Origin of the sequence: Advenella faeciporci (assembly GCF_014652395.1) — a bacterium.
Classification (GTDB): domain Bacteria; phylum Pseudomonadota; class Gammaproteobacteria; order Burkholderiales; family Burkholderiaceae_B; genus Advenella; species Advenella faeciporci.
This window is the reverse complement of record NZ_BMYS01000011.1, coordinates 1-57671: the sequence shown is the minus strand read 5'-3', so window position 1 is coordinate 57671 and position 57671 is coordinate 1. Positions and strand designations below refer to the sequence as shown.

Genomic DNA, 57671 nt, shown 5'->3' with positions numbered 1-57671 from the left:
CCAGATCGGGCAAAATGCGGTAGCGATTATGGCCGGTATCGTCGGTGAAAGCGCCTTGTCACCTTATGTGGCCACACTTGTTTCGGTTATTTACAACGGGCCTATGCTGGGCACCTGGTCATTTTTGCTGTCCTTTTTACTGGTCACGGCCTCGTTTGTGATGTTTTCAGACCTGATTCCCAAGCGCCTTGCCATGGCCCGGCCTGAAAAACAGGCCATGGCTGTGGTCAAGCCCATGAAGTTTTGCATGCTGGTGTTTGCGCCCCTGGTGTGGTTGTTCAGCAGTATGGCCAATCTCATTCTTCGTCTTATGCGGGTACCGCAAGTGCGCGAAGAGGAAATTACCGGTGATGATATTGTGGCCCTGGCCGAAGCCGGCGCACAGGGCGGTGGAGTCTTGCAGCAGGAACAATACATGATTCGCAACGTGTTCGAGATGGATTCGCGCATTGTGCCCTCTGCCATGACACCGCGTGAAAGCATTGTGTATTTTTCCCTGAATGAAACCGAAGAAAATATCCGCCAGAAAATCGCCGAATTTCCGCATGGCAAATTTCCGGTTTGCCAGGATACGCTGGACCACGTGATTGGTTATGTGGATTCCAAGGATATTTTGCCCCGTATCCTGCAGGGCAAGGATTTATCTCTTAGAACCGCCCCCATCGTCCGCAAGGTGCTGGTGCTGCCCGATACACTCACCCTGTTCGAGGCGCTTGAGCAGTTCCGGGCAGCCAAGGAAGATTTCAGTCTGGTGGTGAATGAGTACGCACTGGTGGTGGGCCTGCTAAGCCTGCAAGATGTCATGAGTACCGTGATGGGGGATTTGGTGGGTTCCCTGCAGGAAGAGTGGATTGTAAAACGCGATGACCATTCCTGGCTGATGGACGGCATGACACCTATCGAGGAGGTGATGGCCGCCCTGACCATTAAGGAATTTGAGGGTTTTGAAAACAATTACGAAACCATGGCCGGGTTCATCATGTACAAGCTGCGTAAAGTGCCACGTCCCACCGACTTCGTCTTGTATGAGGGCTACAAGTTCGAAGTGGTGGATATTGACAATTACCGGATTGACCAGGTACTGGTGACCCGGCATGAGGAAGAAAAATAAAGTTTTAACGGTTGATTGGGTTAATCAAGTGGGAAGCCACCTTGTGCTGGCGCTTTCTTGATATGCCAATCAGCAAGGCGGCTGTGGCCATGATGCCTGCAGTCATGATGAATACGGCCGTCATTCCATACAGGTTTGCCACCATGCCACCGGCAACCGGGCCCAGGACCATGCCAAGATATTGGGCAGACGTTGAGTAACCCAGTACGGTGCCGGCAATATGGCCCGACACATTATGCCGGATCAGGGCGGTAATGGCTGGCATCAGGCCGCTTAAGCCAATCCCCATTAAAAACCTTAATACAATAAATTGCCAGTCAGCCCAGGCAAAGACCTGTAAAAGCAGGGTCAGGGCGGTAAACAGGAAACAGGCAACCAGCACGCAAAGATGGCCTTTCTGATCACCCAGTCGGCCAATTCTGGCCGATCCCAGCAGGCTGCCAAAGGCAGTGACTGAAATGGCAATACCAGCCAGCAATGGAATGTTTTGCGTGAGGGTGTGCAGGCTGGCCATGTACAGGGTGATGATGGGTTCAACCGAGTAATTGGCAAACATTAACAGGGCGGCACAGCCAAGCATTAACAGGACCAGGTTGCGGCTGGGGGCGTTTTGCCAGAAACCATCGGATTTGTTCACGATTTGGCTGGCAGCCGCCTTCCGTTTGAAACGGGTTTCTTTAATTAAAAAGGCGGTTGCCAGAAAAGCAATGAAGATAACCCCGGCAGCCAGAAAAAAAGTATTTCTAATGCCAATATAACCGGGCAGCAATCCACCCACCAACGGCCCCAGCAGGTTACCCGCCAACATGCCGGCAGCATGGGTGCCTACGGCCCAGCCGGTATGTGCTTTGGGGGTTTGGGTGGCCACCAGAATCGTGGCCCCAGAGGCATACCCACCTAAAATGCCAATTAACAGACGCAGGCCAAACAGCTCCTGCACATTCCCCACCATGCCCATTAAGGCAATACAAAAGGCCATCCCCAGGCTGGCACGGATCAGAATGGGCTTGCGGCCAAAATGGTCGGCAAACTTACCCCAGACGGGCGCCATCAGGCCCGCTGTCAGGAAGGTGGCGCTAAAAGCATAACCTGACCAGCGAATAATGGATTCGGGGTCGGTTTCTCCCAGTTGCTCAATGTAGATGGGCAGAAATGGCAGCACCAATGTCATGGCCATGATGGTTGTAAATGAGCCGAATACGCACACGTACAGATTGCGTTTCCAATGTTCTTCCTGGCTTTCCTCTTGGATTGTTTGCATTGCTGTGCCTTTGACTGATGAAGTGATTGGATTTTTAAATTGATAAAAGTCAGATTTATTATGATGGGAAATGGGAATGATGAACAAGACCATTTCTTATACCGGTATTGGTTATACCTGATACTGGTAATGATAGGCTGTTATCTGTTTTGCATGACATGGCTGTATGCCGAATAAGGGTGTTTGCTTAATGCCTTGCAATTTGTTGTGCCTGTCATGAATTGGCAATAAAGCATCCTTATACTCGGTTCCTCCTTATTCTTATGCAAAAGGCATATTGTGTGCCTTGTTTATTTTCCCAAGGAAGAACAATGAGTTTGAAAAAAGCATGGCTGGCAGTCTGTCTGGCATCGTTACCAATGGTGGCACAGGCACAATCCGCTGATTTGACTTCGCTTATTGAGGCGGCAAAAAAAGAAGGTCGTGTGGATAGTGTGGGTATGCCTGACTCATGGGCTAACTGGAAAGATACCTGGGCTGACCTGAAAACCAACTATGGGCTGGAACACCAGGATACCGATATGTCTTCCGCCCAGGAAATTGCCAAGTTTGCGGCAGAAAAAGAAAACGCAACGGCTGATATTGGCGATGTTGGCCAAAGTTTTGGCCCTATCGCGGTTGACAAGGGAGTGACCCAGGCCTACAAACCCACCACCTGGAATGAAATTCCTGAATGGGCGAAAGACAAGGAAGGTCATTGGGCAGTGGCTTATACCGGCGCAATCGCTTTCATCATCAATAATGACACGGTTAAAAACGCACCCAAAAGCTGGAAAGACCTGACCTCTGGCAAGTATAAGGTTACGTTGGGAGATGTCGGCGTAGCGGCACAGGCCAACAATGCAGTGCTGGCTGCGGCGGTTGCCTTGGGTGGCAATGAAAAAAACGTGACCCCGGCCCTGGAACTGTTTGGTGAACTGGCCAGGCAAAAACGTCTGTCATTAAGCAATCCCACACTGGCCACACTTGAAAAAGGTGAAGTGGAAGTAGGGGTACTGTGGGACTTCAATGCTCTTAACTATCGTGACCAGATTGATCCCAAGCGTTTTACCGTTGTGATTCCTGAAGACGGTTCAATCATGGCGGGCTATGCCACGATTATTAACAAGTATGCCAAGCACCCCAATGCGGCCAAACTGGCGCGTGAATACATCTTCAGTGATGCAGGCCAAAACAATCTGGCCAAGGGTTATGCCCGTCCCATTCGCGACAAGGTTGTGTTGACTGAAGAAGCCAAAGCCAGGTTGTTGCCTGCCGAAGCGTACAAAAATGTTCAGCCCATCAAAGACCAGGCCGCCTGGGATGCCTTGTCCAAGAAGCTGCCTGAACTGATGCAGGAACATGTGCTGATTCATCAATAAGTCCAAAAACCATGCATCAACATAAAGTTATACTGATTCTTATTGACGGCTTGGGTTGGCATGTAGCCAGGCACGCCATGGGTTATTTGCATGCGTTATGTGAAAGCCGCCAGGCCTCGGTGTTCAAGCTGCAGTGCGAGCTGCCATCGCTGTCCCGTCCTTTATACGAATGTATTTTAACGGGCAGCAATCCGGTGGTGTCAGGTATCCGGCATAACCAGATTGTGCAACTTTCCAAACAGGAAAGCATTTTTCATCTTGCCCGCAAGGCAAGGCTGAAAACAGCGGCCGCTGCTTACAGCTGGATCAGTGAACTTTATAACCGCGCACCGTATGATGCGGTGCGCGACCGTTTTACCCATGATCCGTCACTGGCTATTCAGCATGGTATCTTCTATCATGAAGATAGCTATCCGGATTCCCATTTATTGCTTGATGCGGAACATTTGCGCACAACCCATGATCCCGATTTTCTTTTCATTCATACCATGAATGTGGATGATATGGGGCATCGTTCGGGTGGGGACAGTGCCGATTACCGTAATGCGGCCCGTAAAGTGGACGTGTTGTTGTCGCACTATTTGCCTGTCTGGCAAGAGCAGGGTTATAAAATTATTGTCACTGCCGATCATGGAATGAACGTTGATCATAGCCATGGCGGGCATTTGCCCGAGGAACGGGAAGTGCCGCTTTTCCTGGTGGGGCAGGGGTTTAATCACAAGGCTGCGGGCACTGAAATCAAACAGGTACAGATACGGGATTTGTGTGCCTTGGCCTTGGGTCTTGCCGTCAACCGGAACGATGAACTGAAACCTTTCCTCTCATGATGCCCGCCAAGCCTTCCAGGGCCCATTTGTGGCTCTTTGTTCCTTTTGTGTTGATGCTGGGCGCTTTTTGCCTGGCTCCCACCTATTGGGTGCTGGTTAACAGTTTTATGGCAGACGATGGTGGTTTTACGCTGACCAATTATAAAAAAATTTTAAGCAGCAGGTTTTACCTGATTGCCATTGAAAACAGTTTCTGGTTATCACTGTACTCCAGTTTTTTCGGGCTGCTGATTGGCCTGCTGGCAACTTCGTCATTACGATTCGTGCAAGGCAAGGTTCGGCAATGGGTGATTGCCTTTGTGAATATGAGCAATAACTTTGCCGGCGTACCCCTGGCGTTTGCCTTCATTATTATTTTGGGAACTAATGGTGCCATTACGCTACTGTTGAATAAAACGGGGTTTCTGAACGGGTTTGATTTGTACACCCGTGCCGGATTGACGGTGGTGTATACCTATTTTCAGATTCCCTTGGCTGTTTTGCTGCTTTACCCGGCGTTTGATGCCCTGAAGGATGACTGGGAAGAAGCCTCCCGATTGCTGGGCGCCAGTACTTTTGATTACTGGCGCAAAGTGGTGCTGCCTATTCTTTTGCCTTCCTTGCTGGGCACTTTTGTGTTGCTGCTGGCCAATGCTCTGGGGGCATATGCCACGGCATTTGCGCTCACGGCCAGTAATGTTAACCTGATCCCGATTCGTATCGGGGCCCTGGTTGCCGGTGATATTTCCCTGAACCCGAACCTGGCCGCGGCGCTTTCCATTGTTCTGGTTGTGCAGTTGGTCATGGTTACCATGATTAACCAGTGGCTGATGCGCAGGAGACGTTATGCATAAACAGGACTCCAGACAGGGCTTGCATCTGCTTGTGATTGGCGTGGTGATGTTGATCTTGCTGGTGCCCTTGCTGGCCACTTTTTTGTATTCCATTTCAACCTCTTGGGGCGCAACCATTTTGCCTGATGCCTTAAGCCTGAAGTGGTATGTGCAACTCTGGAGCGATCCTCGCTTCCTGATGGCCTTTGGCCGATCGGTTTTCCTTTGCATGGTTTCCATTATCGTTAGCCTGTTGGTGATTGTGCCATTGGCTTTTATGATGGAATACCGTTATCGGCAATGGCAGAAAATCATGGATCTGGTGATTCTGCTTCCATTTGCCATGCCGCCCATTGTTGCCACGGCAGGTTTGCTGCAAATTTATGCCGGCTCGCCCGTGATGGGTACACCCTGGATTCTGGTGGGCTGTTATTTCACGATTGTGTTGCCCTTTATGTATCGTTCCCTGGTTAATAATCTGCGGGCCCTGAGCCTGCATGATTTGATGGATGCTTCCAGTCTGTTGGGGGCCAGCAGTTTTCAGGGCTTCATGCAGGTGGTGCTGCCCAATATCCGCAAGGGCATTGCCTCGGCATGGTTCATTGCCTTTTCACTGCTGTTTGGTGAATTCGTTTTTGCCAATATGCTGGTGGGAACCCGTTTTGAAACCCTGCAGATTTACCTGTTCAATATGCGCCAGACCAGCGGCCATTTCACCAGTGCTATTGTGATCAGCTATTTTGTGTTCATTCTGCTGTTTACCTTGCTTGCCAACCGTTTCAATAAAGCTTAAATCATGTCCTATTTAACCGTTTCCAATTTGGCCAAGCGATTTGGCGATTCCGTTATTCTTGATGAGTTGAGCTTTACCATTGAAAAAGGTGAGTTTGTGACCTTGTTGGGTTCAAGCGGTTGTGGCAAATCTACCTTGTTGCGTTGCATTGCCGGCTTGACCCAGCCCGATAGCGGGTATATTCAGGTGGACAATGAAAACATCACGTTTACTCCGGCCCGGCATCGGGGTATTGGCATGGTGTTTCAAAGTTATGCCTTGTTTCCCAACATGACCGTGGAAGCCAATATTTCCTTTGGCCTGAATTTGCGAAAAATGGACAGGGCCTTGGTGCAAGAGAAGGTGCGTCAGGCGATTGCGCGGGTCGAATTGCAAGGCAAGGAAAAAAACATGCCGCATGAGCTGTCGGGCGGCCAGCGTCAGCGGGTGGCCCTGGCCCGGGCCCTGGTGATGGAGCCTCGTATTCTGTTGCTGGATGAGCCCCTGTCTGCACTGGATGCCCGTATTCGCCGCCATTTGCGACAGCAAATCCGCCAATTGCAGCAAGAGTTGCAACTAACCACTATCTTTGTCACCCATGATCAGGAAGAAGCCTTGACGATGTCAGACCGGATTTTTTTAATGAACCAGGGCCGTATCGAGCAATCGGGTTCGCCAGAGCAGTTGTATGCACGGCCCAATAGCAATATGGTGGCGCAGTTCATGGGCACCTACAATTTTCTGGATGCAGGCAATACGCAGCGCTGGCTTGGCTTGCAAACACCCAATGGTGTGGCTATCAGGGCCGAAGCGATTATCCTGGATCATCCTTCCCTGTCTTTTGGCAAGAAGGTTTCCCAGCCGATTGCATCTATTATTACCGAGAAACATTTGCTGGGCAGTGTGGTGCGGTGCAAGGTGATGGCAGAAAACACAGCGCTAACCGTAGACAGCCTAAACAACCAGTTTTTGCCCAAACTGGACATTGGCAGCAAGGTCTACCTGCGTATTGATCCTTGTGAGTGTGTGGTTTTGGATAATTAATAGTTGTAAAAAGCCGTAAAAAAGCCTCCTTCGCTCAAGTAGCGGCAGGAGGTTTTTTTATTGCAAGGCCATGATCTTTACCGGTTTTTAAAAGGCGTCTGATGAAGATCCGTGCCATGCCTTGTCAGGTGGATGAGTTTACGTTTGTTACTTGATGGCAATTTTAGTAATTACCCTTAAATACAAAATAATTTATATGTGTGAAAATTAATTCACATACAGAAATTCAATAGAAGAGGGTATTTATGCATAAATGGATTGTTAAAGAAAACGTAATTGAAGGGTATAGTCCGGCCAATCATACGGGTACCGTTAATAAAAGATTGATCAGTCAGGAAACGGTAGGGGCAAAACATATGGAAGTCCTGATCGGGACGATAGAAAAAAACCAGGGAGCTCTGCCACATGCGCATCCAGACCTTGAGCAGGTCTGTTATTTGCTTTCCGGTAGCGCCGATGTGGAAATGGATGGAGAGAAAGGCAAACTGGAGCCGGGTGATTGTTGTTATTTTCCTCCTTATAAAAAACACATTTTTACCGTCACAAGCGAAGAGCCCGCCAGAGTGCTTATTATTTACTCACCCCCCTATGAAGAAAAGCCGGAAAGAGTCATTCGTTAGGCAAGGGGGCTGGATAAAACCAAATTAAAAGTCAAAGGAGACATAATGTATAAAGCAGGTATCAAGAATAAAATGGCTGTTCTGGCCCTGAGCCTTTTCAGCAGTTGCGTATTGGCAGCATACCCGGAACAGCCTATTACGCTGGTGGTTCCCTTTCCAGCTGGTTCCGGTACCGATGCGGTAGGCCGTATTTTTGCCTCAGAAATGTCATCCCGCTTGGGACAGCCGGTGATTGTTGAAAATAAACCCGGTGCCAATGCAACGATTGCAGCACAGCAGGTTGCCAAATCCAAACCCGATGGCTATACGATATTAATTTCCACCAATACACCTTTATCGGCCGCACCCTGGCTAATGAAAAATGTATCTTATGATGTTGTGAAAGATTTTACGCCTGTTGCTCGCGGTGGAAATTTGCCTTTTATTTTGATTGCCAATGCCAGCAAACCCTATCAAACAGTCAAGGACCTGGTTAATTATGCCAAGGCCAATCCTGGCAAGTTAAGTTATGCCTCGGGTAACAGTACTGGCATTGTGGCAGGGGCAACATTGGGGAATAGTGCGGATATTGATATTTTGCATGTGCCTTATAAGGGTACCCCTCAGGCAATCACCGATCTGATTGGCGGACAGGTTGATTTCATGTTTACCGATCTGGCTTCAGGCATTCCTTTTGTTAAATCCAATAAGGTTAAAGCGCTTGCAGTATCAACCGCCAAGCCCAGTGCCTTATTGCCAGACTTGCCCTCTATGGAGGCCGCAGGCATTAATAATTTTGATATTAATTCCTGGAACGGCTTTCTTGGACCGGCCGGATTGCCCGATGAAGTTGTTAGCACCTTGAATAAAACCATTAATGAAATTGTGGATAACAAAGAGGTCAAGCAAAGGCTGGCTAATTTGGGTTTTGATGCTTTTAGTGGAACACAGCAGGAATTTGCCGACTTCGTGAAACAGCAATATGTTTTGTGGGGTGACTTGATTAAAGCAGCTGGTATTGAGCAGAAATAATATGAGCAAATATCATGAAGCAAACCCGGGCCCGTTAAGTGGTGTCAGGGTACTTGATTTAAGTACGGTAGTGATGGGGCCGTTTGCCACCCAAATGCTGGCTGACTTAGGGGCCGATGTAATTAAGGTGGAGCCGCCCTCCGGAGACAATATGCGCAAGGTGGGCCCCATGGTCAATGAGGATATGGGCGCGCTTTATTTGCATCTGAACCGTAACAAACGCTCCATAGTGCTGGACCTGAAAACCGAGCCAGGCAGACAGGCCTGCCTGGCCCTGGTAAAAACGGCTGATGTGTTTTTGTACAATGTGCGCCCGCAGGCCATGGCCCGGCTTGGGCTGTCTTATGAGGAGGTATCCGCTGTTAACCCCGCTATTGTATATGCTGGTGCCTACGGTTTTGGGGGTGATGGCCCTTATGCGGGCAAACCTGCGTATGATGATTTAATCCAGGGCATGACGGGTATTCCTGTCTTGTACGAGAAAAACTCGGGTGATGAGCCTCGCTATGTGCCCCTTACCCTGGCGGATCGAACCATTGGCTTGCAGGCAGCCATTGCCTGCCTTGCCGGTGTCATACAAAGCAGGTCTTCGGGTAAAGGCCAGTCAATTGAAATTCCCATGTTCGAGGGGATGACTCAGTTTGTGCTGGGTGATCATCTGGGTGGAAAAACTTTCGTGCCCGAAAAAGGGGAAATGGGCTATGCCCGTTTGCTGGCCACGCACCGTAAACCTTATAAAACCGCTGATAGTCATATTAGTGTATTGATTTATAACGATAAACACTGGAAAAATTTCCTGTGCCTGATTGGCCGGGACGATTTGCTAGAGGGGTCCATATTTTCCAGTCATTCGGTGCGTGCCGACAATATTGCCGAGGTCTACAGTTTTGTGGCGCAGGTACTTGCTGAAAAAAACAGCGAATACTGGCTGGGCTGTTTTGCCCAAGCCGATATTCCGGCCGCGCCTTTATATAGTATGGAAGACTTGATGGAAGATCCGCATATCAAAGCGGTTTCCCAGATTGTGGAAATGGATCATCCTACCGAGGGACGGATTCGCACGCCGGGCACGTTAGGAAAGTACTCGGCAACGCCTTTAAAAATATATCGTCATGCTCCCAATCTTGGTGAACATACCACAGAGGTTTTAAAAGAAACGGATCTGGATCAGTCGGTGATTGATTATTTGACAAATAATACGGAAACAAGCAAATCATGAATGTTGAATTGAGTAACGATCAGCAGGTGCTGGTGGAAGCGGTTGAAAACCTATGTGCTGATTTTGATGATGATTACTGGCATGCCAGGGATGCCGACGGCCAATACCCTGAAGCGTTTTACAAGGCACTGGCAGAGGCAGGCTGGTTGGGGATAGCCATGCCTGAGGCCTACGGTGGGGCAGGGTTGGGCATGACCGAGGCCGCTTTGCTGATGAAAACCATCTCCCGTTCCGGGGCCGGTTTTACCGGTGCATCGGCTGTGCATATGAATATTTTTGGCCTGAACCCGGTGGTTGTGTTTGGTTCCGAGGATTTAAAACAGCGCGCTTTGCCCCCGCTTATTCAGGGTAAGCAAAAAGCCTGTTTTGCCGTTACTGAACCCGATGCAGGGCTGGACACCACCAAGCTTAAAACCAGAGCCGTCAAACAGGGTAATAAATATATAGTCCATGGCCGCAAAATCTGGATTTCCACCGCCCAGGTGGCAGACAAAATGCTGCTGCTGGCACGTACCACACCGCTTGAAGAAGTCAGCAAACCTACCCAGGGCCTGTCCCTGTTCTACACAGATCTTAATCGTGACTATGTTGAAGTGCGTGAAATTGAAAAAATGGGACGCAAGGCCGTGGATTCAAATATGCTGTTTTTTGACGGACTGGAAATTCCCGAAGAAGACCGGGTAGGTGAAGAAGGGCGGGGTTTTGAATATATTCTGCATGGCTTGAACCCGGAGCGAATTCTGATTGCTTCCGAAGCGGTGGGGCTGGGGCAGATTGCCCTGCAAAAGGCCACCCAGTATGCCAAAGAACGGGTGGTTTTTGGCCGGGCTATTGGTGCCAATCAGGGGATTCAACACCCGTTGGCACAGGCCTGGATGCATCTGGAGGCCGCAGACCTGATGGTCAGCAAAGCAGCCAGTTTGTATGACAGCAATAAACAGTGTGGCGAATTTGCCAATACAGCCAAATATCTGGCTGCTGAAGCGGCATTCAATGCGTGCCAAACTGCGATCCAAACCCTGGGTGGCATGGGGTATGCCAAAGAGTATCATGTAGAGCGTTATTTAAGAGAGAGCTTTATTCCACGCATTGCCCCTGTCAGCCCACAGCTGATTATGTGTTTTATAGCGGAAAAGGTACTGGGCCTGCCCAAATCGTATTGAATGAATCAAGGTTAAACTGATCTGGCTGCTTTTCAGGCATGAAAGCATGCCAGATTTGCTTATCTGGTTCACCTTGTTCAGGCGGATTTTTCAATAAACGTACTGATGACTCTTAGTTTTTGGGCGAAGTCTTCCAGATTCGCCTGAATCCGGTACAAGGGTCCGGCAATCGAAATGGCATAGTAGCTGCCAGAAAGCTTGACTGGCCAGGCCAAGGCACCCACATCGGGAATGGACTCACCAAAATTTCCAAACCAGCCCCTTTGCAATGATTGTTCTATGTCTGCCAGAAAAGCCACTTTGCCAGCAATGGTTTTGGTATTGAAGGCGTGAAAAGGAAGATGGCTTAGCACTTCTTCCTTTTCATCGTTACCCAGGGTTGAAAACAGGGCCTTACCCAATGAGTTTGCATTAATTTCTTTTTGCTCACCGGCCATTGCCACATAATGAATCGGATTGGCGGAAGGCAAAACTTCCAGATAAAGTACTTTTTGGTTGTTATGCAGTTTGCCAATCACAACCGTTTCATTAGTGATGTTGCGCAATTCTTCCAGGCTTGGGTAAATGCGCTCCAGAATCGGGTCGGCAGCGGATATTTTCTGTGCCATGGCCAGCAGCCGTCCGGTAGGGTAGTAACCGGCCCTGCGATTGGTTTCATACAAATACCCCAAACTGACCAGTGTCCTGATAAGCGCAAGGCAACTGGACATGGGGGCATTCAGCAGTTTTGCCAGTTCAGACAGGGCCAGGGGGCGGCATTCCTTGGCGTAAATTTCAATAATTTCAATAACCCGAAGCGCCGTTTTGACATTGGTTTCTTTGGGCGCTTGGCGTGTAATGGGTTTATCAGTCATGGCAAGCGGGGAATAATTCAAATGGATGAAGGCAAATTATAGGGTGTGTGGGGTCATTTGCAAAATGGTCCGGTTTGTCCATGATGCTTTTGACTATTTCGGTTTTTGCGAATTGTTGATTCATGAGGGTGGTAGCAAACTATGCCTGTTGCTATTTATAAGGAGAACCCCATGAAAAAAGCCCGTTTCAGGCAGCGCGGACAAGGCATGACCGAGTACATTATTATCGTTGCCCTGGTGGCCATTTCCGCAATTGCCGTGTATCAATTGTTTGGGCAGGTCATTCGCTCGCAAACCGCGGCCATGGCCAGTGAATTGGCGGGTGAAGACGGTACCGAGTATTCCGCTTCCGCACAAAATGCCGCACAGGCCGCCTCTGCGCAAACCACGGCAAAATCCCTTAAAAGCTTTACCGGCAATGCAGGTTCGGGCGGGCAATAATGGCAATGCTCCCCAGCCATGCAGCAAGGCAAATTCATGTGCAGTCCGGTCAGGCGCTTGTGCTGGGGATACTGCTGTTGGGTATGCTTGCCATTGCCATGAACGCGCTATTCAGCACTGGCAGGCTCATTGGTGTCAAGGCGCGTCAGCTTAATACGGTAGATGCTGGCGCGTATTCGGGGGCGCTCATTCAGGCACGTGCCCTGAATATGCAGGCTTATATCAATATTGCCCAAATTGGTCATCAAATGGCCATGGCGCATTTGGTTACCCTGGGGTCCTGGGCAAAATTCAGTGCCACGCAGGGACAGCAGGCCAGTGCCGGAAACCCGCCCGCCTATTTGATCGGCATGATGTTTGGCAGCGGGCATATGCAGGCCTATCAGTCTGCCCGCAAGGCGCGGGCCATAGCCAATATCGCCAATCCGGGCAATGAATTGTTCCAGGCATTTGAGGCGCACGACAAGGCGGTACACAAGGTGCTGCAGGCAGCAAGCCTGGCTATCGATAAAACACTTGAATCCGCTCGTAACCGGGCTATCGAGAAAGTGATTCTGGCCAACTATCCTGAACCGCATATTCGAAAGGAACTGTCCTGGGAAGTGCAGCATGACAATTTTCAAGGGTTTTCTGCGGTTTTTGAACCCACGGGAAATTATCGCTCATTAATCGGGCAGGTGGCCGGCGTGTATCGCTTTCTGGATGAGCGCAATCATGTTCGCAAAAATGCATGGATGGTGAATGATAAATGCCCCTGGAAACGTCATGAATTAAGGCGCAGGGGGCAAACCGTCCTGGATGAAAAAGGAAATTGGCAGTCTATCGACACCGAGTCTTATCATGCCTTGCGTTCGAATCGCTGGATTGGCTGTTATTTCAGGGAGTATCCCATGGGATGGGGCTGGGTGCCTGGCAATGCAAACAGCATGGCTATGGATTTGCCTCATACACAGACACCACCCGATAATTTTTCCGGCATTGATTTTTGGCGTTGGGTAAGGCAAGCCACTCAATGGAACATTTATGGTGGCAATCAGAATCCGCTGGCCAATTCCCGTGCAGTGGCGGCTCGCCAGCGCTGGCAAGGAGGTGGCCTGGCCAATTATGTGGACATTGCCAATGCAGGTCGGCAGTCATCGGTGGAATTCACGCTTTCCTTAACCCGCAAGAACGCCTGGGGGCATGACTTTACGGTTAACAGTCGCGCACAAACTTTCTTTGAAAGGCCGCAGGCACGCGCAGACAGGCGGGTTGAAAAAGCCAATTTCTGGCACCCATTCTGGCAGGTACGTTTGGTTGATACAGGGCTAAAGGTGCTTGAATGAAACGGACACTGCAAAGCGGCCAGGCTTTGGCCGAAGGTTTGGTGGTCATGCTGGTTTTATTGCTGTTCTTTGTGGGTATTGCATGGCTGGGTCGCTTGCTGGATATGGGGTTGCAGGCCTCACATGCCAGTCATTATGGCGCTTTTCAGCTGGGCCGGGAAATTCCTGACATCAACAAGGCTGAACTGGCATCCCGGTTTTTGTTGGGCCAGGAAAAAAACTGGCGTGACCGAAGAGGAAATTTATTGCTGAACAGTGATGCCATTGCCATCACCGTAGACCGTACTGAAAAGTTGAATGCCTTTATGCAGCCAGGCTCAAACCATGCGCAGGCCTCTTTGCTGCGTAAAGACTGGCAAATTGAAGATCCGGGCATGGCCAGGCTGTCACTCAGCTTAACCCCGCTGTTTACCGCGGCACGCAAGCAGCCCGACTCAAAAGCAGCGCTTGGTTTGGGGCTTGATTTTTTTGATCATTTTTCACTTTCCATCAAGCGGCATACCAGCATCCTCACAGGCGCCGGGCACGCCGCCAGCGATCAGGCCGCGCATGCTCATACTTCACTTGGCCGTGAAGGCTGGCAAAACGCGGCAAGCCTGTCATATGCAAGCGGTCGCAAAATTCAATCTTTTTCACAAAGTGTAGATGCCCCCTGGGATCGACCACAGCCCGTTTTTGACTGGCTGCAACCCTGGCAGGGCATGTTGCCCGCCCATCACCTGGAGCAATGAATGAGCAGCCCACTAACACGAATATTGGTTTTAATGGCTGCCATGACATTGGCCATGCCGGTTTTTGCCAAAGAAGGGCTATCACAAATGTCCAGCCGCCTGTTGCGTTCATTAAAGGTTGAAAAGTTTGACCTGGCCCAGGAAATGAAAGTGTTTGGAGAGCCGGCCATGACCGTTGTGTTTACCCGTAACCAATCACTGGATGGCTTTATGCAGCAGGTTCAGGATGGGAAGACGGTTTTCAGTTACGCGGACGTGATTGACGGCCAGGTTTTTTTGCATGCCAGCCTGGAACAGGCGCAGGTCATGTTGCGCCTGTTCGCCACCGCTGAAAACAGTTTCAGGGGTGAATTAAGCGTCATTGAAAATCAGCGCTCAGCCGCTTTAAACCCGTCTTCTTTGATGGATGAACGGGTCGCCGCCAGATTTTTACCGTGGATACCGGCAGGCGCACAATTATTGATGGATATCGAATTGCCTGGCAGGGAAAAAGTGCTGCAACAGCTTTATCTGCTCAGCCAATCCGCCGGGCAAACGAGGCATGAATTAAAGACCCGTTTGCTGGCCAGGCAATGGGTGCCAGACAGCGAGGTGTTCCTGGGGCAGGATGTTTGGCATAAAGACAATGAATCGCTTTATGTCTTTGTTCATGAAACCCAGACAGGTGCAGGCGTTTATCTGATGAAAAAAACCAAACAGGCAGAACAATGAAAAAACGTAAATGGCTGGATAAAACAGTCGTGATGGCGGGGGTGGCTATATTGGCGGGCTTGTTTGCCGCCTGGGCTGCCAGGGAATACATACAGGACAAAATCAGACAGATCGAGCAGGAAGCACAGGTCAAGACCATTCAAAGAGTGGTGGCGGCCTACGACTTGCCTGAAGGTACCCGTATAGAGGCGGTACACGTGGCTGTGCGTGAAATCCCGGAGCCATGGGTGGCAAGCGGTAGCCTGGCACCGGAAGAGTTCATTCAGATAGAGGGACAGCTTGTTACCACGGCGTTAAAAGTCGGTGACCCGGTTTTATGGGCCAATGTGGCAAAGGCTGGAAATGCACCGTTTTCCGCCAAAATCAACCCGGGAAGAAGGGCGGTCACCATGCCTGTGGATGCCATCAATTCAGTATCGGGCATGCTGGTACCTGGTGACCTGATCGATCTTTACGTGTCCTTCGAGTATCGCAAACGGCAAATTACCGCACCACTGCTGCAAGGGGTATTGGTGATGGCAACCGGCCGGCAAAGCAAAAGCGGGTATGCCGAAGGCCTTGAAGACAGTGGCGCTGACCAGGGTTATTCAACCGTCACGCTGGACACGGCCCCAGAAGAGGCTGCCAAACTGGTGGCTGCCCGTCAGGCTGGCATGATTACGGCCTTGTTAAGAAACCCTGAGGACAACAAGGCAACCCAAAAAGCGGTGCGAGGGGATCTGGCCAGTATTCTGGGCATTGCCACGCCACCGCCACCCGTCAGGAAAAAACCGGCGGTTATTTATGGCGATGATTCATTAAGAAAACTGCCTGGGCTAGCCCTGCCGCCCAACCCTGAAACTTCAGGTAAACGGGATGACCGTGGCGTGTTTGAATTGCCCGCGCAGGAAGATATTGTCAGTGCCTGGATCAATTCATTGCCCGGGTCAATGCAAACGGCAACCGGTGCGCAAATGGATTTTATGGTTGAGCAGTAAACAGGAAGAATGAGGAGTGAAGTTGATGTTGGCAAGAAAAACAAAAGCGATCATGTTGAAGATGATCTTCGGAGGACTCTGCGTCTTGGCTGCCTGGCCGGTTTGGGCGGCCGATGATCCGGTTCATTTGCGATTGAATATTGGTGACATACGGGTTTTGCCCATGCCTGATATTGCCCGTATCGCGGTGGGGGACAGCAAGGTGGTTAATGCGGTCAGCGATGATGACCGGGAGGTGATCGTGTTTGCCAAAGATCAGGGGCAAACCACGCTGCAAATCTGGGACGTGCACGGAGATCGAAAAATTTTTCAGATTGTCGTGCAGGCAGCGGAGGAACAAAGGTTGATGCAGGATATCCGGCGTATCCTGGTGCGTATTCCCAAGGTACGTGCCAGTATCGTCGGAGATAAAGTGATTGTCGAGGGTGACAGCCTGACCGATGCCGATCGTGAGCGGGTTGGTATTCTGGCCAAACACTATCCGCAAATCATTGATATGACGAGCCAGGTGGGATGGGACCAGATGGTGTTGCTGGATGTGCAAATACTGGAGCTGCCACGCAATTATCTGCAGGAACTTGGCGTGCGCTGGAATCCGGCTTCGACAGGCGGGTTGAATGCGGGCATGACCTGGGATGCCGCTTCTTCAAAATTGTTTGAACGGGTGGGTGAGCAGGTCATGAACGTGCCGTTTCCCATGAATAATCCGGCCGGTTATTTTGGTGTCAGTGCCGTGCTTTCATCCACCATTCAGGCCATGGCAACCCAGGGTGAAGCGGTTGTTCTGGCGCAACCGCAACTGATGGCACGCAGCGGGGCCACTGCAGAGTTCCTGGCCGGCGGTGAGGTTCCCTATTCAGTGACCGACAGCAATGGCAATACCCAGACCATTTTCAAACCCTATGGCGTGAGTTTGTTCATTACGCCCCGGATAGAAAAAAATGGCACGGTACGCTCAAAAATCAATGTCGAGGTCAGTTCGGTGGATGCCTCCATGAACCTGGCTGGCGGGCCGGCACTTAAAACCCGGCGCACCTCCACCGAGTTTAATGTCCAATCGGGAGAAACGCTGGTGCTGGCCGGGTTCATCTCGCGTGACCAGATGCAAAACACCGATAAGGTGCCGGGTTTTGGCGATACCCCCATTTTAGGTGCCTTGTTCAAGTCCCGTAAATTCCAGAACAATGAATCAGAGCTGGCTATTTTTGTACGGCCTGTGGTGGTGTCTGCCGATAACAAGGATTTGCAAAAACGGGTCAAGCGTTCAAAGCTTATTCTGGACAGTACTTTTGAGGCGGGGCCCTTGCTTAATGTGCCTGTGCAAGGCGAACCGCAGAAAGATGAAGGAGGGCCGTCTGAGAAAAAAACCAGGATTGAAGACAAGCCTGGAAAACGTAAATGGCAAGGCAATGAGCTGCAAGGCTCTGTATGGAATCCGGTTCTTGATGCTCCTGTAACCGGCATTCGGTTCAGGAAATCCCGGTAATCCATTAGGCGCGGAAAAGGATAGAACCATGCTTAGAATTGAAATGCAGTTTGAAGATGGTAAAAAGGAAATCAGGGAAATGCCATTGCCTTTTGAGATTGGCCGTTTGGCTGGGTGCGGGCTGCGATTGCGCAGCTGGCGGGTGGCCAAAAAGCATGCCCGGCTGGAGGCCAGGGATGCGGGTGTGTTTATTGAAGACCTGGGTGCGATTACCGGTACCATGTTGAATGGTCAGCGAATAAGCCGTCACGGGCCTTTGCAGGAAGGCGATGAAATTATTATTGGCCCCTGCATGATGAAAATAAGGCAAATCTGTCGCTTGCAAGACGGTCAAGATCGACAAGACGGGTCTGGGGACATCGCCAGTGCTATGGCAACCCCGTTCCCCGGGAAATCCGGTTCAGAGGAGGAGCGGCTTGAAACGGATTTGGCATTCATGCCGCAGGCGGCCCAATCATGCAGGGCTGCTCAGGAAAAGCCCCGGCAAGATCTGGCACAGCACCTGTATATCCGCCGGCGCCTGCACGGGGCCTTGCTTGAGGCGCTGGATTTGCGTCGCCGGGATGTCTCCATGATGAGTGACGAGGCGCTCAGGAGCGAAGCGGGCGGATTGTTGGACAAAATAATCCAAACCGATGAGGAGATTCCCCCCGCTGTAAACAGGCAACGATTGATGCAAGAAGTGCTTGACGAAGCGGTGGGCCTTGGGCCACTTGAACCGTTGCTGCAAGACGCCAATATTACCGAGATCATGGTAAACCGCCATGATGAGATCTATGTCGAGGAAAATGGCCGTCTCCAACGGCATCATGCCGCGTTCAGTTCCGAGCAGGCGGTGGTGGGGGTCATAGACCGGATTGTGGCGCCAATTGGCCGGCGCATTGATGAAAGTTCACCCATGGTGGACGCCCGGCTGGCCGATGGTTCCCGGGTCAATGCGATTATTCCACCGATTGCCCTGAAGGGTGCCAGCCTGACCATCAGGAAGTTCCCCCGGCATCGTCCCGCCATGCAGGATTTGTTAAAACTGGGTTCACTGGATACCTGCATGAGCCGTTTTCTGGAATCGTGCGTACGCCTGCGTAAAAATATTATCGTCTCGGGCGGTACGGGTTCCGGCAAAACCACCTTGCTGAACATTCTGTCCAATTGCATTCCGGCAGATGAAAGGATAGTCACAATTGAAGACGCGGCAGAATTGCGGCTTAATCACGCGCATCTGGTGGCACTGGAGGCACGTCCGGCCAACCTCGAGGGGAGGGGGCAAGTCATGATTCGGGATTTGGTGCGTAACGCCCTTCGCATGCGTCCCGACCGGATTGTAGTGGGCGAATGCCGCGGGGCGGAAGCCTTTGATATGTTGGGGGCCATGAATACCGGACACGAGGGGTCGTTAACCACTTTGCATGCCAATACCCCACGCGATGCCCTGTCACGGCTTGAAACCATGATTTTAATGGCGGGAATGGATTTGCCACTGATTGCGGTGCGTGAGCATATTGCTGCCAGTATTGAATTCATCATTCAGCAAACCCGCCTGTCCAGTGGACGCAGGGTGGTGACCTCAATTGTTGAAGTGGGCGGGATGGAAAACGGCGTGATCAAAACACAGGAGATTTTTGCCTTTGAGCGAAAAGGTGGGGGTGTTTTTGCCGGGGCGGGCATTATACCCAATTGTTTCGAGCGCATGAGGCAGGAGGGATTTGACTTTGATCCTGCGCTGTTCAGCCAACGTAATGAAGCAAGCTCCCATGCGGCTTCATTCAACGAGATCGCCTCTCATTAAGATGGATCCTTTGTATGCAAAATAGCATGATCTGGTTTGTGTTGGTGTTGTGCAGTGTTGCTGCAGCGATCCTGTTCTGGTTTGCCTTGAAATGGCTGTTGACTGCTTTCAGGAAGTATGAACATGATTTCAAGCACCAGACCCAAAAAAGCATGAGTGATTTTTTCCTGTTTTTTGATCCGGTGCAGTTGTGGACGCTGGCCGTGTTAATGGGTGTACTGACCGTTATTCTAATCTGGTTGCTGTCCAATAGCCTGCCGGTTGCTGTGGTAATGGGGCTGGTGGTGTTGATGGCGCCACGTCATGTGCTGTCTGTCTTAAGAAAGCGTCGTCTTGACCGGTTTGACCGGCAATTGCCGGATATGTTGTTGTCCCTGTCTGGCGCGTTGCAGGCCGGTACGGGGGTGCAAAACGCCCTGAAACTGCTGGTTGAGGAAGCTCCGTCTCCCTTGGGGCAGGAAATTGGGCTGATGCAGCGGGAACAGCGCCTTGGGCTGTCATTTGAACAGGCCTTGGACAACCTTGCCCAACGCATGCCTTCGGAGGCAACCGGACTGGTGGTGTCCGTCCTGAAGATCGCCACGCAAAGTGGGGGGAACCTGTCCGAAGCCTTGGACAGGATTTCTCTTACATTACGCTCACGTATACAAATTCAGGGTCGCATCAGGGCGCTCACCTCTCAGGGAAAAATGCAGGCCTGGGTCATGTCCAGTCTGCCCGTTGGCCTGATGCTGGTGCTTAACCTGATTGATCCGCAATCCATGCGGTTTTTATGGAGAACACCCATGGGCTGGGCAGTGCTGGCCGTTATTGTGGTGCTTGAGGTGGCCGGTGCATGGATGATCAGAAAAATAGTGTCCATAGATATTTAGGAGCTGATATTGAAATTCTGGTTAAGTATAGGAGCGGCAGGTGTTTGCTTATACCTGTGTGTGTTTCTGCTGCTTCGCCCCGGCATGCAAGGCGCTTCGTTGCCCCTGGAACCCACACATCCCTGGCTGTTAAGGCTGCTTTGGCCCTGGGTAGACCGTATGGGTCGTTTTGCGCAACCGTTTTTATCCTGGAAGTACCGGCTTCGGGTTGACAGGGAGTTGCGTTATGCGGGTCTGGAGCGCAAACTGACTTGCATGAATATGAGCGCGCTGCAGTTGCTGACCGGACTGGCAGGCGCTTTGCTGATGATGTTGTTGGGTATCAGCGTATTATCATGGCCTTTGGGTCTGTCTTTGCTGGTGGCCATAGGGCCGGCCCTGTTTTGCGCCTGGTTACCCCGGCATTGGGTGCGTTTGCAGGGCAGGCAAAGGCAAAGGCAGATATTGAAGGCTTTTCCTTTCATGCTTGATATGACCACCCTGTGTGTAGAGTCCGGGCTTAACCTGCAGGGGGCACTTATCCAGACGGCCAGGCTCAGTCCCGAAGGTCCTTTGCGCCAGGCGCTTGGGCATGCGCTGAACGATATGCGTGCCGGCATGCCCCGGCTGGACGCCTTGCGGACCATGGCAGACCGAACCGGCGTGCAGGCCTTGCGCCAGTGGGTTACTGCCATGGCACAGGCCGATGCATTGGGGATGGGGTTGGGGCCCATTTTGCGGGCGCAATCCGATCAACGGCGCTCGGAGCGTTTTCTTCAGGCCGAAAAACTGGCCATGGAAGCACCCGTCAAAATGCTGTTACCCCTGGTTTTGTGTATTTTTCCCTGTACTTTTATTGTGATTGCCTTTCCGATAGGCATGAAATTGCTTCATTCAGGCCTGTCTTAATGCAGCTGTATCAGGCAAACACCTTTTGGCAGCGCTTCAAAGGCCTGCTTGGCAAGAAAACCTGGCCCGCCAACCAGGTCTTGTTGATTCGGCCATGCAGCAGCGTACATACCGTGGGTATGCGGTTTCCCATCTGCGTGATTTTTCTAGGCCGTGATTATCGGGTACTTAAAGTGATTTCTTTCCTGAAACCATGGCGGCTTGCCTATTGTCGCAAGGCATATTGTGTGCTTGAGCTGGCAACAGGCGTTTTGTCTGAGGATAAGGCACTTGCCTGGGAGCAGGCATGTTGTCTGGCTGAAGGTTTTTTTCAGCAGATATCTGAAAAGCGGACAGGCAACTGATGCAATGGCTGGCGTACACCAGAGCAACACCGCTGAATTGATATCCTCTCCGCCCTAAACGGTGGGGCCTGTCGCGCACCGGGTCAATCAGACTCGTTTTAAAAATAAAAACGCCAATATATTGTTTTATATTAAATTTAAAACCCGCGATTGAAACAACTTTTAACAGCTTTGTCGTAGAATAAATCGTTTATATTTGGCAGGCATGCTGTTATGTCCGGTAGTCAGATGCAAGCTGTTGTGTATTGGTTTTTTCATGGTCATTGCAATAGGCCAGGCCGGTTTTTTTAATTTATAACTATTTAGCAGGGACAAAGATGAGCTATAAAGCGCCAATTGAAGATATTACCTTCAATCTGAAAGATATGGGTTTATTGGGTGATGTTTTGCCATTGCCAGGGTTTGAAGAGGTTTCCGAAGATGTGGTAGAGGCGGTGCTAGAGGAAAATGCCCGTTTCGTGGAAGAAGTGGTGGCCCCGCTTAATGTGGTTGGCGATCGCGAGCATTCAGTCTGGAATGATGGGCAGGTAAAAACCCCGCAAGGCTTTAAAGAGGCTTTTGAAATTTTTGCCGCGGGTGGCTGGCAAGGTTTGCAGCACGATGCTGAGCATGGTGGCCAGGGCTTTCCCAAAGTCGTGGCGGCGGCCACCTCTGAAAACCTGAACGCGGCCAATCTGTCTTTTTCCTTGTGTCCCCTGCTCACCGATGGCGCCATAGAAGCCATTACCCAGGCAGGCTCCCGGGAACAAAAAGAAACCTATATTCCCCCCATGCTTGAAGGGCGCTGGACAGGCACCATGAACCTGACCGAGCCGCAGGCCGGTTCGGATCTGGCATTGGTGAATGCCAAAGCCGTTCCCCAGGACGACGGCAGCTATCGTATTTTTGGCCAGAAAATTTTCATTACCTACGGAGAGCACGACATGGCAGAAAATATCGTGCATCTGGTGCTGGCCCGTACACCAGGTTCACCAGCGGGTATCAAGGGTATTTCGCTTTTTATTGTGCCTAAATTCCTGGTCAATGAAGATGGCAGCCTGGGCAAGCGCAATGATGTCTGGTGCGCTTCCCTGGAAGAAAAACTGGGTATTAACGCCAGCCCCACCGCAGTCCTGCTGTTTGGTTCAGGCAAGTCGGAAGAAGTGGGTGAGGGGGCGATTGGTTATCTGGTGGGTCAGGAAAACCAGGGGCTGCAGTATATGTTTGTCATGATGAATGCGGCCCGTTATAACGTGGGTATCCAGGGGATTGCCGTTTCCGAGCGGGCCTTGCAGCAGGCCCGGCAATACGCCCAAGACCGGGTCCAGAGCAATGCCCTGGAAGGGTCTGCCGGGCCGGTGCCTATTGTCAATCATCCCGATGTGCAGCGCATGCTTACCACTATGCGCGGCCTTACCGAGGGTGCCCGTGCGGTTGCCATGTACGCGGCCCGGGCCAATGACCTGTCAGTTAACCATCCCGATGAGGCCATTCGGGTCAGTAACAAGGCGGTTTATGAGTATCTGGTGCCCATTGTGAAAGGATTTTCTACCGAAAATGCCATTGAGGTCGCTTCATTGGGCGTACAGGTGCATGGGGGCATGGGTTTTATAGAAGAAACGGGTGCTGCCCAGTATTATCGTGATGCCCGTATTTTATCTATCTACGAAGGCACTACGGCTATCCAGGCCAATGATTTTGTGGGTCGTAAAACTTTGCGTGATGGCGGTGCCGTTGCCAAAGGGTTTGTCAAATCCATGCATGAAACCGTGGCCGAGCTTAAGCAATATGCCAATAGCAGGCAATTGGCTTTTATTGCCGCCCAGCTGGAAATTGCCACCCGGGCCTACGAGGCCAGCATTGATTATGTGCTTGAAACCGCAAAAGCGGGTAATATGCGTGCTGTTTTCATGGGTAGCGTGCCATTCCTGATGTTATCCGGTTATGTGCATGCCGGCTGGCAGCTGGCACGTGCCGCGCTTAAATGCCAGGGTCACAACGAAGCTTTTTATACCCAAAAACAGTCCACAGCCGTTTTTTATGCCGCGCATTTGCTACCTCGCGTCTCTGCGTTGTCAGCAGCTGTACTGGCTGGCGACCTGGCACAGGAAAGTCTTGCTTATTTGAAAACTGTTTAAGTTTCTTGTCTTGCCGGCTTTTGTCTGGCCTGAATCCTCGCGGTAGCAAGTAGCAGCTTGTTGTCTGTCCGGATATGAGGCCGCTTGCTCTTTTTGGGGCAGGCGGTTTTTTTTGTTGTGTTTTCACCAAGGAAAAATTAATCACTTGCCAAAAGTACTGTATAAATATACAGTACTGTTTATCGCATGCATAGTTGCGATATTCCAGGTTAGGGTCCTGGTATTTCTGCCGGGTGTGGTTTATGCCATATCCGGCAGTTCCGAACTTTCAGGAGGCTATAAATGCAAGCAGGTAAACTTTCTTCATCAGGTTCAATCAATCGTCATATGGCTAACGACATTTCCTGGTCTCCGTATGATCAAACTTATGCCATGTTAAACAATTCCAGGCTTCGTTGCCATTCACGTAAAAACCATTTGTCTTTAGGTCAAATGTTTATGGACGTTTGTTCAGCGCTGGTGTGGGCGGTGGCCATCCCCCTTGTGTTGTTTATTGGTACGATGGCAGGTTATTAGTATAAATACCTGCCTAGTGTTGTGCAAACATTACTTTTTTTGCCTGTAAAATGGTTGTGAATGTCTTAAGCATAAGAAAATACTGGCATTTATGCATTTAAGGGTATATAATTTTCTGCTTTATTGTATTCATCCTCTGGCGGCTTTGCGGGTAAAGGGTTACCTGCAATACGGCGTAAAAATAAATGCTTTGTATCAGTTTTTAGCCGTGAATGATGATTTAAGGAGTTCTCATGAACCTTATCGAACAACTCGAGAAAGAAGAGATTGATCGCCTGACTGGTGGTACACCGGCTGTTGAATTTGCACCTGGTGATACAGTTATCGTTAACGTAAACGTAGTTGAAGGCACACGTAAACGTGTACAGGCTTACGAAGGTGTTGTTATTGCCAAGCGTAACCGTGGTCTGAACTCGGCATTCATCGTACGTAAAATTTCTTCCGGTGAAGCCGTAGAGCGTACATTCCAATTGTACTCTCCAACCATTGCTTCCATCGAAGTGAAGCGTCGTGGTGATGTGCGTCGTGCCAAACTGTACTACTTGCGCAACCGTTCCGGTAAAGCTGCACGTATCAAAGAAAAACTGGTTCGTAAAACAGTGGCAGCATAATTTCATATTTTTTATGAAATTCAGTTGTCCCTGATGAAAAAAGCACCTATATTTATAGGTGCTTTTTTTATTTCAAAGGACTTTTATTTGTCGAAAGAAATTATCAGGCCCCGGCAAAAAATAATCCTGCCATTTGATCCGGTTATCCAGCCTTGGTCACCGGCCAGTGAAAACCTGTCTGCGGTGCCTGGGTCATTGCTGACCCCCGATTTATTCCACAAGGCCTTTGACCATCGTTTTGTCTGGCAGGCAGAGTCACTGCTGCATGACTGGAATGATGTCAAATTCATACAGCATCAAACGTATATTGATGCGGCCGTTCTGTTGCCACTGGTTTATGTCAACAAAGAGATCCATGTCATTTTAACCAAGCGTTCTTCCAAGTTAAAAAATCATGCAGGGCAAATCAGTTTTCCGGGCGGGCGGGTTGAAGAAAGCGATCCCTCTGCCAAAGAAGCCGCGTTGCGTGAAACGGAAGAGGAAATCGGCATTCCGGCTTCCAGCATAGAGGTGGTTGGCCAGTTGCCAGACCTGTTTACCGGCACCGGTTTTCTGATGAAGCCATATGTTGGCTGGGTTGATGAAGGGTTTTCAATTCACACAGACAGCAACGAGGTGGAAGAGGTGTTTTATGTTCCCTTGTCTTTCTTCATGGACCCACGAAACCACCGTTTGCACAATGCAAAATTGCCCGATGGCACGGTACGAAATTATTTTTCAATGCCCTGGAACTCTTATTTTATCTGGGGAGCAACGGCATCGGTCATCAGAAACCTGTACCATCGCCTGCATCAGGCGGCTATTTAAGCCAGACGTGAAAGCCACCCGGTTGCCGGGGCAAAACGGGTTGGGCGCTTTCCGGCCTTCCTTTGCCCCATTCATCAATAGCGTGTGGCCGCCTGGCTTTCAAGCAGGATACGTTCATAAAGCTCATGGCGTTTGCGGCCTATCTTGCCTTCTTCAAGGGCGGCCAGTACACCACATCCCGGTTCGTGCAAATGGGTGCAATTATAAAAACGACATGATTCAATGTGCTCCTTGAACTCCGGGAAACCATTGGCAATATCGGTTTGCGTCAAATGGTAAAGACCAAATGCCTGGAAGCCGGGTGAGTCAATAAGGCAGCCAGTCTGGCTGGGCAAGTGATACAGCCGTGTACTGGTTGTGGTGTGCTTGCCGGTACCCAAAGCCACCGAATGCGCTTGGGTATGCGCCTTGGCGTCAGGAATAAGCACATTTAAAATGCTTGATTTACCCATGCCGCTTTGCCCAAGCAGCAGGCTGGTTTTGTCTTTCAGCAAGGGCAGCAGATCCTGTTTTAACTGTTCAGGCTCATAAATGCTGCATGAAATAATCGGTACCCCCAGTTCACGGTAAATTTCAAGGGATTCCTGGGCGCGTGCCAGGCCGCTGGCAAGGTCGCATTTGTTCAGCAGGATAATCGGGTTGATGTTTGCGCTCCAGGCCCCGGTCAGGGCGCGTCCGGTAAGATCATCAGAAAAAGCCGGTTCAGTGGCGACCACAATGAGCAATTGGTCTACATTGGCGGCAAATTGCTTGGAACGCATTTCATCCGAGCGGTAGAGCAGGTTTTGCCGTTCCAGGGTTTCTTCAATGCTGCCTTCGTCCTCTCCTTGAGGCTGGATTCGGACAAAATCGCCTACGCAAATACCGGTTTTTTTGCCACGGGTGTAGCATTGCCGCAGGTGCCCATCTTCAAGCTCCACCTGGTAATGGCGGCCATGGGCGGAAATAATGCGTCCTTTCATGTGTTTATGCCCTTGAGCCGGTTAATAAATGCTGAATACGGACAGAGGCCGGTGGATGGCTGTCATAAAACGCCGAGTGCACCGGATCAGGGGTAAGGGTGGCGGCATTGTCGTCATAAAGTTTGACCAGTGCTGAAACCAGTGACTGGGCTTCGGCCTGCTGGCTGGCATATAGATCAGCCTGGAATTCGTCTTTACGGGAAAACCAGCTTGCCAGCGGAGAGAGCAGGAAGGTAAATACCGGCACGGCCATGAAAAACAAAATGAGCGCCAGCGCATCATTGCTGCGCATGAGTGCCGGGGTGGCACCCAGGCCTTCATAAAACCAGAGGGTGTTTTTTGCATAGCCTAACAAGGCAAAAAATATCAGGGCAACAAAGAAGCTGATGGCCATTCTCTTGATAATGTGTTTGTGTTTGAAGTGACCCAGCTCATGGGCCAGGACAGCTTCAATTTCTGCACCACTCAGCTTGTTCAGCAAGGTGTCAAAAAACACAATGCGTCGTGATTTGCCAAAACCGGTAAAGTAGGCGTTACCATGGGCAGAACGCCTGGATCCATCCATGACAAACAAGCCATTTAGCGTAAACCCGCAGCGCGAAGCCAGTTTATTAATGCGTTCAGCCAGTTCGGGGTTATCAAGCGGAGTAAATTTATTGAATAGCGGTGCAATAAATGTGGGGTACAAATACAGGATAAGTACATTGAATCCAACCCAAAGAGCCCATGCCCAGAGCCACCAGCCGTTGCCCGCTTCAGCCATTAGCCATAAAATGGCGGCCATTAAGGGCAAGCCAAGAATAAGACTGACCACAATACCTTTGATGGAATCGCTGATGAACAGTTTAAGGGTCATGCGATTGAAGCCGTATTTGGCTTCAAGCCTGAACTGACGCCATAAACTGAAAGGCAGGTGCAGCAGCCCGGTAATAATGCTAACTGAAGCAAGCAGGGCCAGCTGACGCCACATGTCTCCTGAAAATTGCTGTTGCAGGAAAATGTCCAGCAGATGCAAACCACCCAGCAGGGTAAAGCCAACAAGTATCATTGCGTCATATATCCACTCGGTCATCCCCAGTTTCATGCGTTCAACCGTATAATCAGCTGCCCGCTGATGACTGCGCAGGCTTATTTTTTCTGAAAACTCTTCGGGAACCGCGTTGCGGTGCTGGCTGACATGACGTATTTGACGGCTTGAAAGCCATAGCTTGACGATGGTTTCAAGGCCAAGAAACAGGATAAATAAGAGTGTAAACAGCGTTGTTGTCATATGTTAATGATTGCTCTGTGCGAAAATAACGAAACTCAGTATTAAGGATAAATGAAAATGGCAGTAAATGATTTGCGTCTGGTTTGGCTGGATATGGAAATGAGCGGTCTGGATCCTGAAAAAGAAAAAATTCTGGAAATTGCCGTTGTGGTAACCGAACCGGATCTTACTATTGTTGCTGAAGGGCCTGTTTTGGTCATTCATCAACCTGATAGTGTATTAGATGCCATGGATAAATGGAATACGTCCACCCATGGTAAAAGTGGATTAATCCAAAAAGTTAAAGATTCCACTTTAACAGAAGAGCAGGCCGAAGATATTTTGATTGAATTTCTGTCTCAATATGTGCCTAAAGGGGCGTCACCCCTGTGCGGGAATACCATCAGCCAGGATCGTCGTTTCATGTTCAAGTACATGCCCCGTTTCGAACAGTATTTTCATTACCGCAATCTGGACGTCAGCACGCTTAAAGAGCTTTCCCGCCGCTGGAAACCCGAGGTTTACAAGGGTTTTGCCAAGAAAAGCAAGCACGAGGCGCTGGCCGATATTCATGAGTCGATTGACGAAATGAAGTATTATCGGGAACACTTCATTAAAGTGTAAGTCTATCGGGGGCTGGTGAAGACATGAATACATTAATCGGGCAGGCGGGCCCACAGGGAATTGCCGGCATTGGCACAGACTTGATCTATATTCACCGGATACAGGCATCTTACGACCGTTTTGGCATGCGTTTTGCAAAACGGATCCTGGGGCCTGAGGAAATCATCAGGTTTGAGGGGCGGTATACACGCGACGCAGCCCGTGGCATCCGCTTTCTGGCTACGCGTTTTGCCGCCAAAGAGGCTTTTTCCAAGGCTATAGGATTAGGCATGCGTATGCCCATGTATTGGTCTGGCATGCAAACCCTGAATGCGGCCAGCGGCAAACCCGTGGTGGTGCTGGCTGAGCCGCTTAAAACCTGGTATGAACAACGGTTTGGTACGGCACATGTGTCGGTTACCGATGAATCTGATCTGGCCATGGCATTTGTCCTGGTTGAATCTAAAAAAGGACAATAAAATGCAGTCATTGGCAGTACCGCCCGGACCGGTTATGGTTGATGTGCAGGGCATGCAGTTAACCCTTGGCGAAAAAGAACGTTTGCGTCACCCTTTGGTGGGAGCGGTTATTTTGTTTGCCCGCAATTACGAAAGCCCCGAACAGTTAAGTGCGCTTACCCGGGACATTCACGAAGCCCGGAATGCACCTTTGTTGATTGCGGTTGATCATGAGGGTGGTCGGGTGCAGCGTTTCAAAACCAATGGTTTTACGCACTTGCCCGGCATGCGGGAATTGGGTCAGTATTGGGAGCAAAATCCGCAGCAGGCCATTCGTACCGCCACTGAGCTGGCTTATGTCATGGCGGCCGAGTTGCGTGCCTGTGGGGTTGACTTTACCTTTGCACCGGTACTTGACCTTGACTATGGGGTCAGCCAGGTGATTGGCAGCCGTTCTTTTCACCGTGATCCCAAGGTGGTGGCCACACTGGCCCGAGCCATTATTCAGGGGCTTTCTTTGGCGGGTATGGCCGCCTGTGGCAAACATTTTCCGGGACACGGTTTTGTAGAGGCCGATTCCCATTTGGCCATTCCGGTGGATGAGCGCACCCTGGATGAAATCATGAATGAAGATGCGCTGCCTTACCAGTGGCTGGGTGATATGGTGTTGCCCGCGGTTATGCCCGCTCATGTTATTTATCCCAGGGTTGATCACTCACCTGCGGGTTTTTCCCGTAAGTGGATACAGGACATCCTGCGCCGTCAACTTGCTTATAATGGTGTAGTGTTCTCTGATGATCTTACGATGGAAGGAGCCTCGGTGGCCGGTGATATTGTAGCGCGCGCGCAGGCAGCCCTGAAGGCCGGTTGTGATATGGTGCTGGTATGCAACCGCCCCGATCTGGCCGATACGTTGCTGGATCGGCTTGAGTTTACCATTACAAGCCAGTCCATCGAGCGGATTCAGCGCCTGATGCCTTCAACGCCTTTCATGAATTGGGAAGCCCTGCAATTGAATAAGCGGTACCAAGATGCCCGAGCCTTTCGACATAAAATCGTTTCTGAGTGACCTGCCTCATTTGCCGGGTGTTTACCGGCACCTGGATGAGAATGATGTGGTGCTGTATGTGGGCAAGGCGCGTGACCTGAAAAAAAGGGTTTCTTCCTATTTTCAGAAAACACCGTCCAGTCCGCGTATTGCGCATATGGTGGCCCGGGTGGTGCGTCTTGAGGTAACCGTTACGCGCTCCGAGGCCGAGGCCCTGATTCTTGAGAATAATCTCATCAAATCACTGCGCCCGCGCTATAACATTCTGTTCAGGGATGATAAATCCTACCCCTATTTAATGGTTAGCGATCATGCGTTCCCGCGAATTGTGTATTATCGGGGAAGCACCAGCAAGAAAGGGCGATTTTTCGGGCCTTATCCAAACTCTTGGGCAGTGCGCGAAACCATTCAGATTCTGCAGAAAGTGTTTCGTTTGCGCACTTGTGAGGATACGGTGTTTGCCAACCGCTCCCGTCCCTGTTTGTTGCATCAGATCGGGCGCTGTTCCGCGCCCTGTGTGCAGGCTCTTTCCCAAGACGCTTATCGGCAAGACGTAGAAAGGGCGGTGCGTTTTCTGGATGGTCAGGCCAGTGATGTGATTGATGATATTGAAAAACGCATGATGGCGGCTTCCGATGCGCTTCAGTTTGAGCAGGCAGCCATTTTGCGGGATCAGATGCATGCCTTGGCTACGGTTTTGCACCAGCAATCCATGGAAGAAGCGGGTGGCGGTGATGTGGATATTATTGCGGTTGAAATGCTGGGCGGAAAGGTATGTGTTAATTTGGCCATGGTAAGAGGCGGGCGGCATTTGGGCGATAAAGCTTTTTTTCCTGCGCAAACAGATGGCGATACCCCCTCTGATGTCTTGAATGCGTTCGTGGCACAGCATTATCTTGATAATATGATGCCTGCGCTATTAATCTGTTCGCACCCCCTGGCTGAGCCAGAGCTGCTGGAAATGCTTAATGAGCATGCGGGTGGCAATGTGAAGGTGCGTTTGCAGACTCGCGTGCAGGGCGTTAAAAAAGCCTGGCTTGAGCAGGCCACTAAAAATGCCCAATTGGCGCTGTCACGGGTGCTGTCCGAGTCTACGGCAAAAGCGGCACGTACGCTGGCGTTGGCCGAGTTGCTTGGGCTGGATACTGATGAAAATGCACTGGACGATATGCGGATAGAATGTTTCGATATTAGCCATACGGCCGGAGAGGCTACCCAGGCCTCATGTGTGGTTTATCTTCATCATGACATGCAGCCATCACAGTATCGTCGTTACAATATAGCGGGTATTACTCCGGGTGATGATTATGCCGCCATGCGTCAGGTCCTGGAACGACGGTTTTCAAGGGTGGCCGATGCAGAATCTCCCATGCCAAACGTGGTGTTAATTGATGGAGGCAAGGGTCAGGTTGAAATTGCCCGGCAGGTATTCGAGGAATTGGGTCTGGATACCAGTGCGATTGTTGGCGTGGCCAAGGGTGAGGGACGTAAACTGGGCCTTGAAACACTGGTGTTTACCGATGAACGGGAACCGGTGGCGCTGGGTCTGGGTTCTCCGGCACTGATGCTGGTCGCCCAGGTGCGTGATGAAGCGCACCGCTTTGCCATTACCGGCATGCGGGCCAAGCGGGCCAAAACCCGTAATGTATCCAGACTCGAGGAAATCGAGGGGGTTGGCACAAAACGCAGGCAAAAGCTGCTGGCACGCTTTGGCGGGTTTTCGGGCGTGGCGGCCGCCAGTATTGATGATTTACGCTCGGTGGAAGGAATTTCGCAGGCTTTGGCAGAACGTATCTACGAATCACTAAGATAGTGGTAGGATTACACCTTATGAAAACAATGAACATACCCATTATTTTGACTTGGATGCGGGTTGCCATGATTCCGCTGGTCATTGCCTTGTACTACCTGCCAACTGAATGGATGGGTATTCATCTGCGCGATACAATTGGTGCGATTGCTTTTATTGTGGCCGCGCTTACTGACTGGTTTGATGGGTGGCTGGCCAGACGCTGGAATCAGACTTCTTCGTTCGGGGCTTTTTTAGACCCGGTTGCCGATAAACTCATGGTTTGTGCAGCCTTGCTTATTTTGCTGGACCTAAGCCGTCTGGATTCTTTTATTGCGCTTATCATTATAGGACGTGAATTAACCATTTCCGCCCTGCGCGAATGGATGGCAACCATTGGTGCGCGTGATAGCGTGGCCGTGCACTGGTTGGGCAAGCTCAAAACCACTGCACAAATGGTCGCAATTCCCTGTTTAATGTTTGCCCAAACCTGGCAAGGTATTCCTTTTTATCAAGTGGGGCAGGTACTTATTTATGTGGCTGCCTTGTTAACCGTCTGGTCCATGTTTTACTATATGCGCAAGGCATGGCCCGTTATCCGGAAACAGGCCTGAAATGGCCACTTGAAAGTATTGATTAACCACTCGTATCAGGGTGGTTAATTTTTTAAAAAAACAAAACCGATCTGAGACATGAACACGCAAGTATTATCTCCTGATTCAACTCTGGATGAAAAAAAAGCAGCAAGCCGTGACTGGCAAGTCATTTCCCTGGTTGGAGTCGTACATGCGGGCTCCCATTTTTTTCAGCTGGTGCTGCCATCCCTGTATATTTCACTTAACCTGGAATTTGGTTACAGTTTTGTAGAGCTTGGCCTGATCACCACGGTGTTTTTTGTGGTTTCCATGCTGGGGCAGGCCAGTTCCGGTTTTATTGTCGATAAAAAAGGGGGGCGGCCAGTCTTGCGCTTTGGTTTGGCGTTTATGGCGCTTTCCGCTTTTCTTATTGCCCTGGCACCAGGATACCCGGTTTTGCTATTGGCGGCTATTATCGGGGGTATGGGTAATGCCATCTTTCATCCGGTGGATTTTTCTCTTCTTAATCAGCATGTAGGGCCAAAACGCCTTGGGCATGCATTCAGTGTGCATGGTGTGTCTGGCAACCTGGGTTGGGCATTTGCGCCGGTTTTTATGGCGTTCATGATTGCCATTACCGGTTCATGGCGGATTGCGGCAGCGGCTGCCGGGGTGTTGTTGCTGTTGCTGCTTTTGCTAACGTATCTTAAAGGGGCATTGATTGCACCCGTCAAGGATAGCGGGCAGACTGTACATCTCGAATCCCATCAAACCATGGGGTTTACCGAAAAACTGGTGTTTTTGCTGAAAAATCCGGCTTTATGGGGAGCATTTGTCTTTTTTGCCTGTGGCACCATTGCCATGTCTTCGGTACAGAATTTCACCGTACCCATTATGGATGCGCTTTATGGCACCAGCAAAGAGGTGGCCAGTACGGCTTTGTCGCTTTATATGCTTTCGGCAGGGATCGGGCTGCTCATTGGCGGTTTCCTGGCTGGCACCACCCGTCAGACTGAAAAAATAGTGGGCGTTGCCCTGTTTGGCTCAGGGTTGGCCTATTTATTGTTGGCCAGCGGTCTTGTTCCGTCTTCTTTTGCTATTATTGGTCTATGTGTGGCCGGTTTTTTGTTTGGCATGGCCGGACCTTCGCGCGATATGCTTATCAGGCGGGTGGCGCCCAAAGGGGCAATGGGCTCGGTTTACGGGCTGGTTTATTCAGGTATGGATGTCGGTTCGGCGCTAGGGCCGGTTGCTTATGGTGTCATGCTTGATTATGGCCAGTTTTCGGGGCCATGGATAGGCGCCGGACTGGCTTCTTTTGTGGCCGTGGCGGCTGCATTTTGGGTTGCTTATTGTGCAAGGGTAAAAGGGTTGTAATCATGGTCATGCAAACAGAAAAACAAAAAGTCCTCACCATGGCACAGCTATTGTTTTGTGGTGCATTTATTGTCACCATGTCAATGGGTATACGGCATGGTTTTGGCCTGTGGTTGCAGCCTATTACCCAGGCTAATGAATGGGACAGGGAAACCTTTTCATTTGCCCTGGCCATGCAAAACCTGGTTTGGGGTTTTACGGGTATTTTTGCTGGAATGGTCTCAGACCGCTTTGGTGCGGTCAAGGTGATTGTCCTGGGTGGGATTTTATATGCGCTAGGTTTGCTGGGAATGGCCTATTCAACCACCGGTCTGGGATTTATGCTGTCCAGCGGGTTTTTAATTGGCATGGCACAGTCTGGTACGACCTATGCAATTATTTTTGGCGTTATAGGCCGTAATATACCGGCAGATCGTCGCTCATGGGCTATGGGTGTTGTTGCGGCGGCCGGATCTTTTGGTCAGTTTTTAATGGTGCCTGTTGAAAACTTCCTGATTGATGTTTTTGACTGGCAAATGGCCCTGGTGGTCTTAAGCGGCCTGGCCCTGGTTATTATCCCGCTGGGTATCGGCATGCGTGAGCCTTCGCCAGTAGCTGGTGTTTCCCAAGGCGCACGGCAGGGAATTATTCCCGCTATTAAAGAAGCATTTGCATACCCCAGTTTCCGTTTGCTGGTGGCCGGGTATTTTGTATGTGGCTTTCAGGTGGTGTTTATTGGTGTGCATATGCCCAGTTATCTTAAAGATGCAGGCATGAAGCCGGAAGTCGCCAGTTATGCCCTGGCATTAATCGGACTTTTTAATGTGTTTGGGACCTATGCGGTTGGCTTGATGGGACAAAAATATCCCAAGCGATATTTGCTGGCCGGCATTTATACGCTACGCGGGATTACGATTATTCTTTTCCTGCTGGCCCCCTTGACACCTGTCAGCGTGTATGTGTTTTCGGCTGTCATGGGTTTGCTTTGGCTATCCACCGTTCCACCCACGAATGCGATTGTGGCGCAAATATTTGGTATCCAGCACTTTGCAATGCTGGGCGGGTTTGTGTTTTTCAGTCATCAAATAGGTTCTTTCCTGGGGGTCTGGCTGGGTGGTATCATGTACGATATCTATGGCAGTTATGATCCCGTATGGTATTTGGCCATTGCACTTAGCGTTTTTGCCACCGCCATGAATTTGCCGGTTAAAGAGCACGCGATTGTCCGCACGGCTGCAGCCACTTAGTACAGGAGTAAAATTGGCATGAATCCAACGTTAAAAAAATGGCTTGTTTATGGTGGGCTATTGCTGGTGCTTGGGCTGGTATTTGCCATGTATACACAGCCTGGCCTGTTTATTACTTTGTCCAACCAGTTTTGGTCCTGTTTTTAGTTTTGATTGTTTTTCATTTTTACAACACCGCCATGGCGGTGTTTTTTTATGTCTGCCAGATTTTTACCAGAGCGCTTGTTTATAAGACCGTTTTTTTTATATTGTGAATGTTACATTTCATAATATGAAAATACGATGTTGCAGTGTTGAAAAAAATATTTCATAAACAAAAAATATGTTCCACATTATAAAATAAAATACATAAGTTATTGAAATTAAAATAAAAAATAAATAGTCTTATATAAGACATAAGTGTGTTTTGCAGTGCCGCAAAAGGATAGAATTTATCCAACTGATCCAACTTTTTTTATCTTTATTTTAATTTTTCCAGGAGATGACTATGTCAAACCGTGAAACAGCAATCCGTAATTTGCAAAAAGAATGGGCCGAAAACCCACGCTGGCAGGGTATCAAGCGCAATTACAGCGCAGAAGACGTTGTCAAGCTGCAAGGTTCCCTGCAACAGGAATACACCCTGGCACGTCGTGGTTCAGAAAAACTCTGGAATTTATTGCACACCGAGCCTTTCGTCAACTCTTTGGGCGCACTTACCGGTAACCAGGCCATGCAGCAGGTCAAGGCCGGTCTTAAAGCCATTTACCTGTCTGGCTGGCAAGTGGCCGGTGATGCCAATATTGCCGGTGAAATGTATCCAGATCAATCCCTGTATCCGGTTAACTCTGTACCAAACGTTGTTCGTCGCATCAACAACTCTTTGACCCGTTGTGACCAGATTCAATGGATGGAAGGCAAAGAGCCTGGTGATGAAGGCTTTATCGACTTCTTCGCTCCTATTGTTGCCGATGCCGAAGCCGGTTTTGGTGGTGTTCTGAATGCATATGAACTAATGAAATCCATGATCGAGGCCGGTGCTGCCGGGGTTCATTTTGAAGATCAACTGGCTGCGGCCAAAAAATGTGGTCACATGGGTGGCAAGGTTCTGGTTCCAACCCGTGATGCTGTTGCAAAACTGGTTTCAGCACGTTTGGCAGCCGACGTAATGGGTGTTCCCACTTTGTTACTGGCCCGCACCGATGCCGATGCCGCCGATCTTATCACTAGCGATATTGATGAAAACGATCGCGAGTTCATTACCGGCGAACGTACTGTTGAAGGCTTTTTCCGTACCCGTGCCGGTGTGGAGCAGGCAATTTCACGTGGTTTGGCTTATGCGCCTTACGCAGACCTGCTGTGGTGCGAAACTTCAACCCCTAACCTGGACGACGCCAAAAAATTTGCAGAAGCCATTCATAAACAATTTCCTGGCAAATTACTGGCTTATAACTGTTCACCGTCTTTCAACTGGAAGAAAAACCTTGATGACGTTACCATCGCCAAGTTCCAGAAAGAGCTGGGTGCCATGGGTTATAAATTCCAGTTCATTACATTGGCAGGTTTCCATGCACTGAACTATGGCATGTTTGAATTGGCTCATGGTTATGCCCGTCGTCAAATGAGCGCATTCGTTGAGTTGCAGCAAAAAGAATTTGCCGCTGCCGATTTGGGCTTTACCGCTGTTAAACACCAGCGTGAAGTTGGAACCGGTTACTTTGATGCTGTTACACAAACCATTGAAGGTGGCCGTTCTTCTACGACAGCCCTAACCGGTTCTACCGAAGAAGCCCAGTTCGCCGCACACTAAGCAACAGGGTTGAAAAACAGCTTGTAAAGGCTCCGTTGGGGGCTTCGCAAGATAGGATGCGAGGCCCCCGTTTCTTTACCCGGCAAGCTGTTTTCACGAGGTGCTCATTGGCCCTAATCGGGTGGTGTTCAGGAGTTATCCATAAACATCACCCTTTAAACGCCAGGAAGAGGCTAAGGAAAAATAACGTTGTAACCGTTGTCGCGTTGTTTCTGGGCCAAAGCCTGGGCCAGATCGGCAACAGCGGTGGCGTAGAAGTAGCTACGGTTGTATTTGGTTATTGCAAAGAAATTGGGTGTGGCGGTGCGGTATTCGGTTTGCCCCCGAATTTCATCAGGCAAGTTGATAATGCCAAGCTGTTTACCCGATTTCCAGTTGCTGTTGGTGCTGTTGCCTGCAAGCGTTGCCCCGGAAGATTGTAATTGTGTCCAGCTCAGGTAAGGCTCAAGGCCACCGTCAACCAGTGAGGCAGGATTGGCAGGCAGGCGGACAGGAGCAAATACCGGCGTGTTGTTTTGCCAGCCGTGTTTAAGCAGGAAATTGGCTACGGACATAATGGCGTCTTCTTTGCTGTTGCGTAAATCAATTTTGCCATTTTTGTCACCATCAATAGCGTAGTGCAAAATACTGATTGGCATGAATTGAGGCAGACCGGTTGCACCGGCAAAAGAACCTTCTTCTTGCAAAGCATTAAGCTTTCCCTGGTAGTCAAGATTAATCAGGGCCGCCAGTTGATTTCGGAACATTTGGCTTTTTTCAGGGCGTGAAGCATCAGGGTGCTTGAAACCCAGTGTATACAGGGTATCAAGCATGCGGAATGAGCCCATGTAACGGCCATAAACCGTTTCAACACCAATGATGCTGGCAATAATGGCTGCAGGTACGCCATATTGGCGTTCTGCCTGGTTAAGTGCACTGCGGTTGGCATTCCAGAATTCAGTACCGTGCCGTAAGCGAACCGGGTCTACAAAGCGGGCGCGGTAGCTGGGCCACACGCGCTTGATGCGGCCTTTGGGGCCCTGCGGCATAATAAGGTTGGCAACCCGTTCATTGTATTGGGCATTGTCAAGCAGGTTTTGTATATATGACTCGGGAATGCCATAGCGTTGTGACACTTGTTTTATAAACCGGGCACGATCGGCTGACAACGGGGAGTTTTCAACTTCCCAGCCGGTTTTGGCTGAAATGGCCGAAGCGTTTGTGTTGTTGACGGCTGTTTTGTTTGTCTGCTCTAAAGGTGCGCCGGCACAGGCTGTTAAAAGCAAAGTGCATAGGGCTGGCAAGAGCGTGTTTCTGGTTTTTAATATCATAATTTGCTGTGGTTGTTTAGCGTTGGGCGCGGTTATTGGGTTTTAGGGTGTATAGGGGTGATTTGATGAAAAATGTAATTGATAGGCCAATTATTTGAACGAAGTATGTTAGATTGTAATGAAGCATTAAAATAAATGGCATTTTTTTAGCCATAAGGATATTCAATCAGAGAGTCGAGCGTGGAGACTTTATATATTACACATCCAAACTGTCGTTTGCACATGATGCAAAAGTGGCATCCGGAAGCGCCTGCACGCCTGGATGAAATCAATGATCGTTTGCTGGCCAGCGGTGTTTCGCCATGCTTAAGGCATCTGGATGCACCCAATGCTTCAGATGTCGATGTGTTAAGGGTTCATACGCCAGAATACCTTGCCTACCTGAAAGAACATGTGCCCCGGGAAGGCTATTTTAGTATAGACAATGAAGAAACCAGTATGAATCCGCATACCTTGCGGGCCGCTTATTCTGCGGCAGGTGCGGGTATTCTGGCAATTGATGAAATTATGGCTGGTCACGCGCTTAATGCTTTTTGTGCGGTCAGGCCACCAGGGCATCATGCCGAACGTGGCCGGGCCATGGGTTTTTGTTTTTTCAATAATCTTGCCATTGCAGCCCGTTATGCGATTGAAAAATTCAAACTGAAAAGAATTGCCGTGATTGATTTTGATGTTCATCATGGCAATGGCACCGAGGATATTTTCAAGAATGATCCTCATATTGTCATGTGCAGTTTTTTTCAGTACCCACTGTACCCTAATTGCGGTATTGCCAATGTTGCATCCAACATGTTCAATACCCCGGTTCCTGCCTTTACCAAGAGTGACGTTATCAGGAATATTGTCCAGAATAAGTGGTTGCCTGTCCTTGAGGATTTTAAACCAGAGATGGTGCTTATATCAGCAGGTTTCGATGCCCATCGGGAGGATGAGATGGGGCAGATGGATCTGGTGGAAAAAGATTATGAATGGATAACCAAACAGCTGATGGAGGTCGCCAAGCGGCATTCACAAGGCCGAATTATCAGCTTTTTGGAGGGAGGGTATAGTTTATCGGCATTAGGAAGAAGTGTAACAGCGCATATCAAGGCGCTGGCTTCTTTATAAAAACTGAAACAGGTCTTCAGTAAAGAAAAATAGTCAGTTATATTAAAATAGCTTACCTTTAACATGACTACATTGTAGAATTGAAAGGTTTTGGTTTATGGCAGTAAAGTTGCCAATATTAGGAGATACTTGGATGAAGGTATTAGTACCTGTAAAACGTGTCGTTGACTATAACGTCAAAGTGCGCGTCAAATCAGATCAAACTGGGGTAGATATTGCCAATGTAAAAATGTCAATGAACCCTTTCGATGAAATCGCTGTTGAGGAAGCAACACGATTGAAAGAAAAGGGTGTTGCGACTGAAGTAGTGGCGGTTTCATGCGGTGTTACACAGTGCCAGGAAACACTGCGTACGGCAATGGCAATTGGTGCCGACCGTGCCGCTTTGGTTCAGACAGATGCCGAACTTCAGCCATTGGCCGTGGCAAAACTGCTTAAAGCCGTTACCGAAAAAGAACAGGCCCAACTGGTGATTCTGGGTAAACAGGCTATCGACGACGATGCAAACCAGACCGGTCAGATGCTGGCTGCGCTGCTGGGCTGGCCCCAGGCTACCTTTGCCAGCAAAATCGAAATTGAAGGCGATAGCGCCAAGGTTACACGGGAAGTTGACGGTGGCCTGGAAACCATTTCAGTTAAATTGCCAGCCATTATCACCACAGACTTGCGCCTGAATGAGCCACGTTATGTAACGTTGCCCAACATCATGAAAGCAAAGAAAAAACAACTGGATACTTTTACACCAGAAGATCTGGGCGTTGATGTGACTCCCCGCATCAAAACACTGAAAGTATCAGAGCCGCCAGCACGCAAAGCCGGTATTACCGTTCCTGATGTGGCTACCCTGGTAGATAAATTAAAGAATGAAGCAAAGGTGATTTAATATGACGATCTTGGTTATTGCTGAACATGATAATGCAGAATTAAAAGCAGCTACATTAAATACCGTTGCCGCAGCAGCAAAAATTGGTGGTGATATTCACGTTTTGGTTGCCGGCAGTGGTGCTCAGGCTGTTGCCGATCAAGCTGCCAAAGTGGCTGGTGTTAGCGCTGTTATTCTTGCGGATGCGCCACAATTGGCAGATTCTTTGGCTGAAAACGTGGCAGAACAGGTTATTGCTGTTGCCGGTAATTACAGCCATATTTTGTTCCCGGCGACTGCATCGGGTAAAAACGTGGCTCCCCGCGTGGCTGCCAAACTGGATGTTGCCCAAATTTCCGACATCATTGCCGTAGAGTCTGCCGATGTGTTCCAGCGCCCCATTTATGCTGGTAATGCTATCGCAACCGTAGAATGCGTTGATGCCAAAAAAGTCATTACCGTACGTACCACTGCTTTTGATGCCGTCGCTGCTGAAGGTGGTTCTGCCGCGGTACAAAACGTTGAGGCGGTTGCCGATTCTGGCCTGTCTTCATTTGTTGGTCGTGATGTTGAAAAAAGCGATCGTCCTGAATTGACGGCTGCCTCCATTATTGTTTCTGGTGGTCGTGGTATGGGTAGTGCCGAGAACTTCAAGATTCTTGATCCTCTGGCCGATAAACTGGGTGCCGCACTGGGTGCTTCACGTGCCGCGGTTGATGCCGGTTACGCCCCTAACGACTGGCAGGTTGGTCAAACCGGTAAGATTGTTGCGCCACAACTTTATGTCGCAATCGGTATTTCCGGTGCGATTCAGCACCTGGCCGGCATGAAAGATTCCAAAGTGATTGTTGCCATCAATAAAGATGCGGAAGCACCTATTTTTGGTGTGGCTGATTACGGTCTGGTTGCTGACTTGTTCACGGCAGTTCCTGAACTGGTTGGTGCGCTGTAAAGCATAACAAAGCAAGGCAAAATACATTCCGCTGTTTTGCCTTGTCAGTGCCATAAAAAAACGCTTCTTATGAAGCGTTTTTTTATGGGCGGGATTTATTACATTTTCTCTATCCGGTCTGCCCGCTTGGCAGAGTCGGGGTGGCTGGAGAAGAAGCCACCGCCGCCACTGCCCAGTTTACGCAGAGCAGACACCGCATGGGATTTATCGTAATTGTTTTCCTGCAGGATTTTCAGGCCATAGGCGTCAGATTCCAATTCGTGAGATTGCGAATACTGGGCATTAACCAGGTTATGGGCCAGCGTGCCTATTTCATTGCCCGACAGAGAAGCAACAATAGAGTTGCCGCTTGCGGCACCGGCTTTGCGAGCTGCCAGTGTCAGCAGGTTGGTGCGTGCCTGTGATTTTGAATGACCATTCATGACGTGGCCTACTTCATGGCCAATCACAAACAGAAGTTCAGGGTCTGTCATTTTATCCATTAAGCCTGAGTAAACGCGAATGCTGCCATTGGGTAAGGCAAAAGCATTCACCTCCGGATTAAGGTAAACCTTGTAGTCCAGTGCTTTGCCATTGTAACTGCGCAGGTTGCGGGTAATATTGTTCAGTCGCTTGGTATAACTGCTATTGGCATCGGCAACTGTGTTTTGCTGGTCAAGTTGTTGCTGGGATTGTACCGCCAGGGCCTGGATTTCGGCATCGTTAATGGTGGCGGCCTGGAACAGTGAAGAGGCGGCGTCAACCATGCCTGCGGTATTCATGCCTTCACAGGCACTTAATGAGCCAAGCAGAAGGCCGGAAATAATGAGTTTCTTAATCATGACAACTCCCGGTAAAAAACAGGGTGGATTTGATTCAGGGTTTTATGGTGCGAATGTCGGGCTTGCCAAAAATGGCAACATAACTGGAATAAAAACCACAATACATGCTAACGGCAATAATCATGACCAGTATTTGGGCAACAAAGGCAACCAGCATAAGCGGAAGTCCCATGAGCATCATCAAGTCGGTGAGCAGGAACTGGCTGGCATAAAACAATATACCCCAAATGGAAAAATAAACAATAAAGGCAAGTTTATTACGCCATGAAGCAACCAGGGAATAGAACAGGGCTTTTTTAACACTCATGTTTTCCCACCCGATTAACTGGGGGACATGCCAGAAAGTAATGGCGGTTAAAAATGTAAGTATGGCCCATAACGCATATTGAAAAATGCTAATGGAAAAACTGGGGATGTCATTTAGCGTAAGTTTGTATTCCGGGTCGGACAGCAACCGGGAAATTTTTTGCATGTCTTCATGGCTGAGGGCATTCATGGTTGGATAAAAAGAAATGAATGTAATCAGAACGAAGATGCTGGCGTATAAAAAACCAATGATAGCCAGGCGTTGGATAACACCGGGCTTTTTAAGGGGCAGGATCCATTCGGCCGGAATGACTTTATTGTTGCCGTCTATGGAGCGGCAGGCACTTACCATGACCAGACTGGAGATGGGGATGCTGACAATAAAAAGCGGCAAGCCGATAAGGGGAAGAATGATAAGAATCTGGCTAATGAAATTGATAATAAATGTAATGGCCAGCAACGCCATTGGCTGCTTTTTGAACAAGGAAAAAGCGGCCTGGACCCATTGTAATCCTGCAGAGAAAGGTAGTTTAGCGGCTTGCATGATTGTTTATGGCAGTTGTGGTATGGTTGACTCGCTACGCAGCTTGAGAATGCGTTCGAAATGGGTGGGATCGTGCGGTTTCAGGGTTTGGGCCGGACGTGGGATGAAAAAATCATACAGGCGGGATGTCCAGAAGCGCAAGGCCGCAGCCCTGAGTGCAACCGGCCAGATCTGCCTTTCATCATCCGTAAAGGGACGTATGCGGTTGTAGGCTTCAAGCCAGGCTTTTACATGTTCCTCAAGAAAAGCTCCGGTTTCACGTTCTATGCACCAGTCATTAACGGCAACCGCCACATCGAAAATCCATTTGTCGTAACCGGCAAAGTAGAAATCAATGATGCCACCCATGCTTGGATTTTCAAATGTGCCGTCAAACAGTACATTATCACGGAACATATCGCAGTGACAGGGGCCTGCCGGCAGGTTTTGCCACAGGGTCGAACCCTGTACGCGGATTTGTTCGTCCAGTGAGGTTTGATACAGATGCGTTAATTCCTGGTTCAGGAAAGGCTGGATGCTGGGGTAGGTGGCCTGCCACCAGTCAAGTCCGCGCAAATTGGGTTGCCCGATTGGAAAATCCAGTGCGGCAAGGTGTGCCTGGGCCTGGGTTTGGGCAGCAATAATGCAATGATTGGCACTGGGAGAGGCCTCGTAGCCGCCAGCCAGACGGGTAACGATAGAGGCAGGTTTGTTTTTGAGTGTGCCAATGCGCTTGCCGTCTTTGCGGGTTTGCGGCATGGGTACCTTGACACCCTTGCTGGCCAGGTGGTGCATTAACTCAATATAGAAGGGCAGCTGCTCATGAGTAAGCACCTCAAAGATGGTCAGGACATATTCGCCATGTGTGCTGCTCAGGAAATAATTGGTGTTTTCGATGCCGGCTGTAATGCCCCTTAAGGAAACAAGCTCACCCAGATCATATTCAGCAAGAAATGCTTCGGCTTCAGAGGTAGTCAGATTCGTAAAAACAGCCATATCAGGTATTTATCACATAATTAGGTTAACGCGGATGCCCTGTATTTTAGTCCAGGTTGAAGGGGGAATGATACATTCATTTGCGGCATATAAAAATAAACCATGGTCAGTGTATTGATATTCCATAATAAGGTTTGGATATAATGACTTTTTTAATCCTGGCATTTCTTGGATAAACAATGATTTTCAGTAATGGCCTTGACATGTTCAGGGAGCAATGCAAACAAACCCGGTGGCTTTCAGGGCAGCCGGCCTTGCTGGTATGGGCCTTGCTCATGGGTGTGGTAGGCGCACTGGCCACCATCGTGTTTTATTGGGGTATCCATCAGGTCCAGTTGCTCCTTTCGGGGCAGTCAGGATCTATTGTTTCGGTTACGCGTAGCTGGTCTGCGCCAGAGCGAATCCTGTATCCGGCGCTTGGTGGCCTTGTGGCCGGGCTGCTTTTATGGTGGGCAAGCAAACTCAAGATAGACAGTAACGCCGACTACATGGAGGCGGTCGCTATTGGCGATGGGCGTCTGTCATTGCGGCAGGGTGTTTTACGGGTTTTGTCTTCGTTAAGCGTGATTGCCACCGGAGGGTCGGTAGGGCGCGAAGGGGCCATGATTCACCTGGCTGCCATGGGTGCCTCTGCCGCTGGCCGGTTCTTCTGTTTCGAGGCTATCCCCTTACGCTTGCTGGTGGCTTGCGGTGCGGCGGCTGGGGTCTCGGCTGCTTATAATGCGCCCATCGCAGGAGCCTTGTTTGTGGCGGAAATTGTGTTGGGCAGCATGTCCATGCAGATTCTGGGTCCCTTGCTGCTGTCGGCGGCAACGGCAAACATAACCATGCGACTGTTGGGTTATTACCATGTTATGTACGATTTGCCAGAGCTGGTGCCGGTTTCTCCGCATTTCCTCGTGTTTGCCATTTTACTGGGTTTGTTGTCGGGCCTGCTGGCGCCACAGTTTTTGCGTTTCCTTGATTTGGCCAAACGCCTGTTTAAAAAAACCGGGCTGGGTTTGCCACTGCGGCTGACGCTGGGTGGCTTGGTGCTGGGTTTGTTAACGTTGATAGAGCCGCGTGTGGCCGGCAATGGCTACAGTATCCTTAATTCTTTTTTGCATGAACCCTGGGCCTGGACGGCGGTGACGCTTATCTTGCTAAGCAAAGTTCTGTCTACGGGCATTACGGTGGGTTCAGGCGCGGTTGGCGGGGTGATTACCCCGGTGATGTTTGTAGGCGGCGCCTTGGGCTTGCTGTGTGTGCAGGTTTTCAGTTTGCTCTTGCCGGTGGTGCCCGCCAATACCGCGATGTTTGTGTTGCTGGGCATGGGGTCCTTTCTGGCCGCCGCTACCAGTGCGCCCTTGATGGCAATACTCATGATTTTTGAAATGACGCACAGTTATACTATAATACTGCCCCTGATGCTGGCTTGTGTGTTTTCCTATTTCACCTCCAGATCCATCGCGGGTGCGGTTATGTATGCAGTTACCGAGTCGCGTGACAAAGACTTGCAGCTGCGTCACGGTCTGCGTCGGCTTAAGCTGGCCAGTTTGGTTAGTCCGGTAAGTACAGTTATTAAACATAATCAAACGGTACAAGATGCCCTGAACATGTTTATTGAATATGGTGTTCGTTTCATTTATGTGGTTAATGAAATGAACGAATACCAAGGGGTGATTGCTCACAAGGATATTAGCAGTTTTCTGTTGTCAGGCAATGACATGCAGGCACCTTTGTCAGGAGAGCTGATTAACCGTTCCTATTTGACCACGCTAAAGCCTGACATGACACTGGATGAAGTGCAGGACTATTTTGAAACCTTCAGTGGTGAACGTTTACCGGTATTGAGTTTGGATGAGAGGCCGGTGCTGTTGGGGGTGGTTTACAAATCGGATGTGCTGAAGAAATTGAATGAATTGAAAAAATTGCTGGATGCCAGCAGTGAAGCTATTTTGGATGTAAGAGCGAGAAAATTGTATGACGATCGTCGAAAATAAAGAGCTGGAAAAATGGGCTCCAGGCGGGCTTTATGCCCGTGCCGATGCGCCATGGCGACTGTCGGTAGCGCCCATGATAGATGTCACAGACCGTCATTGCCGCTTCTTTCACCGTCTTTTGGCCCCCAAGGCCTTGCTGTATACGGAAATGATCACCACTGGTGCGCTGATTCACGGGGATATTGCCAGGCACCTGAAATTTAATGAAGAAGAGCATCCCGTTGCCCTGCAACTGGGCGGCAGCGAGCCACAGGAACTGGCGCACTGTGCCCGACTGGGGCAGGAATGGGGCTACGATGAAATAAATCTTAATTGCGGCTGTCCTTCCGAGCGGGTACAAAAAGGTTCTTTTGGCGCCTGTTTAATGGCCGAGCCCAAACTGGTGGCTGATTGTATAAAGGCCATGCAGGACGCCGTGGATCTGCCCGTAACAGTCAAGCACCGCCTGGGTCTTGATTATGACGAGTCTTATGGTTTTGTGCGTGATTTTGTCGGGGAGATTTACCATACGGGTTGCCGGGTTTTTGTTACCCATGCCCGTAATGCCGTGTTAAAAGGCTTATCACCTAAAGATAACCGGGAAATCCCGCCTTTGCGTTATGACGTGGTTGCCAGGCTCAAACAGGATTTTCCCGATGCCCTGTTCGTTTTGAACGGCGGGCTCAAGGACGTGCGGCAAATGCAGGCCAGGGCCAATGAGTTTGATGGTGTGATGATAGGGCGGGCTGCCTGGCACGAACCTTATTTGCTGCGCGAGGCCAGCCAATTGTTATGGCCTGACATTGCGGTTCCTTCCAATGAAGCCATTGTTGAAATCATGATGGCTTATGTCAGCAAAGAGCTGGAAAACGGGGTGCCCATGCGCTTGCTGGTCAAGCCTATGCTGGGGCTGGTCAATGGCCAGAAAGGATCGCGCCTGTGGCGCCGCACCTTGTCCGATCATCGCCTGTTGTCCAACAATGATCCCGTTTTGCTTAAACAGGCTTTTGCCCAGTTGGCTAACAGTCAAACTGTGGCGTGAACAATAAAAAATTGTAATTGTTTATAATAAATTTTGTTGTCTGGCATGGGGAAAATTGGCTGTTTTATCAAGTGATTGTAGAAAACAATAAGGTTTTCAGGCGGTTTTTCCGTGCTTGATATTGTTATCAAGTTACTATATATTGTGGTTCGGCCTTGCGCCCTTACTAAATGTAGAATTTTTTTCTAATGGCTGTCTTTACTGTTTTTAATAAAATACAATGAAGATGGCTGTTTTATTTTAATAAATCCACTCCAAAGCAACCGTTTACATTCCTGTGGCAGGCAGGTTAACAAGCGGGAGATGTTGTTAATATTTTTTCGGGTAAATACATGAACAAGAACCTATTAGTCACCAAACGTAGCGGGGAAAAAGAACCCCTGAATCTGGATAAAATTCACCGTGTTGTCGCATGGGCTGCTGAAGGCTTGGATCATGTTTCTGTCTCTCAGGTAGAGTTGCGCTCCCATATCCAGTTTTATGACGGCATCCGTACCGATGATATTCATGAAACGATCATCAAGGCGGCCGCCGACCTGATTTCCGAAGAATCGCCCGATTACCAATATCTGGCTGCCCGTCTGGCCATTTTTCATTTGCGCAAGATCGCATTTGGCCAGTTCGACCCCCCAAAGCTGTTCGATCACGTAAGCAAAATGGTGGATATGGGTAAGTACGATGCCCATATCCTGCAGGATTACACCAAAGAAGAGCTGGACGAAGCTGATTCCTACATTGATCACTGGCGTGACATGTCATTTTCCTATGGCGCGGTCAAGCAGCTTGAAGGTAAATATCTGGTGCAGAACCGGGTTACCCAGGAAATCTATGAAAGCCCCCAGTTCCTGTATATTCTGGTTGCGCTGTGCCTGTTTTCCAAATACCCCAAAGAAACCCGCTTGCAGTATGTGAAAGGTTTCTATGATGCCATTTCCACCTTCAAGATTTCCCTGCCAACCCCCATTATGTCGGGTGTCCGCACGCCAACACGCCAGTTCAGCTCCTGCGTGTTAATTGAATGTGGTGACAGCCTTGACTCCATCAATGCCACTACCAGTTCAATTGTGCGTTATGTATCGCAACGGGCTGGCATTGGTATTAACGCAGGCCGCATTCGTGCGGTTGGCAGTACCATTCGTGGCGGTGAAGCCAAGCACACCGGCTGCATTCCTTTTTACAAACACTTCCAGACAGCGGTTAAATGCTGTTCGCAAGGTGGAGTGCGGGGTGGTGCGGCGACCTTGTTTTATCCCATCTGGCACCTTGAAGTTGAATCTTTGCTGGTACTCAAGAACAACCGTGGAGTGGAAGAAAACCGGGTGCGCCACATGGATTACGGTGTGCAAATCAACCGCCTTATGTACCAGCGCTTAATCAAGGGCGGTGATATCACCCTGTTTTCTCCCTCGGACGTGCCCGGTCTGTATGATGCTTTCTTCGAAGACCAGAACCGTTTTGAGACCTTATACCAGCAATATGAAAACGATCCCTCCATCCGCAAGCGCAAGGTAAAAGCGGTAGACCTGTTCTCGCTCATGATGCAGGAACGTGCGGGTACAGGCCGCATCTATATCCAGAACGTAGACCATTGCAACACGCACAGTCCTTTTGATCCTGCCGTGGCGCCGGTTCGCCAAAGCAACCTGTGTCTTGAAATTGCCTTGCCGACCAAGCCCCTGAACGACATTAACGATGAAAACGGCGAGATAGCCCTGTGCACCCTGTCGGCCTTCAATCTGGGGGCGATCGAGTCCCTGGATGAATTGAAAGATTTGTCTGAACTGGCCGTGCGCGCCCTTGATGCCTTGCTGGATTACCAGGATTACCCGATCAAGGCGGCTAAAATTGCCACCATGAACCGTCGTACCTTGGGTATTGGCGTCATCAACTATGCGTATTACCTGGCCAAAAACAACGCGAAGTACTCTGATGGCAGTGGCAAGGCGCTTACACACCGTACCTTCGAAGCCATTCAATATTACCTGTTGCAGGCATCGGTCAAGCTGGCCAAAGAGTTTGGGGCTTGCCCGGCCTTTAATGAAACCACGTATTCAAAAGGCATTTTGCCCATTGATACCTACAAAAAAGACCTGGATGCCATTTGCAATGAGCCCTTGCATCTGGATTGGGAAACCTTGCGCAAGGATATTGTGACTTATGGTTTGCGCAACTCCACCCTGACAGCCCTGATGCCTTCGGAAACTTCCAGCCAGATTTCCAATGCCACCAATGGTATTGAGCCACCCCGTGGCCTGGTAAGTGTGAAAGCCTCCAAAGACGGTATCCTGAAACAGGTTGTACCCGAATATGATCGCCTGAAAGACAAGTATGAGTTGCTGTGGGACATGCCCGGCAATGACGGTTATTTGCAACTGGTTGGCATTATGCAAAAGTTTGTCGACCAGTCTATTTCGGCCAATACCAACTATGATCCATCCCGTTTCCCCAATGGTCGTGTACCCATGAACCAGCTGTTGAAAGATTTGTTAACCGCTTATAAATTCGGCCTTAAAACCTTGTATTACCAAAACACCCGTGATGGTGCCGAAGATGCTCAAACTGCTGACCAGGGTGCCGATGATTGTGCCGGTGGCGCTTGCAAAATTTAAGCTGTTGTTTAATAGAGTAAAGAAATTATGTCTTATAGTACTTTTTGTCAGATAGCCAATGATCCGTTAAAAGAGCCCATGTTTTTTGGTCAACCTGTTAACGTGGCTCGCTATGATCAGCAAAAATACGAGATTTTCGAAAAACTGATCGAAAAGCAACTGTCTTTTTTCTGGCGCCCTGAAGAGGTGGACGTTTCCCAGGACCGGATTGATTACGCCGCCTTGCCCGATCATGAAAAACATATTTTCATCAGTAATCTGAAATACCAGACATTGCTGGATTCCATCCAGGGGCGCAGCCCCAACGTCGCTTTGCTGCCGCTGGTTTCCATTCCTGAACTGGAAACCTGGATAGAAACCTGGTCCTTTTCAGAAACGATTCATTCACGATCCTATACGCACATTATCCGGAATATTGTCAGCAATCCCTCCACGGTCTTTGACGATATTGTGGTTAACGAGCATATTCTTGCCCGTGCCCGTGATATTTCCATTTATTACGATGAGCTGATCAAGCTAACCCAGTATTACGATCTTTTTGGCGAGGGGACCCACACCATCAATGGGGAAAGCGTTACGGTCAGTTTGCGTGAACTGAAGAAAAAGCTTTACCTGTGCCTGATGGCGGTCAATGCACTTGAGGCGATTCGTTTTTATGTCAGTTTTGCCTGCTCGTTTGCCTTTGCAGAACGTGAGCTCATGGAAGGAAATGCCAAAATCATCAAGCTGATTGCCCGTGATGAGGCCCTGCATTTAACCGGTACGCAGCATATCCTTAATATTATGCGCAGTGGTGAAGATGATCCTGAAATGGCCGAGATTGCCAAAGAGCTTGAGCAGCAATGCTTTGACCTGTTTAAAAAAGCGGCCTTGCAGGAAAAGGAATGGGCTGAGTATCTGTTCAGGGATGGTTCCATGATTGGCCTGAACAAGGATATCCTGTGCCAGTATGTTGAATATATTACCAATCTGCGCATGCAGGCGGTGGGTCTTGCACCTGCTTTTGAAGGTAATAAACAGAACCCGATCCCATGGATCAATGCCTGGCTGTCATCCGATAATGTACAGGTTGCACCCCAAGAGGTGGAAATCAGTTCTTACCTGATTGGTCAGATTGATGCTGAAATCAATACTGATGCACTGCAAAATTTTGAACTATGACCCTTGTTGCAACCCTGGACACCAGTTTTGATTTATTAGAGGGCGAGACCCTTCTTGAAGGTCTTGAAAGAACCGGGCACGAGCTGGAGTATCAGTGCCGCTCGGGGTACTGCGGCTCTTGCCGTACCCGCCTGATATCCGGTGAGGTCAGGTATATATCCGAGCCGCTGGCTTTTGTTTCGCGCAATGAAGTGCTGCCATGTTGCTGTGTGCCCGTTGATACCGTGCATCTGGACGTTGCCCGGTCTTATGGCCCCGAACAGCCAGCATTAAGTGAAGAGCTTGAGCCGCAAAGCAGTCTGGATTTCAATAAATCCTGATTTTTTCCCGAAAGCGTGAATAGCCACGCTTTCAGTTTACTTATTCGTCAGTTTGTTCCCACGCGGAGCATGGGAACAAGATCCTTCTACTGCCAATCAATCCAGCTTGATATTGGCACGTTTAATCACTTTTTGCCATTTACCACCATCTTCAGAAATGAACGCTTTGAATTCTTCGGGTGTGCTGCCTACCAGTTTGCCAATATAGGTTTTTTCCCAGCGCTCGGCCAGTTCCTTGTTATCGTTTACCTTTTGCATGGCCTCTCCCAGAACTTTCAATGCTTCAGGCGGTGTTCCGGCGGGTGCCAGCAAACCTTGCCAGCCGAAGGGGCTAAAGTCGTCAAGGCCCGCTTCCTTGAAAGTAGGTACATCGGGAAAGCTGGGGTGACGTTCGTTACCGGTAATCGCCAGCAACTTCAGCTTTCCGGTTTTAATGCCACCGGCGGCCGCTGGCAGGGCATCAAATAAAAAATCCACCTGTCCTGCCATTAAATCGCTAAACGGGTTAGTGGTGCTGTATGGGATGAAAACGGGTTTTGTTTCGCTGTCAAAACCAAACCATTCACCTGACAAATGGGAATAGCTGCCAACTCCCATGCTGGCAATATTGAATTGTCCCGGATTTTTCTTTAATTTTTCAATCAGATCCTTCACATCATCAACGGCCACTTTCGGGCTGGCAATCAAGCCGGTGTTCATGACGCCAAGCAGGCTGACAGGGACAAAATCTTTTTCAATATCATAAGTTTTTGTGGCATATAGATGTGGCTGAATGGACAGCGTGCTGGTTGAGCCAATCAATAAGGTGTAACCATCAGGCTTGGCCTGTGCGGCAGCCGCATTGCCAATGGCACCCGAGGCGCCTGGTTTGTTGTCAATAATAACACTGACACCCAGGTTTTTCTGAAGCTCGGCAGCGACTTCGCGGGCATTGGTGTCAGGGCCGGTACCGGGTGCAAACGGTGTAATGATGCGGATGGGACGATCAGGGTAAGCCGCTTGTGCACTGAAAGCGATAAGCCCCAGGCTTAGCCCGACAGTAATTTTTTTTGAAAGTTTATTAATGGTAAAGCGCATGGTTGTCTCCTCAGGGATGTAATTGTCTTGAATAAATCGAATAAAACTTGATATTTGTTAAATTATCATAATATAATAAAAACATCAAATAAAATTTGCTTAATATTAATCAAATTATCTTTAAATGATATTTGTGTTTAGGAGACAAAATGACGCAAGCCAAAGACAATATTCAGCTTTCCTTAAGCCACTTGGGTATTTATGTGCAGGATCTGGAAAAAATGAGCACTTTTTATAAGGAAACATTTGAATTTACCCAAACCGACAAGGGAGATCTGGGGCATACCCAACTGGTGTTTTTAAGTCGTGATCCTGCAGAGCATCACCAACTGGTATTGGCAACCGGTCGTCCGGAAAACATACAGTTCAATCTCATTAACCAGATTTCTTTTCGCGTACCCAATCTGGATAATCTGCGCCGTTTTTATGCACGTGTAAAAAAACACAATGATGTCAATGATATCCAGTGCGTTACCCATGGTAATGCGGTCTCCATTTATTGCCGTGACCCGGAAGGCAACCGGCTTGAGATTTTCATGGACACTCCCTGGTATTGTGACCAGCCCTTGCGTGAGCCTATTGATCTTGAATTGAGCGATGAAGACATCATGGCCAAGGCCGAAGCAATCGCCCGCAAATATCCAAAATTCAAGATGCGTTCCGAATGGCATGAAGAAATGCGCCAGTTGATGGGGGTGTAAGATGATGACCGATAAAGTGCTTTATGATGTGGCCATAATTGGTTACGGACCGGTTGGCGCCACACTGGCCGGCTTGCTGGGCCAGGAGGGCCTGAAGGTATTGGTGCTGGAGCGTGAAGCCGCTATTTATCCCTTGCCGCGAGCCATTCATTTTGATGGTGAAGTCATGCGGATTTTTCAAAGCCTTGGCCTTAAAGACAAAGTCCTTGAAATCAGTCGTCCCGGTATTCATGGCATGCATTTTGTCAATGCAGAAGGAGAAACCCTGCTGATCCGTGCGGGAAGTGCCGAGAATGGCCCTAATGGGTGCGCCAATAATTATTATTTTCATCAACCCCAGCTGGAAGTCCTGTTGCGGGAAAAAGTGGCTCGTCACGCAAACGTAACGGTAAAACTGAAGACCGAACTGTTGGGGATTGAGGAGCAAAACGATCATGTGATGCTGACCGCACAAAACCATCACACCCGGTCAATTGAACATTATCAGGCCAAATATGTGGTGGGGTGTGATGGTGCCCGTTCATTAGTGCGCACCACCATGAATAGCCCCATGGAAAACCTTGGACTGCGCCAGCAGTGGCTGGTATTTGATGTCTTGCTCAAAGAAGACGTACAGTTGCCGCCTTACACCATTCAGCATTGTGATCCTGAGCGTCCCATGACGTATTGCAATGTAGTGGGTAACCGCCGTCGCTGGGAAATCATGGTCATGCCAGATGATAACCAGGAGGAATTGGTTAAACCTGAAAATATCTGGAAGATGCTGGCACGCTGGATCAGGCCTGAGCAGGCGGATCTGGAACGGGCCGTCATTTATACCTTCAATTCCCTGATTGCCGAAGGCTGGCGTAAGGGGCGCCTGATGTTGGCCGGTGATGCCGCACATCAGACACCGCCTTTTCTGGGGCAGGGTTTGTGTGCCGGTATACGTGATGCCGCCAACCTGTACTGGAAACTCAAGGCCGTCATTACTGGCAATACCAGTGACGCTATTCTGGATACTTACGAGTCAGAGCGTTCTGCTCACGTCCATGAAGTGATTGGACTGGCGGTATATCTGGGCAGTATTATCCAGACGACTGATCCTGAGAAAGCGGCAGAACGGGACAGGACATTCCGTGAAGAAGCCAGTCGTGAGTTTTTTATGCCGGTTTCACAATTGGGAGAAGGACTCTGGGACGGGCAAAGGCAGGCAGGAGGGCAACTGTTTTTCCAGCCCAAAAATGCGGAAGGCATTGCGCTGGATGATTTGGTGGGTAACCGCTTCGCGATATTGCATACTGATCAGGCCAGGCTAACCGGCTTGACAGGTGTATTGCCGGAAAATGCCGATATTGTTCCGGTGCAAATGGACTGCAAGGAAGTGGGTAAATGGCTGGCCGAAAAAGATGCGGAATTTGTTGTGCTGCGTCCAGACCGTTATGTACTGGGAACCGGTAAAAATGAGGCACAATTAAAGGCATTGTTATCGCTAGTGTCCTGATACGGTTTAAGTTAAAGGTTTTATGATGAGTGAAAAATCCCCTTCCAGTCTGGTTCGTATGTTAATGGTGCTGGACTTCTTTACCGAAGCCAAGCCCATATGGAGTGTTGAAGATATTGCCCGGAAACTTGAGGTCTCCATTCCAACCTGTTATCGCTATATGAAAATGCTGGTGGAATCGGGTTGGCTTACTCATCAGTCAGAATCTTGTTATACCTTTGGTCCTCGCATACTGGTCATGGATTATTATGTACGGCAGTCTGATCCGGTCTTGTGCGCCAGTGCTCCGCTTATGCAAGAGCTGGTGGCCAAAACCGGGTTTGAGTGCGTGCTGTCCGCCTTTTATGGTGATCAGGTGCTGGATTCGCATCATGAAAAAAGCAATGGGAAAACTTTCCTCAGCTATGGCAGGGGTATGCCACGACCCTTGTTTCAGGGGGGGGCTCCAAAGGTTATCCTGGCCCATCTGCCCACCAGGAAGCTACGTAAAATTTATGATGGCCACGCCGAAGAACTGAAAAAATCGGGTATGCCCGAAGATTGGAATGGTTTCAGGGCTTACTATCAAGGCATCAAAAAACAGGGGTTTTATTATTCTGCCGGTGAGCTGGAATCTCATTTGGGTGCTTTGTCGGTTCCCATTGAAAAGCAAGGGCAGCCGGGTGTGTGGGGAGCCATGTCACTGGTGGCTGAATTATCACGATTTGAGGTGGTTGATTTTCTCAAAATGAAAGAGATGCTTGAAGGCGCCACCCGGAGTATTTCATACAATTTGGTTTAATGGTTTTTAACAATATAGAAACAGGAAGAAGGAAGAGAGATGAAGTTAATCAGTTTTGTTTTGAATGGTAAAAATACTTACGGTGTGGTTACCGATGAGAAAAAAGTGCTGGATCTGGGGCCATTGCTGGGAGGGCGTTTTGCTGATCTGGCCAGCCTGCTGGGCAATAACGATCTTTCACCAGTCCAAGAGGCACTTGAAAACAATCCTGCTACGCTGGATTATGAGGACCTGGATTTGTTGCCCGTAATTCCCGAGCCTGGCAAGATTTTCTGTATTGGCCTGAATTACGCAGACCACGTTAAGGAAACCAATCGTGAAGTGACCGAGGCCCCCACCATTTTCCTGCGTGTGGCTGAGTCCCAGGTCGCTCATAATGACAGTATTGTATTGCCTCCCGAATCGGTCAAACTGGATTACGAAGGTGAAATCGCCATTGTGATTGGCAAAGGTGGTCGTCGCATTTCAGAAGAAAAGGCATGGGATCATATTGCCGGTTATGCCTGTTACAACGATGGTAGTATCCGTGATTGGCAAACAGCCACTTCACAATGGGGTCCGGGCAAAAACTTCTGGAAAACCGGCGGTTTCGGCCCATGGCTGGTTACTGCCGATGAAATCCAGCCCGGTCAGGAATTAACGCTGGTTACCAGACTGAATGGTCAGGAAATGCAGCGCACCACCACGGAATTGCTGATCCACAGTATTCCAAGGCAGATTGCCTATATTTCTTCATTTTTGCCGTTGAATGCCGGTGATGTGATTGTGACGGGTACGCCAGGTGGTGTGGGTGCCAAGCGTAATCCGCCTGTATTCATGAAAGAGGGTGATGTGGTGGAAATCGAAGTGGATGCGGTGGGTGTATTGCGCAATACCATCAGTGCTGAATAAGCGTTTTCCGTAAAAGGTTTTTGTAAAAAAAAAATTACAATTACCTGTCTCCAGGAACAGCCGGCAAGCAGAAAGTTAATCTGCTTGCCGGCTGTTTATCTTGGTGTTTTCACTTCTTGAATGTCTTTAAAAATCTTGTATGATACCGGTTATAAGAGGAAAGACAGCGTGTGTGACAGGGTGTTGACAATACTTGATGTCATGCTGATTATTCCTGCACTTGGGCCTAAGTGTCTCGTAGAAGAAATCCCTGTTTTCAGGTTTTCATGATAGGGAAAGTGCCAATACTTAACATCACCAAGGAGATGACATGGATCTTTCAGAATTGAAGCAATTTGGTTTGGATGTGGCTTATCCCTATAAAAAAAAGTATGAGAATTTCATAGGAGGGCAGTGGGTCGCCCCTGTATCAGGCGAATATTTCGAGAATATTTCCCCCATTACCGGCAAGCCATTTTGTCAGGTTGCCCGCTCGGGTGCGCAAGACGTCGAACTGGCGTTGGATAAAGCGCATGCGGCCCGACGTGCCTGGGGGAAAACCTCGGTCATGGACCGCTCGAATTTGCTGCTCCGCATGGCAGACCGTATGGAAAAAAACCTGCAATTGCTGGCCGTGGCTGAAACCATTGATAATGGCAAACCCATTCGTGAAACCATGGCGGCAGACTTGCCATTGGCCATAGACCACCTGCGTTATTTTGCCGGATGTATTCGCGCCCAGGAAGGCGCTATTTCCGAAATTGACGAAACTACGGTCGCCTATCATTTTCAAGAGCCATTGGGCGTTGTTGGCCAAATTATCCCCTGGAACTTTCCGATCCTGATGGCTATCTGGAAACTGGCCCCGGCGCTTGCCGCAGGTTGCTGCGTTGTCTTGAAGCCGGCCGAGCAGACCCCTGCTTCCATTCTGGTTTTAATGGAGTTGACGGCAGATATCTTCCCGCCCGGTGTGATCAATGTGATTAACGGTTTTGGCAAAGAGGCCGGCAACGCCCTGGCAACCAATAAACGTATTGCAAAAATTGCGTTTACCGGTTCAACGGCAACCGGCAAACATATTTTGCACGCTGCGGCAGAAAACCTGATTCCTTCCACGGTTGAGCTGGGTGGCAAAAGCCCGAATATTTTCTTTGCCGATGTGATGGATCAGTCTGATGCTTTCCTGGACAAGGCGCTGGAAGGACTGGCCATGTTTTCGTTGAACCAGGGTGAGGTATGCACTTGCCCATCCAGAATCCTGATCCAGGAGTCCATTTACGAGGCGTTCATTGAAAAAGCCATCAAACGTGTTCAGGCCATCAAGACCGGTAATCCGCTTGAGGCCAGCACGATGGTAGGGGCGCAGGCATCCCGGATGCAGATGGATAAAATCATGTCTTACATTGATATCGGACGGGAAGAGGGGGCGGTTTGCTTAACAGGTGGTGACCGTCATCGGCCGGGAAATCTGGAGGATGGCTATTATATCAATCCAACCATGTTGCTGGGAAAAAATAACATGCGCATTTTTCAGGAGGAAATTTTCGGGCCTGTTGCTTCAGTAACGACCTTTAAGGATGAGGAAGAGGCGCTTGAAATTGCCAATGCCAGCTACTATGGTTTGGGTGCCGGTGTCTGGTCGCGTGACGGAACAAGAGCCTACCGGATGGGAAGGGGCATAGAAGCCGGCAGGGTATGGACAAATTGCTATCACTTATACCCGGCACATGCCGCCTTTGGTGGTTACAAGCAATCGGGCATTGGGCGGGAAACCCATAAAATGGCTTTGGGGAACTATCAGCAAACCAAGTGTTTATTGGTAAGCTACAGTGCCAATGCCTTGGGTTTTTTCTAGTTTTTAATAGTGGAATAAAGATATTAACCAGAAAAAACAACAATAATTTATTGTTCCCCTGCCATGAAGTGACCCCCAAATGTTGGACGGTTAAAAACTAGGCAGCTAAAACCTGAGTCCGGTATTGTACTGGACTCAGGCCATTTAATTTGAGCTTGATACGCTTGTGATTATAGTAGTGAATGTACTCC

General features: G+C 49.5%; 56 protein-coding genes (1 of these 56 running past the window's edge). 46 read left to right on the top strand and 10 right to left on the bottom strand.

All coding sequences use genetic code 11. From position 1 onward, the window contains the following. A protein-coding gene (paeA, locus tag IE074_RS08845) for a polyamine export protein PaeA (protein WP_169294658.1) crosses the window boundary here: on the top strand, positions 1-1111 show its 3' portion. Its footprint begins 197 nt before the window's first position; only the last 1111 of its 1308 coding nucleotides appear in the window; its start codon lies off the left edge, out of view; it ends in the stop codon at positions 1109-1111. Positions 1112-1115: 4 nt separating this feature from the next. Here paeA and IE074_RS08840 read toward each other — a convergent pair whose 3' ends face one another. Continuing rightward, positions 1116-2372 carry an MFS transporter gene (locus tag IE074_RS08840; protein ID WP_189385111.1) on the bottom strand — a complete coding sequence of 419 codons (1257 nt, stop codon included), beginning with the start codon at positions 2370-2372 and terminating at the stop codon, positions 1116-1118. 311 nt (positions 2373-2683) lie between these two features. On the opposite strand from IE074_RS08840, the gene IE074_RS08835 reads away from it, so the two are divergent. The 9 genes from IE074_RS08835 (at position 2684) to IE074_RS08795 (ending at position 11201) form a co-directional block, all read left to right on the top strand. Further along, entirely contained in the window at positions 2684-3733 is a 1050-nt protein-coding gene (locus IE074_RS08835; RefSeq protein ID WP_189385110.1) for an ABC transporter substrate-binding protein, read from the top strand. Between the two features lie 11 nt (positions 3734-3744). Then, complete coding sequence (locus IE074_RS08830; protein WP_189385109.1) at positions 3745-4560, top strand: alkaline phosphatase family protein; 816 nt, start codon at positions 3745-3747, stop codon at positions 4558-4560. Continuing rightward, positions 4557-5393, top strand: coding sequence for an ABC transporter permease (locus tag IE074_RS08825; protein WP_189385108.1), 837 nt, complete (start codon positions 4557-4559; stop codon positions 5391-5393). Before IE074_RS08830 ends, IE074_RS08825 begins: the two co-directional genes overlap by 4 nt. Next, positions 5386-6165 carry an ABC transporter permease gene (locus tag IE074_RS08820; RefSeq protein ID WP_189385107.1) on the top strand — a complete coding sequence of 260 codons (780 nt, stop codon included), beginning with the start codon at positions 5386-5388 and terminating at the stop codon, positions 6163-6165. The genes IE074_RS08825 and IE074_RS08820 overlap by 8 nt, the downstream gene beginning before the upstream one ends. Positions 6166-6168: 3 nt before the next feature. After that, positions 6169-7188 carry an ABC transporter ATP-binding protein gene (locus IE074_RS08815; RefSeq protein ID WP_189385106.1) on the top strand — a complete coding sequence of 340 codons (1020 nt, stop codon included), beginning with the start codon at positions 6169-6171 and terminating at the stop codon, positions 7186-7188. A 245-nt stretch (positions 7189-7433) separates the two neighbouring features. Further along, the gene (locus IE074_RS08810; RefSeq protein ID WP_189385105.1) at positions 7434-7808 is read left to right on the top strand and encodes a cupin domain-containing protein; all 375 of its coding nucleotides are present in this window, start codon (positions 7434-7436) and stop codon (positions 7806-7808) included. Positions 7809-7880: 72 nt separating this feature from the next. After that, positions 7881-8819 carry a Bug family tripartite tricarboxylate transporter substrate binding protein gene (locus tag IE074_RS08805; protein WP_189385144.1) on the top strand — a complete coding sequence of 313 codons (939 nt, stop codon included), beginning with the start codon at positions 7881-7883 and terminating at the stop codon, positions 8817-8819. A 1-nt stretch (position 8820) separates the two neighbouring features. Then, positions 8821-10038, top strand: a complete 1218-nt coding sequence (locus tag IE074_RS08800; RefSeq protein ID WP_189385104.1) for a CaiB/BaiF CoA transferase family protein — start codon at positions 8821-8823, stop codon at positions 10036-10038. Beyond that, entirely contained in the window at positions 10035-11201 is a 1167-nt protein-coding gene (locus IE074_RS08795) for an acyl-CoA dehydrogenase family protein (RefSeq protein ID WP_189385103.1), read from the top strand. The genes IE074_RS08800 and IE074_RS08795 overlap by 4 nt, the downstream gene beginning before the upstream one ends. 77 nt (positions 11202-11278) lie before the next feature. Here IE074_RS08795 and IE074_RS08790 read toward each other — a convergent pair whose 3' ends face one another. Next, the gene (locus tag IE074_RS08790; RefSeq protein ID WP_189385102.1) at positions 11279-12055 is read right to left on the bottom strand and encodes an IclR family transcriptional regulator; all 777 of its coding nucleotides are present in this window, start codon (positions 12053-12055) and stop codon (positions 11279-11281) included. A gap of 171 nt (positions 12056-12226) precedes the next feature. On the opposite strand from IE074_RS08790, the gene IE074_RS08785 reads away from it, so the two are divergent. From IE074_RS08785 to IE074_RS08720, 14 genes are all read left to right on the top strand, one after another. Beyond that, positions 12227-12496, top strand: coding sequence for a Flp family type IVb pilin (locus IE074_RS08785; protein WP_189385101.1), 270 nt, complete (start codon positions 12227-12229; stop codon positions 12494-12496). Then, complete coding sequence (locus IE074_RS08780) at positions 12496-13821, top strand: hypothetical protein (protein ID WP_229793955.1); 1326 nt, start codon at positions 12496-12498, stop codon at positions 13819-13821. The genes IE074_RS08785 and IE074_RS08780 overlap by 1 nt, the downstream gene beginning before the upstream one ends. After that, a complete protein-coding gene (locus tag IE074_RS08775) occupies positions 13818-14552 on the top strand; it encodes a pilus assembly protein (RefSeq protein ID WP_189385100.1) in 735 nt (244 codons plus the stop codon). The genes IE074_RS08780 and IE074_RS08775 overlap by 4 nt, the downstream gene beginning before the upstream one ends. Beyond that, positions 14553-15263, top strand: a complete 711-nt coding sequence (locus tag IE074_RS08770; RefSeq protein WP_189385099.1) for a hypothetical protein — start codon at positions 14553-14555, stop codon at positions 15261-15263. Next, positions 15260-16240, top strand: a complete 981-nt coding sequence (gene cpaB / locus IE074_RS08765) for a Flp pilus assembly protein CpaB (RefSeq protein WP_189385098.1) — start codon at positions 15260-15262, stop codon at positions 16238-16240. Before IE074_RS08770 ends, cpaB begins: the two co-directional genes overlap by 4 nt. A 25-nt stretch (positions 16241-16265) precedes the next feature. Beyond that, the gene (locus tag IE074_RS08760) at positions 16266-17726 is read left to right on the top strand and encodes a type II and III secretion system protein family protein (protein WP_229793954.1); all 1461 of its coding nucleotides are present in this window, start codon (positions 16266-16268) and stop codon (positions 17724-17726) included. Positions 17727-17754: 28 nt separating this feature from the next. Continuing rightward, positions 17755-19512: a TadA family conjugal transfer-associated ATPase gene (locus IE074_RS08755; protein ID WP_189385097.1), complete on the top strand. Its 1758-nt coding sequence runs from the start codon at positions 17755-17757 to the stop codon at positions 19510-19512. 14 nt (positions 19513-19526) lie between these two features. Next, positions 19527-20384 carry a type II secretion system F family protein gene (locus IE074_RS08750; protein ID WP_229793953.1) on the top strand — a complete coding sequence of 286 codons (858 nt, stop codon included), beginning with the start codon at positions 19527-19529 and terminating at the stop codon, positions 20382-20384. 9 nt (positions 20385-20393) lie between these two features. Then, a complete protein-coding gene (locus IE074_RS08745; protein WP_189385096.1) occupies positions 20394-21272 on the top strand; it encodes a type II secretion system F family protein in 879 nt (292 codons plus the stop codon). Further along, positions 21272-21616 carry a DUF192 domain-containing protein gene (locus IE074_RS08740; RefSeq protein ID WP_189385095.1) on the top strand — a complete coding sequence of 115 codons (345 nt, stop codon included), beginning with the start codon at positions 21272-21274 and terminating at the stop codon, positions 21614-21616. Before IE074_RS08745 ends, IE074_RS08740 begins: the two co-directional genes overlap by 1 nt. Positions 21617-21933: 317 nt before the next feature. Beyond that, complete coding sequence (locus IE074_RS08735) at positions 21934-23733, top strand: acyl-CoA dehydrogenase (RefSeq protein ID WP_189385094.1); 1800 nt, start codon at positions 21934-21936, stop codon at positions 23731-23733. 282 nt (positions 23734-24015) lie between these two features. Then, positions 24016-24249: a hypothetical protein gene (locus IE074_RS08730; RefSeq protein ID WP_189385093.1), complete on the top strand. Its 234-nt coding sequence runs from the start codon at positions 24016-24018 to the stop codon at positions 24247-24249. Positions 24250-24482: 233 nt separating this feature from the next. Then, complete coding sequence (gene rplS, locus IE074_RS08725; protein WP_169294585.1) at positions 24483-24860, top strand: 50S ribosomal protein L19; 378 nt, start codon at positions 24483-24485, stop codon at positions 24858-24860. 87 nt (positions 24861-24947) lie between these two features. After that, a complete protein-coding gene (locus IE074_RS08720) occupies positions 24948-25667 on the top strand; it encodes a CoA pyrophosphatase (protein ID WP_229793952.1) in 720 nt (239 codons plus the stop codon). Positions 25668-25741: 74 nt separating this feature from the next. Here the strand turns inward: IE074_RS08720 and rsgA are convergent, their stop codons facing one another. Beyond that, positions 25742-26629, bottom strand: a complete 888-nt coding sequence (gene rsgA, locus IE074_RS08715) for a ribosome small subunit-dependent GTPase A (RefSeq protein WP_189385091.1) — start codon at positions 26627-26629, stop codon at positions 25742-25744. A gap of 4 nt (positions 26630-26633) precedes the next feature. After that, positions 26634-27899 (bottom strand): M48 family metallopeptidase, encoded by a 1266-nt coding sequence (locus tag IE074_RS08710; RefSeq protein WP_189385090.1) that lies wholly within the window; start codon positions 27897-27899, stop codon positions 26634-26636. A 57-nt stretch (positions 27900-27956) separates the two neighbouring features. Here IE074_RS08710 and orn point away from each other — a divergent pair, with 57 nt between their 5' ends. The 9 genes from orn (at position 27957) to aceA (ending at position 36743) form a co-directional block, all read left to right on the top strand. Further along, positions 27957-28502 (top strand): oligoribonuclease, encoded by a 546-nt coding sequence (gene orn / locus IE074_RS08705; protein WP_189385089.1) that lies wholly within the window; start codon positions 27957-27959, stop codon positions 28500-28502. A 23-nt stretch (positions 28503-28525) separates the two neighbouring features. Continuing rightward, positions 28526-28960 (top strand): holo-ACP synthase, encoded by a 435-nt coding sequence (acpS, locus tag IE074_RS08700; protein WP_189385088.1) that lies wholly within the window; start codon positions 28526-28528, stop codon positions 28958-28960. Position 28961: 1 nt separating this feature from the next. Beyond that, a complete protein-coding gene (nagZ, locus tag IE074_RS08695; protein ID WP_189385087.1) occupies positions 28962-30008 on the top strand; it encodes a beta-N-acetylhexosaminidase in 1047 nt (348 codons plus the stop codon). Beyond that, entirely contained in the window at positions 29971-31800 is a 1830-nt protein-coding gene (gene uvrC / locus IE074_RS08690; RefSeq protein ID WP_189385086.1) for an excinuclease ABC subunit UvrC, read from the top strand. The genes nagZ and uvrC overlap by 38 nt, the downstream gene beginning before the upstream one ends. A gap of 17 nt (positions 31801-31817) precedes the next feature. After that, positions 31818-32390 (top strand): CDP-diacylglycerol--glycerol-3-phosphate 3-phosphatidyltransferase, encoded by a 573-nt coding sequence (pgsA, locus tag IE074_RS08685; RefSeq protein WP_189385085.1) that lies wholly within the window; start codon positions 31818-31820, stop codon positions 32388-32390. Positions 32391-32468: 78 nt separating this feature from the next. Beyond that, the gene (locus IE074_RS08680) at positions 32469-33728 is read left to right on the top strand and encodes an MFS transporter (RefSeq protein ID WP_189385084.1); all 1260 of its coding nucleotides are present in this window, start codon (positions 32469-32471) and stop codon (positions 33726-33728) included. A 2-nt stretch (positions 33729-33730) separates the two neighbouring features. Continuing rightward, positions 33731-34954 (top strand): MFS transporter, encoded by a 1224-nt coding sequence (locus IE074_RS08675; RefSeq protein ID WP_189385083.1) that lies wholly within the window; start codon positions 33731-33733, stop codon positions 34952-34954. An 18-nt stretch (positions 34955-34972) separates the two neighbouring features. Continuing rightward, the gene (locus tag IE074_RS14980) at positions 34973-35101 is read left to right on the top strand and encodes a hypothetical protein (protein WP_268247312.1); all 129 of its coding nucleotides are present in this window, start codon (positions 34973-34975) and stop codon (positions 35099-35101) included. A gap of 340 nt (positions 35102-35441) precedes the next feature. Then, positions 35442-36743 (top strand): isocitrate lyase, encoded by a 1302-nt coding sequence (aceA, locus tag IE074_RS08670; RefSeq protein WP_189385082.1) that lies wholly within the window; start codon positions 35442-35444, stop codon positions 36741-36743. 173 nt (positions 36744-36916) lie between these two features. On the opposite strand, the gene mltB is transcribed toward aceA, so the two are convergent. Beyond that, positions 36917-38053 carry a lytic murein transglycosylase B gene (gene mltB / locus IE074_RS08665; protein ID WP_189385081.1) on the bottom strand — a complete coding sequence of 379 codons (1137 nt, stop codon included), beginning with the start codon at positions 38051-38053 and terminating at the stop codon, positions 36917-36919. 180 nt (positions 38054-38233) lie between these two features. On the opposite strand from mltB, the gene IE074_RS08660 reads away from it, so the two are divergent. The 3 genes from IE074_RS08660 to IE074_RS08650 all read left to right on the top strand — a co-directional run bounded on the left by IE074_RS08660 (position 38234) and on the right by IE074_RS08650 (position 40974). Beyond that, a complete protein-coding gene (locus IE074_RS08660) occupies positions 38234-39160 on the top strand; it encodes a histone deacetylase family protein (protein WP_189385080.1) in 927 nt (308 codons plus the stop codon). Between the two features lie 133 nt (positions 39161-39293). Continuing rightward, positions 39294-40043: an electron transfer flavoprotein subunit beta/FixA family protein gene (locus IE074_RS08655; RefSeq protein ID WP_169294573.1), complete on the top strand. Its 750-nt coding sequence runs from the start codon at positions 39294-39296 to the stop codon at positions 40041-40043. 1 nt (position 40044) lies between these two features. Beyond that, on the top strand, positions 40045-40974 hold the full coding sequence (locus tag IE074_RS08650) for an electron transfer flavoprotein subunit alpha/FixB family protein (protein WP_189385079.1): 930 nt from the start codon (positions 40045-40047) through the stop codon (positions 40972-40974). A gap of 98 nt (positions 40975-41072) precedes the next feature. Here the strand turns inward: IE074_RS08650 and IE074_RS08645 are convergent, their stop codons facing one another. Genes IE074_RS08645 through IE074_RS08635 form a run of 3 tightly spaced genes read right to left on the bottom strand, consistent with a single transcriptional unit; the run spans position 41073 to position 43620 of the window. Continuing rightward, entirely contained in the window at positions 41073-41795 is a 723-nt protein-coding gene (locus IE074_RS08645; RefSeq protein WP_189385078.1) for a M48 family metalloprotease, read from the bottom strand. A gap of 34 nt (positions 41796-41829) precedes the next feature. Beyond that, the gene (locus IE074_RS08640) at positions 41830-42645 is read right to left on the bottom strand and encodes a BPSS1780 family membrane protein (protein WP_189385077.1); all 816 of its coding nucleotides are present in this window, start codon (positions 42643-42645) and stop codon (positions 41830-41832) included. Between the two features lie 6 nt (positions 42646-42651). After that, a complete protein-coding gene (locus tag IE074_RS08635; protein ID WP_189385076.1) occupies positions 42652-43620 on the bottom strand; it encodes a homoserine kinase in 969 nt (322 codons plus the stop codon). 179 nt (positions 43621-43799) lie between these two features. On the opposite strand from IE074_RS08635, the gene IE074_RS08630 reads away from it, so the two are divergent. The 5 genes from IE074_RS08630 to yfaE all read left to right on the top strand — a co-directional run bounded on the left by IE074_RS08630 (position 43800) and on the right by yfaE (position 50713). Further along, the gene (locus tag IE074_RS08630; protein WP_189385075.1) at positions 43800-45602 is read left to right on the top strand and encodes a ClcB-like voltage-gated chloride channel protein; all 1803 of its coding nucleotides are present in this window, start codon (positions 43800-43802) and stop codon (positions 45600-45602) included. Positions 45603-45675: 73 nt separating this feature from the next. Beyond that, positions 45676-46623: a tRNA dihydrouridine(20/20a) synthase DusA gene (gene dusA, locus IE074_RS08625; RefSeq protein WP_229793960.1), complete on the top strand. Its 948-nt coding sequence runs from the start codon at positions 45676-45678 to the stop codon at positions 46621-46623. 332 nt (positions 46624-46955) lie between these two features. Beyond that, positions 46956-49232 carry a class 1a ribonucleoside-diphosphate reductase subunit alpha gene (nrdA, locus tag IE074_RS08620; RefSeq protein WP_189385073.1) on the top strand — a complete coding sequence of 759 codons (2277 nt, stop codon included), beginning with the start codon at positions 46956-46958 and terminating at the stop codon, positions 49230-49232. 27 nt (positions 49233-49259) lie between these two features. Then, on the top strand, positions 49260-50393 hold the full coding sequence (gene nrdB / locus IE074_RS08615) for a class Ia ribonucleoside-diphosphate reductase subunit beta (RefSeq protein WP_189385072.1): 1134 nt from the start codon (positions 49260-49262) through the stop codon (positions 50391-50393). Further along, positions 50390-50713: a class I ribonucleotide reductase maintenance protein YfaE gene (yfaE, locus tag IE074_RS08610; RefSeq protein WP_189385071.1), complete on the top strand. Its 324-nt coding sequence runs from the start codon at positions 50390-50392 to the stop codon at positions 50711-50713. Before nrdB ends, yfaE begins: the two co-directional genes overlap by 4 nt. Before the next feature lie 96 nt (positions 50714-50809). Here the strand turns inward: yfaE and IE074_RS08605 are convergent, their stop codons facing one another. After that, positions 50810-51790: a Bug family tripartite tricarboxylate transporter substrate binding protein gene (locus IE074_RS08605; protein ID WP_189385070.1), complete on the bottom strand. Its 981-nt coding sequence runs from the start codon at positions 51788-51790 to the stop codon at positions 50810-50812. 149 nt (positions 51791-51939) lie between these two features. On the opposite strand from IE074_RS08605, the gene IE074_RS08600 reads away from it, so the two are divergent. The 5 genes from IE074_RS08600 (at position 51940) to exaC (ending at position 57480) form a co-directional block, all read left to right on the top strand. Further along, on the top strand, positions 51940-52491 hold the full coding sequence (locus IE074_RS08600) for a VOC family protein (protein ID WP_189385069.1): 552 nt from the start codon (positions 51940-51942) through the stop codon (positions 52489-52491). 1 nt (position 52492) lies between these two features. Continuing rightward, positions 52493-53974, top strand: coding sequence for a bifunctional 3-(3-hydroxy-phenyl)propionate/3-hydroxycinnamic acid hydroxylase MhpA (gene mhpA / locus IE074_RS08595; RefSeq protein WP_229793951.1), 1482 nt, complete (start codon positions 52493-52495; stop codon positions 53972-53974). Positions 53975-53999: 25 nt separating this feature from the next. After that, the gene (locus IE074_RS08590) at positions 54000-54755 is read left to right on the top strand and encodes an IclR family transcriptional regulator (RefSeq protein ID WP_189385068.1); all 756 of its coding nucleotides are present in this window, start codon (positions 54000-54002) and stop codon (positions 54753-54755) included. A 39-nt stretch (positions 54756-54794) separates the two neighbouring features. Continuing rightward, positions 54795-55646, top strand: a complete 852-nt coding sequence (locus IE074_RS08585; RefSeq protein ID WP_189385067.1) for a fumarylacetoacetate hydrolase family protein — start codon at positions 54795-54797, stop codon at positions 55644-55646. A 310-nt stretch (positions 55647-55956) separates the two neighbouring features. Next, entirely contained in the window at positions 55957-57480 is a 1524-nt protein-coding gene (gene exaC / locus IE074_RS08580; protein WP_189385066.1) for an acetaldehyde dehydrogenase ExaC, read from the top strand. A gap of 97 nt (positions 57481-57577) precedes the next feature. Here exaC and IE074_RS08575 read toward each other — a convergent pair. Continuing rightward, positions 57578-57671 (bottom strand): IS3 family transposase (locus IE074_RS08575; protein ID WP_189385065.1); only part of this gene is annotated, 94 nt, incomplete at its 5' end.

Bases quoted from the DNA above. Each gene is read 5' to 3' on its own strand.
- IE074_RS08650 (WP_189385079.1), top strand. From the start codon at position 40,045: ATGACGATCTTGGTTATTGCTGAACATGATAATGCAGAATTAAAAGCA.
- IE074_RS08730 (WP_189385093.1), top strand. From the start codon at position 24,016: ATGCAAGCAGGTAAACTTTCTTCATCAGGTTCAATCAATCGTCATATG.
- IE074_RS08770 (WP_189385099.1), top strand. From the start codon at position 14,553: ATGAGCAGCCCACTAACACGAATATTGGTTTTAATGGCTGCCATGACA.
- IE074_RS08775 (WP_189385100.1), top strand. From the start codon at position 13,818: ATGAAACGGACACTGCAAAGCGGCCAGGCTTTGGCCGAAGGTTTGGTG.
- aceA (WP_189385082.1), top strand. From the start codon at position 35,442: ATGTCAAACCGTGAAACAGCAATCCGTAATTTGCAAAAAGAATGGGCC.
- yfaE (WP_189385071.1), top strand. From the start codon at position 50,390: ATGACCCTTGTTGCAACCCTGGACACCAGTTTTGATTTATTAGAGGGC.
- IE074_RS08640 (WP_189385077.1), bottom strand. From the start codon at position 42,645: ATGCAAGCCGCTAAACTACCTTTCTCTGCAGGATTACAATGGGTCCAG.
- IE074_RS08735 (WP_189385094.1), top strand. From the start codon at position 21,934: ATGAGCTATAAAGCGCCAATTGAAGATATTACCTTCAATCTGAAAGAT.
- uvrC (WP_189385086.1), top strand. From the start codon at position 29,971: ATGCCCGAGCCTTTCGACATAAAATCGTTTCTGAGTGACCTGCCTCAT.
- IE074_RS08805 (WP_189385144.1), top strand. From the start codon at position 7,881: ATGGCTGTTCTGGCCCTGAGCCTTTTCAGCAGTTGCGTATTGGCAGCA.
- IE074_RS08825 (WP_189385108.1), top strand. From the start codon at position 4,557: ATGATGCCCGCCAAGCCTTCCAGGGCCCATTTGTGGCTCTTTGTTCCT.
- IE074_RS08820 (WP_189385107.1), top strand. From the start codon at position 5,386: ATGCATAAACAGGACTCCAGACAGGGCTTGCATCTGCTTGTGATTGGC.
- mltB (WP_189385081.1), bottom strand. From the start codon at position 38,053: ATGATATTAAAAACCAGAAACACGCTCTTGCCAGCCCTATGCACTTTG.
- nrdA (WP_189385073.1), top strand. From the start codon at position 46,956: ATGAACAAGAACCTATTAGTCACCAAACGTAGCGGGGAAAAAGAACCC.
- orn (WP_189385089.1), top strand. From the start codon at position 27,957: ATGGCAGTAAATGATTTGCGTCTGGTTTGGCTGGATATGGAAATGAGC.
- IE074_RS08630 (WP_189385075.1), top strand. From the start codon at position 43,800: ATGATTTTCAGTAATGGCCTTGACATGTTCAGGGAGCAATGCAAACAA.
- IE074_RS08800 (WP_189385104.1), top strand. From the start codon at position 8,821: ATGAGCAAATATCATGAAGCAAACCCGGGCCCGTTAAGTGGTGTCAGG.
- rplS (WP_169294585.1), top strand. From the start codon at position 24,483: ATGAACCTTATCGAACAACTCGAGAAAGAAGAGATTGATCGCCTGACT.
- cpaB (WP_189385098.1), top strand. From the start codon at position 15,260: ATGAAAAAACGTAAATGGCTGGATAAAACAGTCGTGATGGCGGGGGTG.
- acpS (WP_189385088.1), top strand. From the start codon at position 28,526: ATGAATACATTAATCGGGCAGGCGGGCCCACAGGGAATTGCCGGCATT.
- IE074_RS14980 (WP_268247312.1), top strand. From the start codon at position 34,973: ATGAATCCAACGTTAAAAAAATGGCTTGTTTATGGTGGGCTATTGCTG.
- IE074_RS08795 (WP_189385103.1), top strand. From the start codon at position 10,035: ATGAATGTTGAATTGAGTAACGATCAGCAGGTGCTGGTGGAAGCGGTT.
- IE074_RS08740 (WP_189385095.1), top strand. From the start codon at position 21,272: ATGCAGCTGTATCAGGCAAACACCTTTTGGCAGCGCTTCAAAGGCCTG.
- IE074_RS08840 (WP_189385111.1), bottom strand. From the start codon at position 2,372: ATGCAAACAATCCAAGAGGAAAGCCAGGAAGAACATTGGAAACGCAAT.
- IE074_RS08785 (WP_189385101.1), top strand. From the start codon at position 12,227: ATGAAAAAAGCCCGTTTCAGGCAGCGCGGACAAGGCATGACCGAGTAC.
- IE074_RS08790 (WP_189385102.1), bottom strand. From the start codon at position 12,055: ATGACTGATAAACCCATTACACGCCAAGCGCCCAAAGAAACCAATGTC.
- rsgA (WP_189385091.1), bottom strand. From the start codon at position 26,629: ATGAAAGGACGCATTATTTCCGCCCATGGCCGCCATTACCAGGTGGAG.
- IE074_RS08810 (WP_189385105.1), top strand. From the start codon at position 7,434: ATGCATAAATGGATTGTTAAAGAAAACGTAATTGAAGGGTATAGTCCG.
- IE074_RS08605 (WP_189385070.1), bottom strand. From the start codon at position 51,790: ATGCGCTTTACCATTAATAAACTTTCAAAAAAAATTACTGTCGGGCTA.
- IE074_RS08585 (WP_189385067.1), top strand. From the start codon at position 54,795: ATGAAGTTAATCAGTTTTGTTTTGAATGGTAAAAATACTTACGGTGTG.
- IE074_RS08815 (WP_189385106.1), top strand. From the start codon at position 6,169: ATGTCCTATTTAACCGTTTCCAATTTGGCCAAGCGATTTGGCGATTCC.
- IE074_RS08780 (WP_229793955.1), top strand. From the start codon at position 12,496: ATGGCAATGCTCCCCAGCCATGCAGCAAGGCAAATTCATGTGCAGTCC.
- IE074_RS08590 (WP_189385068.1), top strand. From the start codon at position 54,000: ATGAGTGAAAAATCCCCTTCCAGTCTGGTTCGTATGTTAATGGTGCTG.
- exaC (WP_189385066.1), top strand. From the start codon at position 55,957: ATGGATCTTTCAGAATTGAAGCAATTTGGTTTGGATGTGGCTTATCCC.
- dusA (WP_229793960.1), top strand. From the start codon at position 45,676: ATGATAGATGTCACAGACCGTCATTGCCGCTTCTTTCACCGTCTTTTG.
- IE074_RS08710 (WP_189385090.1), bottom strand. From the start codon at position 27,899: ATGACAACAACGCTGTTTACACTCTTATTTATCCTGTTTCTTGGCCTT.
- IE074_RS08680 (WP_189385084.1), top strand. From the start codon at position 32,469: ATGAACACGCAAGTATTATCTCCTGATTCAACTCTGGATGAAAAAAAA.
- nagZ (WP_189385087.1), top strand. From the start codon at position 28,962: ATGCAGTCATTGGCAGTACCGCCCGGACCGGTTATGGTTGATGTGCAG.
- IE074_RS08645 (WP_189385078.1), bottom strand. From the start codon at position 41,795: ATGATTAAGAAACTCATTATTTCCGGCCTTCTGCTTGGCTCATTAAGT.
- IE074_RS08635 (WP_189385076.1), bottom strand. From the start codon at position 43,620: ATGGCTGTTTTTACGAATCTGACTACCTCTGAAGCCGAAGCATTTCTT.
- IE074_RS08600 (WP_189385069.1), top strand. From the start codon at position 51,940: ATGACGCAAGCCAAAGACAATATTCAGCTTTCCTTAAGCCACTTGGGT.
- mhpA (WP_229793951.1), top strand. From the start codon at position 52,493: ATGATGACCGATAAAGTGCTTTATGATGTGGCCATAATTGGTTACGGA.
- IE074_RS08655 (WP_169294573.1), top strand. From the start codon at position 39,294: ATGAAGGTATTAGTACCTGTAAAACGTGTCGTTGACTATAACGTCAAA.
- IE074_RS08760 (WP_229793954.1), top strand. From the start codon at position 16,266: ATGTTGGCAAGAAAAACAAAAGCGATCATGTTGAAGATGATCTTCGGA.
- IE074_RS08750 (WP_229793953.1), top strand. From the start codon at position 19,527: ATGCAAAATAGCATGATCTGGTTTGTGTTGGTGTTGTGCAGTGTTGCT.
- IE074_RS08830 (WP_189385109.1), top strand. From the start codon at position 3,745: ATGCATCAACATAAAGTTATACTGATTCTTATTGACGGCTTGGGTTGG.
- IE074_RS08835 (WP_189385110.1), top strand. From the start codon at position 2,684: ATGAGTTTGAAAAAAGCATGGCTGGCAGTCTGTCTGGCATCGTTACCA.
- IE074_RS08675 (WP_189385083.1), top strand. From the start codon at position 33,731: ATGGTCATGCAAACAGAAAAACAAAAAGTCCTCACCATGGCACAGCTA.
- IE074_RS08755 (WP_189385097.1), top strand. From the start codon at position 17,755: ATGCTTAGAATTGAAATGCAGTTTGAAGATGGTAAAAAGGAAATCAGG.
- nrdB (WP_189385072.1), top strand. From the start codon at position 49,260: ATGTCTTATAGTACTTTTTGTCAGATAGCCAATGATCCGTTAAAAGAG.
- pgsA (WP_189385085.1), top strand. From the start codon at position 31,818: ATGAAAACAATGAACATACCCATTATTTTGACTTGGATGCGGGTTGCC.